This window comes from Kitasatospora sp. NPDC093550 (assembly GCF_044764985.1).
Classification (GTDB): Bacteria; Actinomycetota; Actinomycetes; order Streptomycetales; family Streptomycetaceae; genus Kitasatospora.
On record NZ_JBIWJF010000005.1, the window covers coordinates 269,083 to 326,753 of the forward strand.

The 57,671-nt window shown below is 73.6% G+C and carries 45 protein-coding genes and 1 pseudogene (1 of these 46 running past the window's edge); 17 read left to right on the forward strand and 29 right to left on the reverse strand.

Going from position 1 to position 57,671, the window contains the following annotated elements; genetic code table 11:
* Positions 1–158: 158 nt before the first annotated feature.
* The 4 genes from ACIRD3_RS10285 to ACIRD3_RS10300 form a co-directional block, all read right to left on the reverse strand.
* Positions 159–653 (reverse strand): DUF6328 family protein, encoded by a 495-nt coding sequence (locus tag ACIRD3_RS10285; protein WP_402213880.1) that lies wholly within the window; start codon positions 651–653, stop codon positions 159–161.
* Positions 654–690: 37 nt separating this feature from the next.
* The gene (locus ACIRD3_RS10290) at positions 691–888 is read right to left on the reverse strand and encodes a hypothetical protein (protein WP_402213882.1); all 198 of its coding nucleotides are present in this window, start codon (positions 886–888) and stop codon (positions 691–693) included.
* Positions 889–1,433: 545 nt separating this feature from the next.
* A complete protein-coding gene (locus ACIRD3_RS10295; RefSeq protein WP_402213884.1) occupies positions 1,434–1,604 on the reverse strand; it encodes a hydrophobic protein in 171 nt (56 codons plus the stop codon).
* Between the two features lie 119 nt (positions 1,605–1,723).
* Positions 1,724–3,394, reverse strand: a complete 1,671-nt coding sequence (locus ACIRD3_RS10300) for a glycoside hydrolase family 27 protein (protein ID WP_402213885.1) — start codon at positions 3,392–3,394, stop codon at positions 1,724–1,726.
* 320 nt (positions 3,395–3,714) lie between these two features.
* On the opposite strand from ACIRD3_RS10300, the gene ACIRD3_RS10305 reads away from it, so the two are divergent.
* Positions 3,715–6,450, forward strand: a complete 2,736-nt coding sequence (locus ACIRD3_RS10305) for a beta-L-arabinofuranosidase domain-containing protein (protein ID WP_402214049.1) — start codon at positions 3,715–3,717, stop codon at positions 6,448–6,450.
* Between the two features lie 16 nt (positions 6,451–6,466).
* On the opposite strand, the gene rbsD is transcribed toward ACIRD3_RS10305, so the two are convergent.
* The 6 genes from rbsD to ACIRD3_RS10335 form a co-directional block, all read right to left on the reverse strand.
* Positions 6,467–6,856, reverse strand: coding sequence for a D-ribose pyranase (gene rbsD, locus ACIRD3_RS10310; protein ID WP_402213887.1), 390 nt, complete (start codon positions 6,854–6,856; stop codon positions 6,467–6,469).
* Positions 6,853–7,758, reverse strand: coding sequence for a ribokinase (locus ACIRD3_RS10315; RefSeq protein WP_402213889.1), 906 nt, complete (start codon positions 7,756–7,758; stop codon positions 6,853–6,855). The genes rbsD and ACIRD3_RS10315 overlap by 4 nt, the downstream gene beginning before the upstream one ends.
* 82 nt (positions 7,759–7,840) lie before the next feature.
* Complete coding sequence (locus ACIRD3_RS10320) at positions 7,841–9,787, reverse strand: substrate-binding domain-containing protein (protein WP_402213891.1); 1,947 nt, start codon at positions 9,785–9,787, stop codon at positions 7,841–7,843.
* Positions 9,777–11,297 (reverse strand): sugar ABC transporter ATP-binding protein, encoded by a 1,521-nt coding sequence (locus ACIRD3_RS10325; RefSeq protein WP_402213892.1) that lies wholly within the window; start codon positions 11,295–11,297, stop codon positions 9,777–9,779. The genes ACIRD3_RS10320 and ACIRD3_RS10325 overlap by 11 nt, the downstream gene beginning before the upstream one ends.
* The gene (locus ACIRD3_RS10330; RefSeq protein WP_402213894.1) at positions 11,294–12,310 is read right to left on the reverse strand and encodes a LacI family DNA-binding transcriptional regulator; all 1,017 of its coding nucleotides are present in this window, start codon (positions 12,308–12,310) and stop codon (positions 11,294–11,296) included. The genes ACIRD3_RS10325 and ACIRD3_RS10330 overlap by 4 nt, the downstream gene beginning before the upstream one ends.
* A 203-nt stretch (positions 12,311–12,513) precedes the next feature.
* On the reverse strand, positions 12,514–15,492 hold the full coding sequence (locus tag ACIRD3_RS10335) for a glycoside hydrolase family 48 protein (RefSeq protein ID WP_402213896.1): 2,979 nt from the start codon (positions 15,490–15,492) through the stop codon (positions 12,514–12,516).
* 509 nt (positions 15,493–16,001) lie between these two features.
* Between ACIRD3_RS10335 and ACIRD3_RS10340 the strand changes: the two genes are divergently transcribed.
* From ACIRD3_RS10340 to ACIRD3_RS10360, 5 genes are all read left to right on the forward strand, one after another.
* Entirely contained in the window at positions 16,002–17,006 is a 1,005-nt protein-coding gene (locus ACIRD3_RS10340; RefSeq protein ID WP_402213897.1) for a LacI family DNA-binding transcriptional regulator, read from the forward strand.
* A gap of 238 nt (positions 17,007–17,244) precedes the next feature.
* On the forward strand, positions 17,245–18,345 hold the full coding sequence (locus ACIRD3_RS10345; RefSeq protein WP_402213899.1) for a sugar ABC transporter substrate-binding protein: 1,101 nt from the start codon (positions 17,245–17,247) through the stop codon (positions 18,343–18,345).
* A 79-nt stretch (positions 18,346–18,424) separates the two neighbouring features.
* Positions 18,425–19,204 (forward strand): ATP-binding cassette domain-containing protein, encoded by a 780-nt coding sequence (locus ACIRD3_RS10350; RefSeq protein WP_402213901.1) that lies wholly within the window; start codon positions 18,425–18,427, stop codon positions 19,202–19,204.
* Positions 19,201–20,478, forward strand: coding sequence for a sugar ABC transporter permease (locus ACIRD3_RS10355; RefSeq protein ID WP_402213903.1), 1,278 nt, complete (start codon positions 19,201–19,203; stop codon positions 20,476–20,478). The genes ACIRD3_RS10350 and ACIRD3_RS10355 overlap by 4 nt, the downstream gene beginning before the upstream one ends.
* Before the next feature lie 12 nt (positions 20,479–20,490).
* On the forward strand, positions 20,491–21,720 hold the full coding sequence (locus ACIRD3_RS10360; protein WP_402213905.1) for an ROK family protein: 1,230 nt from the start codon (positions 20,491–20,493) through the stop codon (positions 21,718–21,720).
* Positions 21,721–21,794: 74 nt separating this feature from the next.
* On the opposite strand, the gene ACIRD3_RS10365 is transcribed toward ACIRD3_RS10360, so the two are convergent.
* The 7 genes from ACIRD3_RS10365 to ACIRD3_RS10395 all read right to left on the reverse strand — a co-directional run bounded on the left by ACIRD3_RS10365 (position 21,795) and on the right by ACIRD3_RS10395 (position 30,715).
* The gene (locus ACIRD3_RS10365) at positions 21,795–24,008 is read right to left on the reverse strand and encodes a SpoIIE family protein phosphatase (RefSeq protein WP_402213906.1); all 2,214 of its coding nucleotides are present in this window, start codon (positions 24,006–24,008) and stop codon (positions 21,795–21,797) included.
* A 276-nt stretch (positions 24,009–24,284) separates the two neighbouring features.
* Positions 24,285–25,772, reverse strand: a complete 1,488-nt coding sequence (locus tag ACIRD3_RS10370; RefSeq protein ID WP_402213908.1) for a S8 family serine peptidase — start codon at positions 25,770–25,772, stop codon at positions 24,285–24,287.
* 98 nt (positions 25,773–25,870) lie between these two features.
* Complete coding sequence (locus ACIRD3_RS10375) at positions 25,871–26,203, reverse strand: hypothetical protein (RefSeq protein WP_402213910.1); 333 nt, start codon at positions 26,201–26,203, stop codon at positions 25,871–25,873.
* Positions 26,204–26,238: 35 nt separating this feature from the next.
* On the reverse strand, positions 26,239–27,036 hold the full coding sequence (locus ACIRD3_RS10380; RefSeq protein WP_402213912.1) for a DUF6424 family protein: 798 nt from the start codon (positions 27,034–27,036) through the stop codon (positions 26,239–26,241).
* A 221-nt stretch (positions 27,037–27,257) separates the two neighbouring features.
* On the reverse strand, positions 27,258–27,761 hold the full coding sequence (locus ACIRD3_RS10385; RefSeq protein ID WP_402213914.1) for a DinB family protein: 504 nt from the start codon (positions 27,759–27,761) through the stop codon (positions 27,258–27,260).
* Between the two features lie 249 nt (positions 27,762–28,010).
* Entirely contained in the window at positions 28,011–29,849 is a 1,839-nt protein-coding gene (locus tag ACIRD3_RS10390) for a glycoside hydrolase family 15 protein (protein WP_402213916.1), read from the reverse strand.
* A gap of 179 nt (positions 29,850–30,028) precedes the next feature.
* Positions 30,029–30,715, reverse strand: a complete 687-nt coding sequence (locus ACIRD3_RS10395) for an alpha/beta fold hydrolase (protein ID WP_402213918.1) — start codon at positions 30,713–30,715, stop codon at positions 30,029–30,031.
* Positions 30,716–30,870: 155 nt separating this feature from the next.
* Here ACIRD3_RS10395 and ACIRD3_RS10400 point away from each other — a divergent pair, with 155 nt between their 5' ends.
* Positions 30,871–31,860 carry a DUF5996 family protein gene (locus ACIRD3_RS10400; protein ID WP_402213920.1) on the forward strand — a complete coding sequence of 330 codons (990 nt, stop codon included), beginning with the start codon at positions 30,871–30,873 and terminating at the stop codon, positions 31,858–31,860.
* 110 nt (positions 31,861–31,970) lie between these two features.
* Here ACIRD3_RS10400 and ACIRD3_RS10405 read toward each other — a convergent pair whose 3' ends face one another.
* Positions 31,971–32,330, reverse strand: a complete 360-nt coding sequence (locus ACIRD3_RS10405) for a UBP-type zinc finger domain-containing protein (RefSeq protein WP_402213921.1) — start codon at positions 32,328–32,330, stop codon at positions 31,971–31,973.
* A 184-nt stretch (positions 32,331–32,514) separates the two neighbouring features.
* Here ACIRD3_RS10405 and ACIRD3_RS10410 point away from each other — a divergent pair, with 184 nt between their 5' ends.
* Positions 32,515–33,570, forward strand: a complete 1,056-nt coding sequence (locus tag ACIRD3_RS10410; RefSeq protein WP_402213923.1) for an NAD-dependent epimerase/dehydratase family protein — start codon at positions 32,515–32,517, stop codon at positions 33,568–33,570.
* A gap of 52 nt (positions 33,571–33,622) precedes the next feature.
* Here ACIRD3_RS10410 and ACIRD3_RS10415 read toward each other — a convergent pair whose 3' ends face one another.
* Together ACIRD3_RS10415 and ACIRD3_RS10420 are read right to left on the reverse strand one after the other, a co-directional pair.
* Positions 33,623–34,759, reverse strand: coding sequence for a sensor histidine kinase (locus ACIRD3_RS10415; RefSeq protein WP_402213925.1), 1,137 nt, complete (start codon positions 34,757–34,759; stop codon positions 33,623–33,625).
* Positions 34,756–35,574, reverse strand: a complete 819-nt coding sequence (locus tag ACIRD3_RS10420; protein ID WP_402213926.1) for a response regulator transcription factor — start codon at positions 35,572–35,574, stop codon at positions 34,756–34,758. The genes ACIRD3_RS10415 and ACIRD3_RS10420 overlap by 4 nt, the downstream gene beginning before the upstream one ends.
* A gap of 185 nt (positions 35,575–35,759) precedes the next feature.
* Here ACIRD3_RS10420 and ACIRD3_RS10425 point away from each other — a divergent pair.
* The 3 genes and pseudogenes from ACIRD3_RS10425 to ACIRD3_RS10435 form a co-directional block, all read left to right on the forward strand.
* Positions 35,760–36,485: pseudogene (locus ACIRD3_RS10425) on the forward strand (glycosyltransferase family 2 protein); the annotation flags it as partial.
* 99 nt (positions 36,486–36,584) lie between these two features.
* A complete protein-coding gene (locus ACIRD3_RS10430) occupies positions 36,585–37,112 on the forward strand; it encodes a DUF2064 domain-containing protein (protein WP_402214051.1) in 528 nt (175 codons plus the stop codon).
* On the forward strand, positions 37,109–37,777 hold the full coding sequence (locus ACIRD3_RS10435; RefSeq protein ID WP_402213928.1) for an SAM-dependent methyltransferase: 669 nt from the start codon (positions 37,109–37,111) through the stop codon (positions 37,775–37,777). The genes ACIRD3_RS10430 and ACIRD3_RS10435 overlap by 4 nt, the downstream gene beginning before the upstream one ends.
* Before the next feature lie 52 nt (positions 37,778–37,829).
* Here the strand turns inward: ACIRD3_RS10435 and ACIRD3_RS10440 are convergent, their stop codons facing one another.
* The gene (locus ACIRD3_RS10440; RefSeq protein ID WP_402213930.1) at positions 37,830–39,242 is read right to left on the reverse strand and encodes a glycosyltransferase 87 family protein; all 1,413 of its coding nucleotides are present in this window, start codon (positions 39,240–39,242) and stop codon (positions 37,830–37,832) included.
* A gap of 219 nt (positions 39,243–39,461) precedes the next feature.
* On the opposite strand from ACIRD3_RS10440, the gene ACIRD3_RS10445 reads away from it, so the two are divergent.
* Together ACIRD3_RS10445 and ACIRD3_RS10450 are read left to right on the forward strand one after the other, a co-directional pair.
* Positions 39,462–40,598, forward strand: coding sequence for a molybdopterin-dependent oxidoreductase (locus ACIRD3_RS10445; protein ID WP_402214053.1), 1,137 nt, complete (start codon positions 39,462–39,464; stop codon positions 40,596–40,598).
* Positions 40,595–41,092 (forward strand): hypothetical protein, encoded by a 498-nt coding sequence (locus ACIRD3_RS10450; RefSeq protein ID WP_402213932.1) that lies wholly within the window; start codon positions 40,595–40,597, stop codon positions 41,090–41,092. Before ACIRD3_RS10445 ends, ACIRD3_RS10450 begins: the two co-directional genes overlap by 4 nt.
* 7 nt (positions 41,093–41,099) lie before the next feature.
* Here ACIRD3_RS10450 and ACIRD3_RS10455 read toward each other — a convergent pair whose 3' ends face one another.
* The 3 genes from ACIRD3_RS10455 to ACIRD3_RS10465 form a co-directional block, all read right to left on the reverse strand.
* A complete protein-coding gene (locus tag ACIRD3_RS10455) occupies positions 41,100–42,080 on the reverse strand; it encodes a zinc-binding dehydrogenase (RefSeq protein WP_402213934.1) in 981 nt (326 codons plus the stop codon).
* Between the two features lie 83 nt (positions 42,081–42,163).
* A complete protein-coding gene (locus tag ACIRD3_RS10460) occupies positions 42,164–42,748 on the reverse strand; it encodes a TetR/AcrR family transcriptional regulator (protein ID WP_402213936.1) in 585 nt (194 codons plus the stop codon).
* A 100-nt stretch (positions 42,749–42,848) separates the two neighbouring features.
* The gene (locus ACIRD3_RS10465) at positions 42,849–45,257 is read right to left on the reverse strand and encodes a ricin-type beta-trefoil lectin domain protein (protein WP_402213937.1); all 2,409 of its coding nucleotides are present in this window, start codon (positions 45,255–45,257) and stop codon (positions 42,849–42,851) included.
* A gap of 339 nt (positions 45,258–45,596) precedes the next feature.
* Between ACIRD3_RS10465 and ACIRD3_RS10470 the strand changes: the two genes are divergently transcribed.
* The 4 genes from ACIRD3_RS10470 to ACIRD3_RS10485 all read left to right on the forward strand — a co-directional run bounded on the left by ACIRD3_RS10470 (position 45,597) and on the right by ACIRD3_RS10485 (position 50,398).
* Entirely contained in the window at positions 45,597–46,646 is a 1,050-nt protein-coding gene (locus tag ACIRD3_RS10470; protein ID WP_402213939.1) for a substrate-binding domain-containing protein, read from the forward strand.
* Between the two features lie 113 nt (positions 46,647–46,759).
* Positions 46,760–48,346: a sugar ABC transporter ATP-binding protein gene (locus ACIRD3_RS10475; RefSeq protein WP_402213941.1), complete on the forward strand. Its 1,587-nt coding sequence runs from the start codon at positions 46,760–46,762 to the stop codon at positions 48,344–48,346.
* 73 nt (positions 48,347–48,419) lie between these two features.
* The gene (locus tag ACIRD3_RS10480; RefSeq protein ID WP_402213942.1) at positions 48,420–49,460 is read left to right on the forward strand and encodes an ABC transporter permease; all 1,041 of its coding nucleotides are present in this window, start codon (positions 48,420–48,422) and stop codon (positions 49,458–49,460) included.
* A gap of 131 nt (positions 49,461–49,591) precedes the next feature.
* A complete protein-coding gene (locus tag ACIRD3_RS10485; protein ID WP_402213944.1) occupies positions 49,592–50,398 on the forward strand; it encodes a DeoR/GlpR family DNA-binding transcription regulator in 807 nt (268 codons plus the stop codon).
* Positions 50,399–50,465: 67 nt separating this feature from the next.
* On the opposite strand, the gene ACIRD3_RS10490 is transcribed toward ACIRD3_RS10485, so the two are convergent.
* The 5 genes from ACIRD3_RS10490 to ACIRD3_RS10510 form a co-directional block, all read right to left on the reverse strand.
* The gene (locus ACIRD3_RS10490; protein WP_402213946.1) at positions 50,466–52,925 is read right to left on the reverse strand and encodes an RICIN domain-containing protein; all 2,460 of its coding nucleotides are present in this window, start codon (positions 52,923–52,925) and stop codon (positions 50,466–50,468) included.
* An 85-nt stretch (positions 52,926–53,010) separates the two neighbouring features.
* The gene (locus ACIRD3_RS10495; protein ID WP_402213948.1) at positions 53,011–54,897 is read right to left on the reverse strand and encodes a DUF5107 domain-containing protein; all 1,887 of its coding nucleotides are present in this window, start codon (positions 54,895–54,897) and stop codon (positions 53,011–53,013) included.
* Complete coding sequence (locus ACIRD3_RS10500; RefSeq protein ID WP_402213950.1) at positions 54,894–55,748, reverse strand: carbohydrate ABC transporter permease; 855 nt, start codon at positions 55,746–55,748, stop codon at positions 54,894–54,896. Before ACIRD3_RS10500 ends, ACIRD3_RS10495 begins: the two co-directional genes overlap by 4 nt.
* 42 nt (positions 55,749–55,790) lie before the next feature.
* Entirely contained in the window at positions 55,791–56,756 is a 966-nt protein-coding gene (locus ACIRD3_RS10505; RefSeq protein WP_402213952.1) for a carbohydrate ABC transporter permease, read from the reverse strand.
* Between the two features lie 2 nt (positions 56,757–56,758).
* Positions 56,759–57,671: the 3' portion of an ABC transporter substrate-binding protein gene (locus ACIRD3_RS10510; RefSeq protein ID WP_402213954.1), read on the reverse strand. 386 nt of this gene lie beyond the right edge of the window; only the last 913 of its 1,299 coding nucleotides appear in the window; its start codon lies beyond the right edge, outside the window; the stop codon is at positions 56,759–56,761.

The window sequence follows — 57,671 nt, forward strand, 5'->3', positions numbered from 1 at the left end:
GGCCTGCGCCCCCCCGCGGTTAACACACGTGGCTGCCGTTTTCCCCCCTGCTTTTGCGAGGGTTCCCGCCCGCGCCCGGGCGCCCCCCCCGCCCCCCCGGGGGGGCCCCGGGGGGCGCCCCACTGCGTGGTGGAGCGGGCAGCCGGGAACGGCGGCGGTCACTTCCTCCTGCCGACGGGTTGATCCCGTCGCAGAACCAGGTAGGGCAGGGCGAGCCAGCAGGTGGCGAACCCCAGCAGGGCCGCACCGCTCAGGACCCATGCCGTGGCGGAGGCGTGCAGGGCGGTGCGGAGCAGGAGCAGGAGGGCGCTGGTGATGGTCAGGGCGAGCAGGGCCAGGCCGGTGGTGATCAGGTGCCCGGCGGCGCGGACGAGTTCGGGTTTCATTCCCCGGCCGGCGAGGACCCGGTGGAAGGCTGCCGGGGCGACGAGGGCGGCGGTGGCGGCCGCTCCGAGCATCACGGTCGTGACGTAGAGGTGGCGGTCGAAGGCGGGCAGCGCGGCGAACCGGGGAGTGAAGACCACCGAGATGAGGAACCCGAAGAGGATCTGGGCACCCGTCTGGCAGACCCGGACCTCTTGCAGCATCTCGTCCCAGAGCCGGTCCGCCCTCTCTTCGGCCGTCTCGTCGCGACCGGATGCACCCTGTGGCACGTCCTCCTCCTGTCCGGCGGTGTCGCCCTCGCGGGTTTCAGTCCGGCGTTGCGGCGTTCCAGACGATGCGCTGGACGGCGGCCGCGGAGATCCACGTTTCGTCACCCTCGGCGGGGCGGATCCTCACCCAGCGGCCGCTCAGCCGTACCTGCCCGCTGACGTGCACGGCAGCCGTGCCCGGCACCGCGCCGGGCAGGCAGTGCACGACGGCCGCGGCCCACTTCTTCTTTCCCACGGCTCGACCATCGGTGCCCGGCGGGCGGGCCGCCACCGGGGGGCGCCGTCCGGGTCGGCGACGTCCGGCACCTCTCCGGGGGCCGCCCGCTCGGGCGTGGGCCACGTCGTCCGCCCGGCGCCGGCCGGCAGGCGCCGCCGGGTACGGACGCGCCGCCGGCCGGGTCATGTGCCTCCGCGCCCCTCTCCCCGCCCCGGTGGCGGCGAACCCTCGGCCTCGTCCGGCGGTGTGCGCCACGACCCGGCCCGGGCACCTGCGGCACCGTGGGGCGGGACGGGGGGTTTGCGGCGGCCGACCCGGCGGGCGCCCCACGCGAACGCGCCGATCAGCAGTGCGCCCACCGCCACGGCGGCGAGAACCGCGAGCAGCGGCATGCCCTCGGAACGTGCCGAGAGCGAGAGGACAGCGGTCACGGTCTCCTCCAGTTCGGTTCGGGCCCGACAGGGCCGCGGCAGGCGCCTCCTACCGGCCGGACGGCCGGTCGGAGGCAGTGCGGACGTGCGGTCGTCAGGTACCGGCCGCCGGTCCGGACGGGCGGCCGGGCGTCACCAGCGGTACCAGCGGCCACGGCCGCCCGAGCTGCTGGTACCACGCGCGACGAACCCGAGCAGCCAGACCACCAGCACCACGACCGCCACCCACCACAGCGCCTTGAGCACGAAACCCGCGCCGAACAGGATCAGGGCGAGCAGCAGCACCAGCAGAAGGGGAACCATCGTCAGCACCTCCAGGGTCGGTCGAACGTCTGGACGCGGACTCGTCTGCCCCGCACCCCGCTCCCCATGCACGGGTCACGAGGCGGGGACGACCGACCGACGGAAGGCCGCGGCACCGCTCAGACGGCCCACTGCTGGTTGGACTGGCCGTTGCAGGTCCACAGGTCGACCAGGGCGCCGTTGGCGGTGGACGCGGCGGTGACGTCGAGGCAGAGTCCGGACTGGGCACTGGTGATGGTGCCGTCGGTGTTGACCTTCCACTGCTGGTTCGGCTGGCCGTTGCAGGTCCAGATCTCGACCTTGGTGCCGGGCGCGGTCCGACTCCCGTACGCGTCCAGGCACATCGGGGTGCCGCCCGTGAGGACGGTCAGTTGGCCGGAGGAGGTGCGGGTCCAGGTCTGGTTCGGCTGGCCGTTGCAGTCCCAGGTGATCACCTGGGTGCCCGGGGTGGTGGTCGAGTTCGGCACGTCCAGGCACTTGCCCGCGCCGACGGCGCGCACCGGGCCGGTCTGGTTCGTTCCGCCGCCGGTGCCGCCCGCGACGCGGAACATCGTGGTGCCGTGCGCCGGGACCGAGGCGCTGATGGCACCGGTGGTGGTCGACGTCGCGCCGGACCACAGGTCGGTGAGGGTGTAGCCGGAGGCGCCGGTCTTCCCGATCGCGGCGGCGGTGGTGCTGATGGTCGCGGTCGATCCGGTCTCGTTGAACAGGGCCACCGAGACGTCGCCGTTCGCCAGCGGCTTGGCCAGCACGTCCAGGCCGCCGACGGAGGACACCAGGGTGCCCTGCTTGCCGAGCGGGTCCTGGTCCACCGCGATGACCCGGGCGTTGGTGAGGGTGGCCAGGGTCGCCGGGGTGGCCGAGGTGATGGTGGTGCCGGCGATCAGCGGAGCCGCCATCTCCGCCCAGAGGCTGAACTCCGAGCGGGCCTCGGTGTCGGTGAGCGGGCTGTTGCCGACCTCCAGCATGTCCGGGTCGTTCCAGTGACCGGGCCCGGCGTAGGCGGCCAGGTTCACGTTGCTGTGGAAGATCGACAGCATGCTGGAGAAGCCGGGGTTGATGTCGCCGGTGGTGCGCCAGCTGTTGCCGACGCCGGCGCCCCAGGTCCACACCTGGTCCTCGCCCCAGTTGCACAGGCTGAACAGGATGGGCCGCCCGGTCGCGGCCAGGGCGTCGCGCATGGCGGCGTACCGGGTCTGCGCGGGCGCCTTGGTGCCGTTGGGGCAGGTGTTCTGCCAACAGCCCGGCCCCGCGTAGCAGTTGTCGTACTTGAGGTAGTCCACGCCCCAGGCGGCGAAGGTCTGCGCGTCCGTGGTCTCGTGGCCCAGGCTGCCGGGGAAGCCGGCGCAGGTCTGCAGACCGGCGTCCTCGTAGATGCCCAGCTTCAACCCCAGCGAGTGGACGTAGTCGGCGGTGCCCTTGATGCCGTCCGGGAACTTGGTCGGATCGGGTACCAGGCGCCCGTCGGAGCCCCGGGTGTGGGTCATCCAGCAGTCGTCGATGTTGACGTACTCGTACCCGGCGCTCTGCATGCCGTTGTCGTGCATGGCCAGCGCCGTGCTCTTGATCAACGACTCGGAGACGTTGCAGCCGTAGGCGTTCCAGTCGTTGAAGCCCATCGGCGGCGTCGCCGCCAAGCCGTTGCCCTGGGCCGCGGCCGGCGGGGCCGCGGCCAGGGAGAGCAGCGGGATCGCCAAGGACAGGAGTAACGCGGAGAGTACGGGGGCGAGCGCCCTGCGCAGCCGGGTGCGCGCCGGTGAGCGGGGGACGCGCGGGTTCGCGTGGAGCATGGGGGTGGCCTCCTGACGGAGTGATGGGGAGTGTGATTGTGAGCGTTAACAAACCATCGCGAGACGCGATCGCCACGGTGAATGTCCCTGACACCTATGGCCAGTGGGAGCTTCCAGGGCGCTGCTCGCAGAGTCAACCCCTCGCGCGACAATGCGCGTATCGGTGCGTTCCTCCTCAAGCGGCGATTCCGTTACGGCGTTGACCGTCGAGAGGATTGACACGCCTTATGTGAGCGTTAACACTCTTGAAACAGGCGGGCGCCGCGCCCCGGCCGCCGCACTCCCCCGCTCTCTTCCCCGACACCACCGTGGAGTTCGCCATGCCGCCCCGCCCCTTCAGTCGCCGTGCCGCGTTCAAGGCGACCGGCGTCGCGGCCGTGGCCGCAGCCACCGGCCCCGTCCTCGGCCCCGCCACGGCCGCGGCCACGGCCACGGCGCAGACGCCGCCGGCCAGGTCCGACGTCGGTGTGTCGACGGTCCCGTTCGAACTGGGTCAGGTCCGGCTCACCGACAGCCGGTGGCTCGACAACCAGAACCGCACCCTGGCCTACCTCCGCTTCGTCGATGTCGACCGCCTGCTGTACAACTTCCGCGCCAATCATCGACTGTCCACCAACGCCGCTGCCACGAACGGGGGTTGGGACGACCCTGGATTCCCCTTCCGCACCCACGTACAGGGCCACTTCCTCTCGGCGTGGGCCCAGGCCGCCGCCGCGCTCGGGGACACCACCTGCCGCGACAAGGCCGACCGGATGGTGGCCGAACTCGCCAAGTGCCAGGCCAACAACACCGCCGCGGGCTTCTCCGCCGGCTACCTGTCGGGCTTCCCCGAGGCGGACTTCGCCAAGCTCGAAGCGGGCACGCTCAACAACGGCAACGTCCCGTACTACTGCGTCCACAAGACCATGGCCGGTCTGCTCGACGTGTGGCGCCTCCTCGGCAACACCCAGGCCCGCGACGTGCTCCTCGGGCTCGCCGGCTGGGTCGACGGCCGCACCGCCGTGCTCGGCTACGACACGATGCAGCGGGTCCTGGGCACCGAGTTCGGCGGCATGGCCGAGGTGCTGGCCGATCTGTACCAACAGACCGGTGACACCCGCTGGTTGACCACCGCGCAGCGGTTCGACCACGCCGCGGTCCTCGACCCGCTCGCCGCGAACCTGGACCGGCTCGACGGCTTGCACGCCAACACGCAGGTGCCCAAGTGGATCGGAGCCGTCCGCGCGTACAAGGCCACCGGGACGACCCGCTACCGCGACATCGCCGCGAACGCCTGGGCGATCACCACCGGCTCGCACACCTACGCCATCGGCGGCAACAGCCAGGCCGAGCACTTTCGCGCCGCGAACGCCATCTCCGGCTACCTCACCGACGACACCTGCGAGCTCTGCAACTCCTACAACATGCTCAAGCTGACCCGGGAGCTCTGGCAGCTGAGCCCGGACCGCGCCGCCTACTTCGACTTCTACGAGAAGGCACTGTTCAACCACGTCATCGGCGCCCAGAACCCGGCCGACCCGCACGGCCACATCACCTACTTCACCCCCCTCCGCCCGGGCGGCCGGCGGGGCAGGGGTCCGGCCTGGGGCGGCGGCACCTGGAGCACCGACTACGGCTCGTTCTGGTGCTGCCAGGGAACGGGCATCGAGTCCAACACCAAGCTGATGGACTCCGTCTACTTCCACGACGGCACCACCCTCACGGTGAACCTGTTCCTCCCGTCCGTCCTGGACTGGACCCAGCGGGGCATCACGGTCACCCAGACCACCGCGTACCCGGCCGAGGACACCACGACGCTCAAGGTCACCGGCAGCGTCGGCGGGACGTGGTCCCTGCGCGTCCGCATCCCCGGCTGGACCTCGGGCGCCGTCCTCAGCGTCAACGGCGTCGCCCAGGACGTCGCGGCCGCCCCGGGCACGTACGCCACCCTCACCCGGTCCTGGGTCTCCGGCGACACCGTCACCGTGAAGCTCCCCATGCGGGTGGCCCTCCGGGCCGCCAACGACCGCCCCGGTGTCGCGGCGATCACCTACGGCCCCGTCGTCCTGGCCGGCGACTACGGCAGCACCGCACTGTCCGCCCTCCCGGCGCTGGACGCCGCCACCGTCACCAGGACCAGCGGCACCGCCCTCGCCTTCACGGCCACCGCCGACGGGGCGACGGTCGGCCTCGGCCCGTTCCACGACGCCCAGGGCTTCAACTACGCCGTCTACTGGCGGACCGACAGCGCGGGTTTCCGTCTGGTCAACGCGGCCAGCGGACTCGTCCTCGGCATCCGGGACATGTCCACGGCCGACGGCGGCACCGCCCTGCAGTGGCCCGACACCGGCACCGCCGACCATGACTGGGTCCTCGTCGTCGACGGCACCGCGCTGCGGCTGCGCAACGTCAACAGCGGCAAGGTCCTCGGCATCCGGGACATGTCCACCGCCGACGACGCCCCGATCCTCCAGTGGGCCGACAACGGCACCGCCGACCACCTCTGGACCGTCGTCGACACCGGCAACGGCTACCACAAGCTCCGGAACGTCCACAGCGGCAAGCTGCTCGGCGTCGCCGGCGGCTCCACCGCCCAGGGCGCCGCGGCCGTCCAGCTGCCCGACGACGGTGCCGCCGCCGGCCAGTGGCAGTTCGCCCCCGTCGGTGCCAGGCGGATCCAGAACGTCGCCAGCGGGCGGGTCCTCGGCATCCGGAACATGTCCACCGCCGACGGCGGCCTCGCCATCCAGTGGGACGACAACGGCACCGCCGACCACCTCTGGACGGCCGTCCTCGACACTGACGGCCACCTGCGCCTGCGCAACTCCAACAGCGGCAAGGTCCTCGCCACGGAGAACGGCGGCACCGCCGACGGCACCCGGGTCGTCCAGTGGACCGACGACGGCGGTGCCGACCACCGGTGGCGCCTGCGCCACGGCGGTGGCGACACCTTCCGGATCCAGTGCGCCGCCGGCGGCCGCGTCCTCGGCATCTCCGGTGCCTCCACCGCCTCGGGAGCGCAGGCCGTGCTCCGGGACGACGACGGCACCGGCGACCACCTGTGGAGGTTCGTCTGATCCGGCGAACGACCCGTCAGAAGAACACGCCGCACCGCAGCAGCACGTTCGCGTACGGCCGGGCTTCCCCGGTCCGCACCACCAGGCGCACCCCCGCGCTCAGTTCCTTCAGCGTGTCGTGCGGCACGTACGCCAGTTCGGCGAAGGATCGGGTCAGCAGCCCGTCCGCGGCGGGGTTCGCCTCCCGTACCTCCTGCGCGGCGATCGCCCCCTCGATCACCAACTCGTCGAGGAGCCCCGCCAGGACGTCCTCGAACGACGGGATCCCCGCCCGGAAGGCGAGGTCGACCACCCGGGGCCCGTCCGGCACCGGCATCCCCGCGTCACACACCAGCACCCCGTCACCGTGCCCCAACTCGGCGATGGCTCCGGCGAGATGGCGGTTCAGGATCCCGCCCTTCCTCACAGCGCCCCGACCTCCTCGGCGGTGGGGAAGGACTCCTGGGCCCCCCGCCGCGTCACGGCGACGGCGCCCACCCGGGCGGCGTACCCGGCGGCCTCCACGAGCGGGGCCCCCGCGCCCAGCTTCCAGGCCAGGGCGGCCGTGAAGGAATCGCCGGCACCCGTCGTGTCGACGGCGTCGACCTTCACCGGCGCGACCCGCACGGCCTCCTCCCCCGCGGAGGCGACCAGCGCGCCCTCCGAACCGAGCGTCACCACGACCGACGCGGGCCCGCTCGCGAGCAACTCCCCGGCCCACGCGGCGGGATCGTCGCCGATGGTCCCGCCGCCCAGGATCACCCGGGCCTCGTGCTCGTTGACGATCAGCGGGTCGCAGGCCGCCAGCACCTCGGCCGGCAGCGGCCGCGGCGGAGAGGGGTTCAACACGAACCTCGTGCCGGACGGCAGCCGGCGCACGACCTCCACGACCGACTCCAACGGGATCTCCAGCTGCGCCGAGACCACCCGCGAGGCCTGGAACAGCGGCCCGGCGGCCCGGACGTCCTCCGGCGTGAGCCGCCCGTTCGCGCCGGGCGACACCACGATGCTGTTGTCCCCCGACGGGTCGACGGTGATCAGCGCGACGCCGGTCGGGGCCCCGCCCACCAGGACGCCCCCCGTGTCGACCCCCGCGTTCCGCTGCGACTCCAGCAGCAGCCGCCCGTTCGCGTCGTCCCCGACCCGTGCGAGCAGCGCCGTGCGCGCCCCGAGCCGCGCGGCGGCGACCGCCTGGTTGGCCCCCTTGCCGCCGGGGTGGACGGCGAGGTCCGACCCGAGCACCGTCTCCCCGGGCCCGGGCCTGCGCTCGACACCGATCACGAGGTCGACGTTGGCCGACCCGACGACCAACAGGTCGTAGTCGTACATGAAACTCCCCAATCACGAAATCCGGAACGGGGCGAGCCGGAGCCCCGCTTCCGCGGGCACTCCGGCCGCCCCTGTCCCCGTCTCAGCCGCTGAACCCGGCCACGGTCTCCTTCGTGACCACCTTCACCGGCACCTTGACGGTCTCCTCGACCTTCTCCCCCTTGATCGCCTTGACCGCGTTGTCCACGGCGATCTTCCCGAGCTGCGACGGCTGCTGGGCCACGGACGCGTACAGCGTCCCCTGCGCGACCGCCGTCAGTCCGTCGGGGGTCCCGTCGAAGCCGACGACCTGCACGGAGTCCCCGGCCTTGGACCCGAGCGCCTTCACCGCGCCGAGCGCCATCTCGTCGTTCGCGGCGATGACCCCCTGGACGTCCGGGTGCGCCTGGAGCAGGTTCGACATGACGTCGAGACCCTTGGTCCGGTCGAAGTCGGCCGGCTGCTGCGCGACCACCTCGATCCCCGGGTACGCCTCCAGACCCTTGGCGAAGCCCTCGGCCCGCTCGCGCGCGGCGGAGGTACCGGCCAGCCCCTGGAGGATCACGACCTTCCCGGTGCCGCCGAGCCTCTCGGCGAGGGACTTCGCCGCCTGCTCGCCGCCGGCGACGTTGTCGGAGGCGACCAGGGCGTTCACCTGGGCCTTGTTGACGCCGCGGTCGACGGCGATGACCGGGATCCCCGCCTTGTCCGCGGCCTGCACGGAGTTGCTCGCCGCGTCGGAGTCCACCGGGTTGACGACGATCGCCGCGAGCCCCGAACTGGTGAAGTTCTGCAGCTGGTTGGCCTGCTGCGAGGCGTCGTTCTGCGCGTCGGTGACCGTCAGGTCCACCCCCAGCAGCTTCGCCTCGGCCTGCGCACCCGACCGGATCTGCACGAAGAACGGGTTGTTGAGCGTGGAGAGCGAGAGGCCGATCTTCTGCGGACCGGACGTCGGATCGCCGTGCAGGAAGGAGGTCGCCCCCACGACCGCCACCGCGACGACGGCCGCGATCCCGTACGTGGCGGCCTGCTTGCCCCGTCCGCCGCCGGGCGCCCCGATGCCCGTGGGAGCGGCCCCGGCCTTGCGCCGCACCGTGTCGAGCAGCACCGCCAGCGCGATGACGACACCGATGACGACCTGCTGCCAGAACGCGGAGACGTTCAGCAGGTTCAGCCCGTTGCGCAGCACCGCGAGGATGAGCGCGCCGATCAGCGTCCCCGACGCCTTGCCCGTACCCCCGGCGAGGGAGGCGCCGCCGATGACGACGGAGGCGATGGCGTCCAGCTCGTACCCGGTGGCGGCCTGCGGCTGCGCGGAGGAGAGCCGGGAGGCCAGGACGACACCGGCGACCGCGGCGAACACACCGGACAGCGCGTAGATCGCGAGCTTCTGCCGGGGCACCCGCAGACCCGAGAGCCGGGCCGCCTCCTCGTTGCCGCCGATGGCGTACATCGAACGGCCGATGTACGTCCGGCCGAGGACGAACGCCGTGATCAGCCCCATGGCCACCATGACGAGCACCGGCACCGGCAGCCATCCGCCGAGCGTGTCCCCCAGGTGGGAGACCGAGGCCGGGAACGCGATCGGCGACCCGTCCGAGATCACCAGCGCCAGGCCGCGCCCCACCGACAGCATCGCGAGGGTCGCGATGAACGGCGGCAGCTTGCCGTAGGCGATCAGGAAGCCGTTCACCAGGCCGGCGACCACACCCGTCGCCAGCGCCAGCAGCACCGCGAGGACCACCGGCACCCCGTGCGAGGTGGCGCTCCACGCCAGCACGGTCGCCGACAGCGCGGCCACCGAACCGACCGACAGGTCGATGCCCGCCGAGACGATCACGAAGGTGACGCCGAAGGCGAGGACGGCGGTCACGGCCGCCTGGACGCCGACGTTGAGCAGGTTGTCGGTGGTGAGGAAGTCTCCCGACAGCGCCGACATGGCGATGACGAGGACGATCAGCGCGGTCAGCGCGCCGTTGTCGAGCAGCAGACGGCGCAACGCCGCGGCGCCACCGGCGCCCGTACCGCTCTTGAGCGTTTCAGCGGCCACGGGGGGCCTCCAGTTCGGTAGTGGGGTTGCTCACGGCCAGCGACATGACCGCGTCCTGCGTGGCCTCCTCGGCGGACAACTCGCCCGCGATCCGGCCCTGGGCCATCACCAGCACCCGGTCGCTCATCCCGAGCACCTCGGGCAGATCGCTGGAGATCATCAGGACGGCGGCCCCGGCGGCCGTCAGTTCGTTGATGAGCTGGTAGATCTCGACCTTGGCGCCGACGTCGATGCCGCGGGTGGGCTCGTCGAGGATCAGCACCTTGGTGTCGGCCAGGAGCCACTTGCCGATGACGACCTTCTGCTGGTTGCCGCCGGACAGCGTGCGCACCCGCTGGCCGAGCCCGGCCATCCGGACGCCGAGTCGCCCGGCGATCCGCGCGGCGGCGTCGCGCTGCCCCCCGAGGTCGACGATCCCGGCCCGGGTGGCGGACCTGAGGGTGACGAGTCCGAGGTTCTCCTCCACCGACTGGTCCAGCACCAGCCCCTGACCCTTGCGGTCCTCGGGCACCAGACCGATCCCCGCGCTCATGGCGGCGCCGATGTCGTGCCGCTTCAGGGCGGCCCCGGAGACGCGGACCGTACCGCGGTCGTACGGGTCGGCCCCGAAGACGGCCCGGACCACCTCCGTCCGGCCCGCCCCGACCAGCCCCGCGACGCCGACGACCTCGCCGGCCCGCACCTCGAAGCCGACGTCGTGGAAGACACCGTCCCGGGACAGCCCCTCCACGGACAGCAGCGCGGTGCCCGGGACGGCCCGCTCGCGCGGGTACTGCTGCTCGATGGACCGGCCCACCATCAGCCGGACGAGCTCCTCCTCCGGCGTGGCGGCGGGCACCTGTCCGACCGACCTGCCGTCCCGGATGACCGTCACCCGGTCCCCGAGGGCGGCGATCTCCTCCAGGTGGTGGGTGATGAAGACGATCCCGACGCCGTCCTCGCGCAGCCTGCGCACGATCACGAACAGCCTCTCGACCTCCTCGGAGGTCAGCACGGCCGTCGGCTCGTCCATGATCAGGACCCGCGCGTCCAGGCTCAGCGCCTTCGCGATCTCGACCATCTGCAGGCGCGCGATGCCCAGTTCACGCACCCGCGCCCGCGGCGACACGCTGACGCCGACGCGCTCCAGGAGCTCCGCGGCGTCCGCCTCCATCCGCTTCCGGTCGATCATCCCGAACCGGCGCGGCTGGCGCCCCAGGAAGATGTTCTCGGCGACCGTCAGGTCCGGGACGAGGTTGAACTCCTGGTAGATGGTGGCGATCCCGAGCCGCTCGGAGTCCTGCGCGCCGTGGATGCGGACCTCCTCACCACCGACCAGGACGCGGCCCTCGTCGGGTGTGTGCGCACCGGAGAGCACCTTGATCAGGGTGCTCTTTCCCGCGCCGTTCTCGCCGAGCAGCACATGGACCTCGCCCCGCCGCAGGTCGAAGTCGACGCGGTCCAGCGCGACCACCCCGGGGAAGGTCTTCCGTACGCCCTCGATGCGCAGCAACTCGTCCGCGTCGCTCACGACTGGCTCCTGTTCGTTGCGGGGTTCTCGCCGCACGAGCGGCGAACGACGAGACGGGCGGGGAGCGTCACGGATCGCGCCGCCCGGCCCTCGATGCGGTCCACGAGCGCGCGCACGGCGGCCCGGCCCAGCTCGTCCGTGGGCTGGGCGATCGCGGTGATCGGCGGGTCCGTGTGCACGAACCAGCGGATGTCGTCGAACGCGGCGAGCGCGATGTCGTCCGGCACCCGAAGACCACGGGCGCGGACCGCGTCCAGGGCGCCCAGCGCCATCAGGTTGTCCGCCGCGAACACGACCTGCGGGGGCTCGGCGAGGTCGAGGAACCGCTCGGTCGCCCGCCGGCCGCTGGCGGCCTGGAAGTCACCGTGGCCGATGTACCGGTCCGGCAGGTCGAGGCCGCACTCCTCCAGCGCCTCGCGGAACGCCTCCACGCGCTCCCGCCCGGTCGTGGTGGCCGCCGGCCCGGCGATGATCGCCAGCCGCCGGTGCCCCAGCCGGTGCAGGTGCGCGACGAGGTCCCGGACGGCACCCCGCCCGTCCGCCCGCACCACGGGCACGTCGACGCCGGGGATCCACCGGTCCACGAAGACCATCGGTGTCCCGGCCCGGGCGGCGTCCAGCATGAGCGGCGACCCGCCGTCGGTGGGCGAGACCAGCAGCCCGTCGATGCGGCGGTCCAGCAGCGTGCGGACGTGGTGGTCCTGCAGGTCCGGCCGCTCGTCGGCGTTCCCGATGATCACGCTGTACCCCAGCGCCCGCGCCTCCTCCTCCACGGCCCGTGCGAGCTCGGTGAAGTACGGGTTCAGCACGTCGCTGATCACGAGGCCCAGGGTGCGGGTCTGATCGGTGCGCAGCGACCGCGCCACGGCGTTGGGCCGGTACCCGAGCGACGCGACGGCCGCCAGCACCCGCGCCCGCGCGTCCTCGCTCACCGAAGGGTGCTCGTTCAGGACACGCGAGACGGTCGCGACGGACACGCCTGCCTCCGCGGCGACGTCCTTGATACTCGCCACAGCCGCCCCACCTCCTCGTGGAATCGATTACATCGACGTGTTGCCACGATTGGAATCGATTACATGGCTTCGGTGCAAGCCTTGCGGGGGTGGCTGAAACCTGATTGTGATCGGCGCGGAGCCCGCGGAAGCGGTCCGACCCCCGCTCCGCGTGGGTGCGCGGAGCGGGGGTCGGACCGGGAGCCGGGGCCGGGACGGCCCGGTCAGCCGCCCGGGTTCACCGTCGGGAACAGCTGGGCGAAGGTGTCGAAGGCGGTCGCGATGTCCGCCTCGGCCCAGAACCGGTGGTAGCTGAAGGTCGGGGCGGCGCCGCCGTCGAGGTAGCTCTGCACCTTGGACCACTGCGGGTCCTTGGTGTACCAGGGGCGGATCGACAGGAAGGTGTTGCTCGCCGAGCTGATCTTCGTGCCGTCCGGGTAGGTGCCGGTCCAGCCGGGCGGGACGTACAGGCCCGCGTGGGTGGTCGCCGAGTACGGCTGGGTGAAGCGGCTGTAGTCGGCGCGGGTCTCGGCGGCCGAGTAGCCCAGGCCGTCGGTGTACTTGGCGTGCAGGGTGTCCAGGAGGGACTGGGCGAACGTCCGGGCGGTGGTGCTGCCCGACTTGGCCGCGTAGTACGCGAGGGTCTTGGCGAGCGATCCCGCCACGCCGACGTCGGTGGCGCTGCCGCTCGCGGTGACGTGCAGGCCCGCGTTGCCGCCCGGGTTGGTGGCGTTCCAGGTGTCGGGCGCCCCCGTCCAGGTCAGCTGGTCGGGGGTGGTCAGGGTGCCGGTGGCGGGGTCCGCCCTGGACACGGACATCGCCCAGGGGACCCACTTGTCGAGGATGGCCTTCGCCCGGGTGTCGCCGGTGGCGTAGTAGTACTCGGCGAACCGCTCCATCGACCAGGTCTGGAACCCGAACCACTGGTTGGAGGCCGGGTCGTGGTACTCCGGCCGCCAGTCGTAGTACAGGCCGTAGAAGGTCGGGTCACCGGCCGGCGGGGCCGCGTCGTCGCCGTAGTTCCCGCCCCAGCTGTTGGTGGCGCCGCCCGCGATGGCGCCCTCGGTGGACTGCAGCCACTGGAAGAACTGGAGCTGCTTGTCCAGGCTGCCCGCCCAGTCGGTGGCCCCGCTCGGCGAGAGCGGTTTCAGGCCGGGGTCGTTGGCGAGGACCCAGGCGGCCATCGGGTTCTGGTAGCCCTGGTGGGCGGCGGAGCCGGAGATCCGCCAGGACCAGCCGCCGTCGGCCGCGCCGCCCCAGGCGAAGTACCAGGTGAGCAGGCCGAGTTGCTCGTTCTCCTTGGACGTGCCGCCCGGGCAGGTGGTGGAGCCGAGGCAGTTGCCCGCCTGCTTGAAGTACTTGTCGTAGAGCGAGTAGCGCAGGTAGTCGCCGAGCTTGGCGGCCTTGGCGAGGGTCGCGCTGATGGCCGCGCTCTTGCCCTGCGACTTCGCGAACTGCTCCGCCCAGTAGGCGGCCTGGACCAGCCGGGCGTCGGCGTCGGGCGCGTCGGTGTACTTGTACTGCTTGCTGTAGCTGCCGCCGCCGTCGTTGAAGAGGCTGAGGAAACCGGAGCCGCTGTTGCCGTACGTGAACACGTCGCAGTCCGGCTGCGGCACCGTCTCCCAGACCGACTCCTCCGGGCCGCGCTGGAAGGTGTTCATCAGGCTGGGCTTGGTGGTGCCGTCCCCGCACTGGCCGAAGCCGTACTTGTTGTCGGTGTCCAGCAGCCAGGCCGGGGCGTACACGTCCGGGCTGTTGTAGGTGCTCTTCAGCTCGGCGGAGAGCGGATCGGTGCCGACCGGCGCGCTGCCGTTCAGCTTGATCGGGTACTGGTCGGGCTGGGCCTTCTCGGGGCCGTAGGTGGCGGGCTTGGACGGGTTGTACGTGCTCTGGCCGGGCTGCTGGGCGTGACTGGGGATCAGGTGGGTCTCCAGGTTCGTCCAGGCGTTGTTGAAGCCCGTCCAGTCCCCGGTGACCCGGCCGTAGTCGGCCTCCAGCCAGAGCCAGTAGCTGTACGTCTCGGAGGTGGTCTCGTGGCCGTAGTCGGGCGCCTCCACGATCAGGGTCTCCACCGAGTGGTACGGGATGCCCTGCGGGCTGAAGTAGCCGTTCGCCGGGTTCTTGATCTTGCTGTAGAGGTCCAGGAAGTACTGGTCGTAGCCCGAGGTCTTCGCCGCCTCGGTCACCGTGACGGCGCCGGATCCGAAGCCGGTCGCCGAGGCGGTGAAGGTGGCGGTGCCGCCGATCTGGGCGGCGTCGGTGCCGGCCGCGACGGTGACGGTCTGCGGGACGTTCCAGTTGGCGGGGGTGAACGTGAGGGCGGCACCGGAGGTCACGCTCAGATCCGGGTCGTTGCCCGAACGGGCCACCGTCACCGAGGTGTTGGCGGTCGGCGCCTGGGAGAGCGCGACCGTGAAGGTGCCGGTGCCCCCCTGCTGGACGGCGAGCGAGGCCGGGCTGACCAGGACGCTCGGCCCGGCCACCTTGATCGCGACCGGGCTGGAGGTCGTGGTGGCGCCGGCGTCGTCGGTGGCGACCGCGGTCACCGAGTAGTCGCCCGCCGCCACGCCCGCCCAGGCGATCGTGTAGGGCGCGGTGGTGGCGGTGCCGATCAGGGTGTTGGTGCCGGCCGAGGTCGAGGCGTAGAAGTCGACCTTGGAGACGGTGCCGTCGGCGTCGGCCGCGTCGGCGGAGACCGGCACGGTGGAGCCGGGGGTGAAGGTCTGCCCGGCGGCCGGGGAGGTGAGCGAGACGGTCGGGGGCCGGTCGGCGCCGCGGCAGGGGGTGCCGTTGACCGTGAAGGCGGTGGGGGCGGTGTTGGCGCCGCTGTAGGCGAAGTTGGCGCCGGTGGTGAAGCCGGCCCCGGGCTCGATGGTGGCGGCGTAGCCGGGGTTGGTGACGGTGACGGTCCGTCCGCTCTGGCTCCAGGTGCCGTTCCAGCCGTTCTGGAGGGTCTGGTTGCCGGCGTAGGTGTAGCCGAGGGTCCAGCCGTTGATCGCGGTGGTGCCGGTGTCCGTGAGGGTGATGGTGGCCGTGAAGCCGCCACCCCAGTCGTTGACGGCGTAACTCACGCCGCAGGAAAGGCCGGTGGCCGCCGCTGCGGGCAGGGCGAGAGTGCCGCCACCCGGGATCAGGGCCAGGGCGGTGGCCGTCGCGGTGACGGCGAGCCGGTTTCCCCTGGCGCGCAGGGCTTTGCTTCGCATGCACGTCCTCCAGGTGGGTGGGGTACCGCCACGCGGGTGGGGGGTGGCGTGACGGACGGAGGGTGTTGCGTGCGATCGTGGGGGCGCCCCGCCCGGCTTGGGAAGCGCCCCCGGGGACCGGCGGTGCCGACCGGCGGGCCCGCCGGCGCCGGACCACGGCCGCGACCAGCGCGGAGCCGGTTCCCGGGGCGGTGGGCCGCCCGGCCCGGCGGCGGGTAAGTTACAAGCGCCGCCTGGGAGCGCTCCCACGCCTGGTGGCGGTGTTCCACGCGTCCCGGCTCGCTGAGCGCGGGGGCGCCGACGGCTCCGCGGGGGGGGTCACCGCGGCTCCGCGCCGGACGGCCCGCGGTTCCCAGCGATGCGCCCCCACCCGGTTCCCCGCTCCCCCGGGGTGTCGCATCCCTTGACGCTGATCGTTCAACCGGCCAAGCTGGCACGGGTGGTGGCCCGGCGCGGGTGCCGGGCCGAGGGTGTAGTTCCCGTATCGAGGACCGATCCTGGACGGCCCCATGCCCCAGCCCATGCGCGGCGACGAGACCGCTCCGACGCTGACCGAGGTCGCCCGTCACGCCGGCGTCTCCACCGCGACCGCCTCCCGGGTGCTGAACCGTTCCGCCCCGGTGTCCACCGACCTGGCGGCCCGGGTGGAACGGGCGGCGCGCGAGCTGGCGTACGTCCGCCGCCGGGCGCCCAGAGCCCGGGAGACCGGCGTGGTGGCCGTCGTGGTCTTCACCGATCCGCTGCAGTACCACGCGGACGCCTTCCCGGCACGGCTGCTGACCGGGCTGCGGCGCTCCCCGCCGGGCGCCGAGCGGGAGTTGGCCGTCTTCACGGTGCCCCGGCGCTCGCGGCGGCCGCCGCTCGTGCGCTACCTGTGCGGTGGCCACGTCGACGGCGTGCTGCTGGTCGGCCCCTGGGGGGACGGCGCGCTCACCCGGCTGCTGCACGCGGCCGGGGTGCCGGTGGTGTCGCTGGGCCGGCCGCCGGAGCCCGACACGGTGGCGTTCGTGGACGCGGACAACCTCGCCGGCGCCAGGGACGCGGTACGGCGGCTGTGCGCGTCCGGGCGCCGCGCGGTGGCCACCATCGCCGGCCCGCCGGACACCGCCGCCGGCGCGGACCGGCTGGCCGGGTACCACCAGGCGGTGGCCGCGATGGCCGCGGCGCGGCCCGCCGTGGCGTACGGCGACTTCACCAGCGCCTCCGGCGAGCACGCGATGCAGTGGCTGCTGGACCAACGCCCCGAGCTGAACGCGGTGTTCGCCGCCTCCGACCAGATGGCCGCGGGAGCGCTCAGGACCTTGCGGCGGCACGGTCTGCGGGTCCCGGAGGACGTGGCGCTGATCGGCTTCGACGACGCACCCGTCGCGGCGCGGTGCCGGCCGGGGCTGACCACCGTCCGCCAGCCCGTGGAGGAACTCGGCTCCCGCGCCATGGAGTTGCTGCTGCGCAACCCGGCCCGCGGCGAATCGGTGGTGCTCCCCACCCGGCTGGTCGTCCGGGCCTCGGGCTGACCGCCCCGCTTCCCGGGTCGCCGCGCACCCCGTCGCCGCAGGCGTGGTGACTCGATCGTTACGCACGCGGGCCGGCGCGAGGGCTTGGCGGACCTCATCGCGCGTCGTATGTTGTCGCGGGCAACAAACAGCGGCCGGCCGCTCTCCCGCCCCCGCTCCGTGCTCGCGCCCGTCCCCACCCTTCATCGGCCCACGCACGTCCGGCACAGGTCGGACACGCCTCGAAAGGACCCTGCCCATGCGCAAGGGACTCCTGTTCGCCACCGCCGCCCTGTCAGCGGCCCTGCTCTCCACGGTCACCGCCTGCGGCTCCTCGGGCTCCGACTCCGGTTCCGGCTCGACGGGCTCCAAGAAGCCGAAGATCGGGGTGATCCTGCCGGACAGCAAGTCCTCCGTCCGCTGGGAGACCGCGGACCGGCCGTACCTCGCCGCGGCCTTCAAGGCCGCCGGAGTGGACTACGACATCCAGAACGCCGAGGGCGACAAGCAGGCGTTCCAGACGATCGCCGACCAGATGATCACCAGCGGCGTGAACGTGCTGGTCATCGTCAACCTCGACAGCGGAACCGGCAAGGCCGTCCTGGACAAGGCCAAGACCCAGGGCGTGGCCACCATCGACTACGACCGGCTCACCCTCGGCGGCTCCGCCCAGTACTACGTCAGCTTCGACAACACCCAGGTCGGCAAGCTCCAGGGCCAGGGTCTGACGAAGTGTCTGGCCGACATGGGCGCCAAGAACCCCGTCGTGGCCGAACTCAACGGTTCTCCGACGGACAACAACGCCACCCTGTTCGCCAACGGCTACAACAGCGTCCTGGACCCGCTGTACGCCTCCGGGGAGTACACCAAGGGCCCCAACCAGTCGGTGCCCGACTGGGACGCCGCCCAGGCGCAGACCATCTTCGAGCAGATGAACACCAGCCAGCCGAACATCGGCGGGGTGCTCGCGGCCAACGACGGCCTGGCCAACGCGGCCATCGCCGTGCTGCGCAAGAACCACCGCAACGGGCAGGTGCCGATCACCGGCCAGGACGCCACCGTGCAGGGCCTGCAGAACATCCTGGCGGGCGACCAGTGCATGACCGTCTACAAGGCCGTCAAGAAGGAGGCCGACGCGGTGTCGGGCCTCGCCGTCCAGCTGGCCGGTGGCAAGAAGGGCCAGACCGGCGCCACCGTCCACGACCCGACGGGCAACCGCGACGTCCCGTCCGTCCTGCTGACACCCGAAGCCGTCTTCAGGAACAACATCCAGGACGTCATCACCGACGGCTTCGTCACCAAGGCGCAGCTGTGCACCGGCGACTACGACGCGCTGTGCACGAAGGCCGGCGTCAAGTAGCGCGCACGCCGGCCCCACCCGTGGGCCCCGGCCGTCGGCGGCGCGGGGCCCACCCCGCCAATCCCCAGGAGCCTCACCCATGACAGAGACACCGACTCTCGAGTTGCGCGGGATCGACAAGAGCTTCGGCCCCGTCCAGGTCCTGCACGACATCGCGCTCAGCGCCCACGCGGGCGAGGTCACCGCACTCGTCGGCGACAACGGCGCGGGCAAGTCGACGCTCGTCAAGTGCATCGGCGGCATCCACCCGATCGACGCAGGGGAGTACCTCTTCGACGGCCGGCCGGTTCACGTGCACAGCCCGCGCGACGCCGCCGCGCTCGGTGTGGAGATCGTCTACCAGGACCTCGCGCTGTGCGACAACCTCGACATCGTGCAGAACATGTTCCTGGGGCGGGAGAAGCGCCGCGGCCTGGTGCTCGACGACTCGACCATGGAGGAGATGGCCGCCGCGACGCTCCGGGGGCTCTCGGTGCGCACGGTCAAGTCCCTTCGCCAGAAGGTCTCCAGCCTCTCCGGCGGCCAGCGCCAGACCGTCGCCATCGCCAAGGCCGTCCTGTGGAACAGCAAGCTCGTGGTCCTCGACGAGCCCACCGCGGCCCTGGGCGTCGCCCAGACCGCGCAGGTCCTGGAACTCGTGCGCCGACTGGCCGACAACGGCCTGGCCGTCGTGCTCATCTCGCACAACATGAACGACGTCTTCGCGGTCTCCGACCGGATCGCCGCGCTGCACCTCGGACGGATGGCCGCCCAGGTCAAGGCCTCCGACGTGACGCACGCGCAGGTCGTCGAACTGATCACCTCGGGCCGCAGCGGCGACCCGGGCCCCCGGACCACCCCCAACGGAGCCGCCGTATGACCTCCGCCCTCGCCCCCCGGAAGCCCGAGCGGCCCAACCGGCCCACCGACTCCGAGGAAGGCCCGTCCCCGACCGCCCGCCTGGGGGACATCGGCCGCGGCTACCTCGAGCAGGTCCGCGCGGGCGAGCTCGGCGCCCTCCCCGCCATCGCCGGCCTGGTCGTCCTGTGCGTGTTCTTCGCCCTGCTGCGCCCGGTCTTCCTGTCCAACCTGAACTTCGCCAACCTGCTCACCCAGAGCTCGGGCAGCATCGCCATCGCCATGGGGCTGGTCTTCGTCCTGCTCCTCGGCGAGATCGACCTGTCGGCCGGATACGCCAGCGGTGTGTGCGCCGCGGTCCTGGCCATCCTGCTGACGGACCACGGCTGGCCCTGGTACTCCGCGGTGGCCGCCGCCATGGTGACCGGCGCGGTCATCGGCCTGCTCATCGGCACGCTCGTCGCCAAGGTCGGCATCCCCTCCTTCGTGGTGACGCTGGCCGCGTTCCTCGGCTTCCAGGGCGTCGTGCTGATCCTGCTCAAGGAGGGCACGAACATCTCGGTCAAGGACCCGACCATCCTGGCCATCGCGAACGACAACCTCAGCCCCGTCCTCGGCTGGGTCCTGCTGGCCGGTTGCGTCCTCGGCTACGCCGCCCTGCAGCTGCGCCGCAGCCGCGACCGGCTCGGTCGGGGTCTCGCCGGGACCCCGCCGGCGCTCCTCGCGATCCGGACCGGCGCCGTCGTCGTGCTCGGGGGCGCGGCCGTGTACCTGCTCAACCAGGAGCGCAGCCGCAACCTCGTCGTCAGCTCCCTCAAGGGCGTGCCGATCGTCGTGCCCGTGATCGGGGCCCTCCTCCTGCTCGGGACGTTCACCCTGCAGCGGACCGGCTTCGGCCTGCACGTCTACGCCGTGGGCGGCAGCGCCGAAGCCGCCCGCCGGGCCGGGATCAACGTCGCCTTCATCCGGATCGCCGCCTTCGTCATCTGCTCCTGCCTGGCGGCCGTCGGCGGCATCATCGCCGCCTCCCGGGGCAACTCCGTGGACCCCAACACCGGCGGGAGCAACGTCCTGCTGCTCGCCGTGGGCAGCGCCGTCATCGGCGGCACGAGCCTGTTCGGTGGTCGCGGCCGCGTCGTCGACGCCGTGCTGGGCGGCCTGGTCGTCGCGGTGATCCAGAACGGCATGGGCCTGATGGGGTACTCCTCGGGCGTCAAGTACGCTGTCACGGGATCGGTTCTGCTGGTGGCCGCCGGCGTGGACGCCATGTCCCGCCGCCGCACAGCCCGACGATGAGAGTCGCCAGCCATGAAAGCCGGTCCCTCCCAGGAAGAGGTCCGCCAGCACAACCTGGGTGCCCTGCTGCGCCTCGTCCACTTCGACGGGCCCACCTCGCGAGCCGTCCTGGCGACCCGGCTCGGCCTCAACCGCAGCACCATCCTGGGTCTGGTCGGCGATCTGACGGCCGCGGGCCTGGTCCGCGAGGAGTTGCCGCAGGAGACCGGCCGGGCCGGGCGGCCCTCGCTGGTCGTGAAGCCGGAGTCCACCCGCGTGCACGTCCTGGCGGTGGACGTGGGCGTGGAGCGCCTGGCGGCGGCCCTGGTCGGACTCGGCGGCGTGTTCCTGGACCGGCGCGAGTGCCCGTGGTCCGACGGGCACCCGCAGGATCCCGCGCGCGTGGCCGCCGTCCTCGCGGGGTTCGCCCACCAGATGCTGGCCGACGCACCGGACGGCAGTTCGTGCGTCGGCGTCGCCGTGGCGGTGCGCGGCATCGTCCGGCACTCCGACGGGCTGGTCGGCCTCACTCCCAACATGGGGTGGAAGGGCGTCGACTTCGCCGGTGCGGTCGCGGACCGGCTCCGCCTGGACGTCCCGGTCCTCGTCGCGAACGAGGCCAATCTCGGCGCGCTCGCCGAGCACCGGCGCGGCATCGGCCGGGGGAGCCGGAACCTCGTCTACCTCCACGGCGAGATCGGGATCGGCGCCGGAGTGATCACCGACGGTGAACTCCTGCGCGGCGAGCGCGGATACGCCGGCGAGATCGGCCACATGAACGTCAACCCGTACCGGGGACGGCCGTGCGGCTGCGGCGCCCAGGGCTGCCTGGAGGCCGAGGCCGGCGAGCGCGCCCTGCTCGAAGCCGCCGGCCGGGACGGCCGCGTCACCGGCGTCGACGCCGTTCGGTCGGTGGTCGTCGCGGCCGACCGCGGGGACGTCACCGCGCGCGCGGCCCTGCACCGCGTCGGGGACTGGCTCGGCATCGGCATCGCGAACCTCGTCAACCTCTTCGATCCGGAGCTGGTCATCCTGGGCGGGACCCTGCGGGACGTCTTCCTCGGATCCGCCGCCCAGGTGCGCAGCCGGATCAACACCAACGCCCTTGCCGCGGTGCGGGAGAACCTGCGCCTGCGCGTCGGCGAACTCGGCGGTGACACCGTCCTGATCGGCGCCGCCGAGCTGGCGTTCTCCGAGGTGCTGACCCGACCGCTGGAGACGCTCACCCGCATCTCGGCACAGCGCCGGTCCCCCGTCGCCTGACGCGGAGGCCGAGGCCGTCCTCCGTGCCCGATGCGCCGACCGGCACGCCCAGCGGGTGAGCCGCCGTCGGGCGGTCAAGCCGCCAGCGGGAATTCGCACCAGACGTTCTTGCCGCTGCCGAGCGGCTCGACGCCCCAGCTCCCGGTGAGCGCGTCCACCAGCAGCAGGCCGCGGCCCGAGGTGGCGGTCTCGCCGGGGGTCCGGCGGCGCGGCAGGACGCTGGAGCGGTCCCGGATCTCCAGGCGGATGCAGGGGGTCGTGCCGGCCCGCAGCTCGACGGTGAGCAGTGCGCCCCCGTCGGTGTGGACCAGGGCGTTGGTGATCAGCTCGTCCGCGGTGAGTTCGACGTCGGAGAGGAGCTCGGTCGCGCCCCAGCCGGCCAGCGCCTGGCGGAGCATGGCCCTGGCCTCCGTCAGCCCTTCCGGATCCGCCTGGTGGACGTGCTGGGTCATCTGCCGGGTGGTGCGGACGCCGGTGACGGCGGCGCGGTGCAGCAGCAGGAGCGCCACGTCGTCGCCGCTGCCGAGCCGGCCGGGACGGCCGCCGCAGAGGTGGTCGGCGAGCGCCTCGGTGTCCTGCGGTCCTGCGCGCATGGCGGCGGCGAGGGCGTCGATGCCGTCGGTGATGTCCCGGCCGGGGTGCTCGACCAGTCCGTCGGTGCACAGCAGCAGGGTGTCGCCGGGGTTGAGGTCGAGCCGGGTCTCCGGGTAGCCGTCCTGGCCGAACACCGTGGCCACGCCGAGCGGCAGGCCGCCGCGGACGCCGACCCCGCCGGTGAGACCGGTCCCGTGCCGCACGAGTGGTTCGAGGTGACCGGCCCGCACCAGGCGCAGCGTCCCGGTCTCCAGGTCGGCGTCGACATAGAGGCAGGTGGCGGACCGCTCGGTGTCGAGCTCGGCGAGGAACCCGGACGCGCGGGCCATGACCGTCGCGGGGGTGTGCCCCTCGGTGGCGTAGGCCCGCAGCGCGATCCTCAACTGGCCCATGATGGCGGCCGCGTGGCTGTCGTGCCCCTCCACGTCGCCGACCACGAGACCCACCCGCCGGCCCGGCAGCGGGATGACGTCGTACCAGTCCCCGCCCACCTCGCGTCCGCTGCGGCCGGCCCGGTAGCGGACGGCCACCTCGCCGCCGCTGATCTCGGGGATCCGGCGCGGCAGCATGGTGGTCTGGAGCGTGGTCGCGAACTCGCGTTCCTGGTCGAAGAGCATGGCGCGCTGCAGGGACTGCGCGACGGCGCTGCTGAGCGCGATGCAGATGTTGCGGTCCTCGGTGCTGAAGTGGTGCCTGTCCCGGTAGAACAGGCCCAGCGCGCCGAGGGAGCGGGCCTGGGCGGCCAGGGGCAGGAAGGCCGCCGCCTCGATCCCCATCTCCTCGGCGTAGGGCAGCAGGCGGGGGTAGCGGCTGGTGAGCTCCTCCCTGGTGCCGATGAACCGCGCGCGCCGGGTGAGCACGGCCTCGGACAGCGGCAGGCCGTCCGCCAGGTGGGTCAGCGACAGGTCGTCCCGGGCCCTGAGCTCCGCCGAGGGCTGCTCGGTCGCGGCGACGAGGCGCATCACGTCCCCGTCCACCAGCCCGAGGGCCAGCCCGTCCGCCCCGAAGCGTCGCAGCCCTTCGCTGTCCGTGAGCACGTCGGTCACGTCGCGGACGGTCATGGCGCGGGCGAGGGCTTCGGTGGTGGCGCGCACGGAGTCGGTCTGGCGGCGCCGGTCGGCGGCGAGCGTGCGCATCCCCTCGGCGTGGGCCAGCTCCTCCTCGGCGTTGCGGACGATGCCGACGATCCGGTACGGGCGCGCCTGCCGGTCGCGCAGGACGCGCCCCTGGGTGTGGGCCCAGCGCAGGGTGCCGTCGCGGCAGACCAGGCGGAAGTAGGACGCGAAGGTCAGGTGTCCCTCCCGCAGCGCGAGCGCCACGGCCTCGTCGAGCCGCTCGCTGTCCGCGGGCAGCACGCGTGCGGAGAGTGACGCGGGCTGTCCGTCGAACTCGTCGGCCCGCAGGTCGAACACCTCCAGGCCCACGTCGTCCAGGTGGTAGGTGCCCTTGTCGAGGTCCCAGTCGAAGCTGCCCATGCCGTTGAGCGCCAGCCGGTCGTTGGCGGCGGTCGGCTCGGTGTCGTCCTGGGCGGCCCGGGCAGCCGAGGAGGGCGAAGGGGACGGCGCAGCGGACGGCGACGGCACAGGCGACGGCACAGGGGACGGCGACGGTGCGCGGGCGGACAGGGCGCGGGCGGACAGGGGGCGGGTGATCTCGGGGTCGTGGCCGCCCGGAGACCGGGACGTGTTCGCCATGGCAGGGCTCCCGTCCGATCGATGGCCCGCTGCCGGAGCACCCGCGACCGGCTCGCCCCCCGCCGCCGCGGTCACGGAGAGTGGCGAACGCTCGCGAGGACGGGGCACAGGAGGTGCTCCGTGGCCCGCGCCCGGTCCGGTCCTGGAACGTCTGGTCAGTCTATCCAGGGGGCGACGGCTCGGCATCGACGTCGCGGGGACGGGCAGGACCGCTTGAGGTCCGCCCCGCGAACCGGGCGGACCTCGACGTTTCCGGAACCCTCGCCGCGGGTCCGGTCAGAAGTGGGCCTTCGCGAAGGCCAGGGCCGCGCTCACGTTGGCGAGTCCCGGACCGGTGGCCTCGTCCGGGCCGGGGCCGGCCGGATTGTTGAACCGGGGGTGGTTGTGGCCGGCGGTGACGTCGGTGGCCGTCTTCACGAGCGCCTCCGTCACCTGCTGGACCGTCAGGTTCGGCAGGCCGTTCTCGCCGAGCAGGACGGCGGCGGCACCGGCGATCTGCGGGGCGGCCGCCGAGGTGCCCGAGAAGAGTCCCCAGCCGTCGTCGAAGGTCGTGCCGTCGGGGGTGTCCGGCATCTGCCCGTCGCTCGCCTGGCTCTCCTCGACGTCGAGCTGGCAACCCGGCTGCACGGGGAGCATCAGGTACTGGGCCCGCGGCAGCATCCCCACCAGACCGCAGACAGTGGGCACGATCTCGCCGGGGAACCAGGGACTGGCGTATCCGGTCGCATAGTCGGACGCCTCGACGGTGAGACCGGGACCGACGAACACGCCGCCGGCCGCGATCACCCCGGGGACCTGCGGCTCGACCGAGAAGTGGCCGTTGCCGGCCGAGAAGACCACCACGATGCCCTTCTCCACCGCGTCCTTGATCTCCAGGATCCAGACCCGGGAGGCCGCGGGCGGATGCGGGTCCGCGGGCGGGAAGTCGAAGTCGCCGCCCCAGGAGTTGGTGAGCACCTTGGGGTGCGCGGCCTTCGCCTTGAGGAAGCCGGCCACCGCGCTGGTCAGGTTGCCGTTGTCGTCGGCGGCGCGGAAGAACTTCAGCTTCGCGCCGGGGGCCACGGCGAAGATGTTGGCCGACTCCCCCGTCCCGTGTCCGACCGGGTCCTTGGCGGGGTTGGTCCCCGGCACCACGGTGACGACGGGATCGATGTCGTAGCCCTGGAGGGTGAAGAAGGGGTGCGCGTAGTGCCCGGTGTCCACCATGGCGACGTCCACGCCCGCACCCACCGCGCCCTGGGCGTGCGCGGAGGTGGCGCCGAGCAGCATGGACACGTCGCCGGGGAGCCGCAGGTGGTACTTGCTCACGTTCGGTGGCTGCGGGCTCGGCGCCAGGTGGTAGCAGGAACGCGGCTGTTCGAGCACGACGGCCTCGATGTCGTCGGCGTCCGGCGCGGCCCCCACGCCCCGGGCCTCCGGCTGGCCCCGGCCCACCAGGTCGAGGTGCGTCACGTAGCGGCGGCGCCCGATCGACACGTGCTGGAGGGCCTCGTACGAGGTGACCCGGCCACCGGTCAGCTGCTCGTAGGCCGCCGGGGATCCGTAGACGGTGAAGCCCAGCCGGCTCTCGGCGCTGACCGTGAGCCCGGCCGCCTCGGCCCGCTCCCTGGCCCGGGCGCGGGTGTCCTCACTGGCCCGGTACGGTACGGCCGAGGTCAGGTCGGTGGCCTCGGTCATCGGCGTTCCGCCCTCCGACCGCGCCGACACGTAGCCGAAGACCAGGTCGGGGGGAGGTTGCCCGTTCTGCGTTGTCTTGGGAAGCATCATGACTCCTCAGTGGATGACCCGGGCGTCGGGTACCCGGGTGGAGCTGTCGTCAGTGGTCAGTCGTGAGTCGTCAGTCGTGAGTCGTCAGTCGTCGGTCAGTCGTCGGTCGGCAGCGGTGAGTCGGCGGCGGGACGGGGTTCGGGCACCGGCAGCACGGTGACGGACCGCACGGCCTGCCGGAGGTCGTCCGGGACGGGCAGCGACTCCGCGCCCGAGGGGTCGACCGGGCCGTGCCCGAACGCCTCCCGGAACGGCGCCGCCGGGCCCGTGACCAGCGCACCGGCCGCCATCGGCAGGACCGAGATCCCGCGCCCGGCGCACCAGTCCCGCAGGGCGTCGAGCCCCGGCCCGTCGCCGGTCCGCAGCTCGACCACGGCCTCGACGGCGCCCGGTGCGGCGCCTCGTCCGCTGCCCTGTGCCGTGTCCATGGGCCCCGTCCGTGCTTCCCGGGTGGCCGCGGTGCCTAGGCGGCCGCGCTTCTCGGGTGGTACTGCTCGGCGAACGCCGTCAGGGCCACCGGGTGGTCCGCCCCCAGCAGCAGGGCGTCCCCGCTGTCGCGCGCCCGCTCCAGCGCGGGGTGGAGCGCGGACTCCTGCGCCGCGAACAGCACTTGCACCCGCCCGTCACCGGAACCGCGCTTCGCCACCGGGGCCACGGCGACGGCCTGGCCGACCGCGTCGACGACCCACAGCTGGAAGTCGTCCCGTTTGAAGAAGACGATCTCGGTCACCGGGCTCGGGTAGTGGTGCACGCCGCCGCCCTGCGGCAGGGCCGCACTGTGCACGTCGTGGGGCAGCGGCATGCTGGCGTTGCAGATCGAGTCGGTCCAGCGCTGCACCCCCGCCGCGTCGGTGATCGGGGTGTCGAGCAGCTCCCTGATGCCGAGCTCCTCGACCGCCTCCGGGCAGAGCGCGTACAGCCGCTTGGCGTTCTGCCGCAGCAGGTCGACCTTGGCGGGGTCGGCGCAGAACTGCGCGGACCACTCGATCCCGACCAGGTTGCGGACCAGGAACCAGCCTTCGGAGTCCTTGAGCCACAGACCGCCGCCGTGGTGGTCCTCCACCGGCTCGTCGCCGTAGAAGGGCCGGTCGAGCGTGTCGGTCAGCCGGTGCATCGCGGCCCGGGCGGCCTTGTACTCCGGGGAGTCGGCCCTCGGCGGGTGCCCGGGAATGTTGATCGTCCAGCCGAGGTCCTCGGACTCCTTGTGGGGCTGGGTCGGATCGTGGAGCGGGGCCGCACCGCCGCTCGCGTCGGCAGTCATGGAGACCTCCCACCAGCGCTGTCGACGTGCTCCGTACACGTCGGGGCGAGATTTACACGCCACATTTACGCTGTATCTCCAGACTGCGCTCCGCACCCGCGACGGGTCAAGGCCGTGCGGGTACGTACCGGTGATGACCGGGTACGACGGCGGGCGCCGCGCGGTTCCGCGGCCGGCCGGGTGTACGTTGTCCGCTTCCGCCGCCTACGCGGCGAGGGGGCTCAGCGGCCGGTGGTGCCGTCGATCTGCTCGCGGAGGATGTCGGCGTGGCCGGCGTGGCGGGCGGTCTCCTCGATCATGTGGACCAGGACCCAGCGGAGGGTCGGCGGAGCGGTCTCCCGGAGCGAGCGGGCGCCCGGCCGTTCCAGGTCGTCGCAGGCGAGGACGACCTCGTTGCAGCGCTTGACGGCCTCGCGGTAGGCGGCGAGCAGGGCCTCGGCCGTCTCCTGCTCGGTGGGGCCGGACTCGTCGTCCTCCAGGGCGACGTCGGCGCCCTCGTAGGCCCAGACGAACCAGTTGAGCTCGACCGCGGTCAGATGCTTGACCAGGCCGAGGACACTGGTGCCGGACGTCACTCCGGGCGTGCGGGCGGCCTGGTCGGCGATCCCGGAGGCCTTGGCCGCGACGGCGTCCCTCAGGTAGTCGAGGAAGGTCAGCAGCGTGGTCTTCTCGTCGGCTTCGAGGCTGGGCGGGCGCAGGTCGCCGCGCGATGCGTTGTCGGTCACCCCGCGACCCTAGGACGTGGCGTTCCGGGCGGCTACGTTGATCGCAGGATTGCGGCGAACGCCGCACATCCGGGCGACGGTTGCCCCCACGACAGCCGGAGGACCACCGGGTGACCGTCGGGCTCCGCCACCACACCGCCCTGCCCGGGCGGGCCCGCCGGGATCTGCTGGAGGTGTACGCCCCCGTGCGGGCGCCGCTTCTGCACCTGCCGAACCACCGGTGCGGGCCGGACGCCGCCCGGACCGGCGTCAGCCCAGGGCGCGGTCCAGGGTGAAGGCGGCGCTGATCAGTGAGAGGTGGGTGAACGCCTGGGGGAAGTTGCCGAGTTGTTCGCCGGTAAGGCCGATCTCCTCGGCGAACAGGCCGACGTGGTTGGCGTAGGTGAGCATCTTCTCGAAGGCCAGCCGGGCCTCCTCCAGGCGGCCCGCCCGGGCCAGCGCCTCGACGTACCAGAAGGAGCAGATCGAGAAGGTGCCCTCGTACCCGCGGAGGCCGTCCGGGCTGGCCTCCGGGTCGTAGCGGTAGACCAGGGAGTCCGAAACCAGGTCCGAGGTGAGCACGTCCAGGGTGGAGAGCCACTTGGGGTCGGTGGGCGCGATGAACTTGGCCATCGGCATCATCAGCAGGGACGCGTCGAGGACCTCGCCGTCCAGCCCCTGGACGAACGCGCCGCGCGCGGCCGACCAGCCGCGGGCCATGATCTGCCGGTAGATCGCGTCGCGGGACTGCCGCCAGCGGGGCAGGTCGGCGGGCAGACCGCGCCGGTTCGCCATCCGGATCGCCCGCTCCAGCGCGACCCAGCACATCAGCCGCGAGTAGACGAAGTCGCGCCGGCCGCCGCGGGTCTCCCAGATCCCCTCGTCGGGCTGGTCCCAGTGCTCGCAGAGCCAGTCCGCCACCGTGCCGACGGCCTCCCAGCCGTCGCTGCTGATCGGCCGGCCCCACTTGTCGTACAGGTAGACGGAGTCGATCAGGGCTCCGTAGATGTCCAGTTGGAGCTGGTTGGTGGCGGCGTTGCCCACCCGTACCGGCGCGGATCCGAGGTGGCCCTCCAGGTGCGGCAGCTCGTACTCGGGCAGGTCGCTGCGGCCGTCGATGCCGTACATGATCTGCAGCGGGCCGGCGGGGCCGGTGCCGCGCAGGATGCCGCGCTCGCCGAGGAACCCCATGAACGCCTCGGCCTCGGAGGTGAAGCCGAGCCGCAGGAGGGCGTAGACGCAGAAGGCGGCGTCACGGACCCACACGTACCGGTAGTCCCAGTTGCGCTCGCCGCCGATCCGCTCGGGCAGGCTGGTGGTCGGTGCGGCGATGATCGCACCGGTCGGAGCGTAGGTGAGCAGCTTGAGCACCAGCGCGGAACGGTTCACCATCTCCCGCCACCGCCCGTGGTAGCGCGAACCGGCGAGCCAGCGGCGCCAGAAGCGGACGGTCGCCTCGGCCTGCGCCTGCGCCTCGGCGCGCGGACACGACCGGGCCTGGAGGCCCTCGCCGATCCGGTCGAGGGCGAACACGTGGGACTCGCCCTCCAGCAGTTTGAAGTGCGACCGGACGTCCGGCCCGTCGGTCTCCAGGGGCGCGGTGGAGGTCAGTGCGAGCGAGAGCGACGGGGAGCGGAACACCGCCACGCCGCCTTCCAGGCCCACGGTGTGCTCGTCGGCGCCGTAGCCGAAGCGCGGGGCGATCCGCGCCCGGAACGGGAGCACGCCTCGGACGCAGACCACCCGCCGGATCAGCCGGTGGCGGTCCGCCTCGCGGGACTCGTCGACGACGGGCATGAAGTCCTGGATCTCCGCCACGCCGTCGGCGGCGAAGAACCGCGTGATCAGGACGTTGGTGTCGGGGAAGTAGAACTGCCGGGTCCGGACCGCCACGTCCGCGGACAGCTCGAAGCTGCCGCCCCGGTCGGCGTCGAGGATCGACCCGAACACGCTGGGTGCGTCGAAGCGCGGGCAGCAGTACCAGTCGATGGTGCCGTCGGTGGTCACGAGCGCGGCGGTCCGGAGGTCACCGATCAGGCCGTGCTCGGAGATCGGCGGATACCGGGAACCGTCCGACTGCCCGAACCCGCCACTGTCGTACCGCGCCATGGTGACCTCCTCACCCGGCGCCGCGGGGCACCGAGCCGGGACTCTCGCTTCATGCTAGATCGCGGCGTGTCGCGGCGCCGGGGCGAGCCCGGAGCCCCGCCCGGGAGGCCCGTGGCCCCGCCGCCCCTGGGTGATAACCCAGGGGCGGCGGGGCCACGGCGGCGGAGGCCGGGGCGGCGCTACGCCGCGAGGGTCTTGGCGGCGTTGCGGATCACGTCGAGGACGACGTCCGGGCGGGAGAGCATCGGCACGTGGCTGCTGTCGACGGAGTGGGTGGTGGCGCCCATCCGGGCGGCAGCGGCGCGCTGCAGGTCGGGGTTCACGGTGCGGTCGTTGTCGGCGACGATGTACCAGCTCGGCTTGGTGCGCCAGGCGGTGCCGGGGACCTGCTGGGTGAACAGGTCGGGGACGGGTACGGCGCCGGTGGCGAGGACGAGCTTCTGCTCGGCCGGCGGCAGGTCGCCGCAGAAGTCGCCGATGCCGGATTCCCGCAGCCAGATGCGGCCGTCGGTGACGTCGACGTGCTCGAAGACGGGCATGCCGGGGAACTTGCCCTGCTGGTCCTGCGAGGTCTCGTCCTCGTCGGGGGCGAGGGCGGCGATGTACACCAGGGCGCCCACCCGGTCGTGGACGCCCGCCTTGGTGATCAGGGTCCCGCCGTAGGAATGACCGACGAGCACGACCGGGCCGGGCACGTGGTTGATGGCGCGGGTCACGCAGGCGACGTCGCCCTCCAGGGAGTCGAGGCCGTGCTGCGAGCTGTAGACCTCGTGGCCCTCGGCCAGGAGCGCGGGGATGAGTTTGTTGAAGCACGAGCCGTCGGCCCAGAGCCCGTGGGCGAAGACGATGCTGACCTTGCCGGCCATGAGTCCCTCACTTCGTCGATCGATTTCAGTCCAGGGGAGGAGAACACGCTGGGCTTCCACGCTATTACTCCCCGTGGCGGGCGGCGACCGGCGACTGCGCGGGCGGACCGCCGTCGTCATCATGGAACTGCGGCCGACCGACGGGAGGACGCGCGATGGAGCTGTTCCCACCGATGCCGCTCGCCGAGTGGCGGGACACCAAGGAGACGCTGCACCGCTTCACGCAGGTGGTGGGCAAGATCCGCCTCGCGTCGAGCGTGCGGCGCAACCACTGGTGGAACGTCCCGTTCCACCTCACCGGGCGGGGGATCACGACACGGCCCATGGGGCTGGTCGACGGCAACCCGGTCTTCACCATCGACTTCGACTTCGTCGACCACCGGCTGGTCGTCGCGACGGCCGACGGCAGGACGGAGTCCTTCCCCCTGGCCGGCCAGTCCGTCGCCTCGTTCTACCGGCGGACCCTGGATGCGCTGGCGGCGCTGGGCGTCCGGGTGGAGATCCGACTCCCCCGGCCCTACCGGCTGGCCGACGCCGACCGGCCGTTCGCCGAGGACGTCGAGCACGCGACCTACGATCCCGCCTGGGCGAACCGCTTCTGGCAGGTGCTCGGCCAGGTGGGGCTGGTGCTGGAGGAGTTCGCGGCGCGCTTCTCGGGCAAGGTCAGCCCCGTGCACCTCTTCTGGCACTCGCTCGACATCGCCCACACCCGGTTCTCCGAACGCGCCCTCGACCCGCCGGCGCAGGTGGACCCGGTGACCCGCGAGGCCTACTCCCGGGAACTGATCAGCTTCGGGTTCTGGTTCGGCGACGCCGATCTCGGCGAACCGGCCTTCTACTCGTACACCGCCCCGGAGCCGGCGCACCTGGCCGAGGACCCGCTCACGCCCGCGTCCGCCCGGTGGATCGAGCTCGCCGACAGCCACCTGGCGGTCCTGCGCTACGACGCGGCCCGGGCCGAGGCGGACCCGCGCGCGGCCGTCCTCGCCTTCTTCGAGAGCGCGTACCAGGCCGGGGCCGTCCGGGCCGGCTGGGCCGTCGGCCCGTTGGCCTGCCCGGGTGGGATCACGGACCCGCGCCTCACCGACCCTCCCCTGTCGGACCCGCGCCTGTCGGACCTGCGCCCGTCGGACCCGCCGCCCTGAGCCGGTCAGCCCTGAGCGCACCGGCCCTGAGCCGGTCAGCCCTGAGCGCACCGGCCCTGAGCCGATCAGCCCCGAGCGCACCGGCCCCGAGCGGATCGGCCCCGAGCGGGTCAGTGCAGGTGCGACTGCCAGTCGGCGGGCACCCTGCCCTGCGGGCCGGGCACCGGCTGCGAGACCGGGTGCGCGGCGGGCGCGGCCAGCTCCGGCCCCTCGTAGTACTGCTCGGTCTCGATGTTCCACAGCCACGTCTCACCGGGCTCGAAGCTGGCCAGGAACGGGTGCCCCGCCTCCCGGGCGTGCCGCGTGCCGTGCTGGGAGGGTGAGGAGTCGCAGCAGCCGATGTGCCCGCACGCGGCGCACCGCCGCAGGTGGAACCACCACCCCGGGCCGTCCCCCGCCAGACACTCCGCGCACCCGTCTCCGCTCGGCCGGGCGGAGGGATCGATCCCCTGGATCGGGCTGTCAGTCATGGGACACGCCTCCCGGTGGGGGCTGGGCCGGGGTGCCGGGCCGGTACCCGGACGCCGCAGCCGTCGGACCGTCTCTCCCCGTCCCAACCGGTCGACCCGCGCGGAGATTCCGGTTCTTACCGAAGGGTGACGTGGCGGGCGTGGTCGGCCCGGCGGCGAGGACCGGCCGGTAGCGTCGCGGGGCATGAGGGTTCTGGTCACCGGCGGTGCCGGGTTCATCGGGTCGGCCGTCGTGCGTGCGCTGGCCGCGGCGGGTCATGGGGTCCGGGTGCTGGACGCGCTGCTGCCCGCCGTCCACCCGTCGGGGGCGGTGCCGGAGCTGCCGGCCGGGGTCGGGTTCCGGCACGGTGACGTGCGGGACGCGGCGGCGGTGGAACGGGCCCTGGCCGGGGTGGACGCGGTCTGCCACCAGGCGGCGATGGTCGGTCTCGGGCTGGACCTGGACGACGCGCCCGAGTACGTCGGCTGCAATGACCTCGGCACGGCGGTGCTCCTCTCCGCGATGGCCCGGTGCGGGGTGCGGCACCTGGTGCTGGCCGGATCGATGGTGGTCTACGGGGAAGGCCGGTACGCCTGCCCGGAGCACGGGAGCGTGGCGCCCGGTCCGCGGCGGCCGGAGGAGCTGGACGCGGGACGGTTCGAGCCGCCCTGTCCGGTGTGCGGGGCGCCGCTGCGGGCGGGCCTGGTGACCGAGGACGCGCCGGGCGATCCGCGCAACGCGTACGCCGCGACCAAGCTCGCCCAGGAGCACCTGGCCGCCGCCTGGGCCCGCGCGTGCGGCGGGTCCGTCCTGACGCTGCGCTACCACAACGTCTACGGGCCGGGCATGCCGCGGGACACCCCGTACGCGGGGGTGGCCTCGCTGTTCCGGTCGGCGCTGGCCCGGGGTGAGGCTCCCCGGGTGTTCGAGGACGGCGGCCAGCGCCGGGACTTCGTGCACGTCGACGACGTCGCGGCGGCGAACCTGGCCGCGTTGGCGGACGTCCGCGGCCGGGCGCCGGGGCTCGCGCGGGCGTACAACGTCGGCAGCGGGGAGGTGCGCACGGTCGGCGAGATGGCCCGGGCGCTGGCCGACGCGCACGGCGGGCCGGCCCCGGTGGTGACCGGGCAGTACCGGCTCGGGGACGTCCGGCACATCACCGCCGATTCCTCCCGGCTGCGGGCCGAGCTCGGTTGGCGGGCCCGGGTGCCGTTCCGGGCGGGCATGGCCGAGTTCGCCGCCGCTCCGCTGCGCGCCTGAGCCCGTGGCTCCGGCAACTCCCCTACTGGACAGGGAGTTGCCGGAGAAGGTGTTACCCGCTCGCCACCGGCAGCGCGATCTCGAAGCAGCAGCCTCCGGTGACGTTGCGCACCTCGGCGCGGCCCGCGTGGGCCTCGACGATGCCGCGGACGATGGCCAGCCCGAGCCCGGCTCCGCTGTTCCCGCCCTCACCCGGGTCGGACCTCGGGGTGCGGGCGGTGCTGCCGCGCCAGCCTGTCTCGAACACCCGGGAGAGGTCCTGTTCGGGGATCCCTCCGCAGCCGTCGGTGACCGAGAGGAGCACCTCGTCCATCTCCCGGCGGGCCGAGACCGCGACGACGCCGTCCTCGGGCGTCGAGCGGATCGCGTTGACCAGGAGGTTGCCGAGCACCCGGGTGATCTCGCGGCTGTCCACCTCGACCGGCTCGGCCGCGACCTGACGGCCCTCCAGCCGCACGCCGCGCTGGCGGGCCAGCGGGTGGGCGCCGGCCAGGGCGTCGTCGACCAGGTCGTAGACGGACACCCGGGACACCGAGAGGGTCAGCGCGCCGGCCTGGATGCGGGAGAGTTCGAAGAGGTCGTCGACCATCCCGGTGAGCCGCTCCACCTCGGTGCGGATCCGCCTGAGGTACTGCTCCGGCTCCTCGACCACGCCGTCCTCCAGGGCCTCGGCCATGGCCCGCAGCCCGGCGAGCGGGGTGCGCAGGTCGTGGGAGATCCAGGCGATCAGCTCGCGCCGCGAGGCGTCCAGCGCCTGCTCCCGGGTGCGCGACTCGGCGAGCCGGGCACTGGTGGCGGCGAGCTCCGCGCTGAGCTGGGCCAGTTCGAGCCCGAGGGGGTGCTCGGGCGCGGTGAATCCGGCGTCGCTCCCGACGGTACGGGCGGCCGCGGTCAGGGCCCGGCTGCCGGCCACGACCTGGCGTCCGAGCAGGGCGGCCGTGAGCAGCGACACCACGGACGCCATGCCGAGGACGGCTATCACCACGCCGAAGTCGTGCCGGGAGAGGAACATCGCCTGGGCGACGGCGAAGGTCCCGGAGGTGACGGCGAGGACGGTGACGACGGCGACGCAGAAGAGCGACAGCGCCAGCGAGCGGCGGCGCAGCAGCCGTACGCCCACCCATCCGAGCAGACCGGCGCCGGCGGCGCCGAGCCCCGCGAACAGGGCGATCAGCAGCAGGTCGTTCACGCCGGGCCGTCCTTCACCCGCGTCATGTCCGTCGCGTCAGGAGCGTCAGGAGTGTCAGGGGCGTCCGCGGCGCCGGTCGCGCCCGTCGCGGGGTCGTAGCGGTAGCCGACGCCCCACACCGTGCTGATCAGGGTCGGCGCGGCGGGGTCGTCCTCGATCTTCTCGCGCAGCCGGCGGACGTGGACGGTCACGGTGGAGAGGTCGCCGAAGTCCCAGCCCCAGACCCGCTGCATCAGCTCCTGCCGGGCGAAGACCGTGCCGGGGTGCCGGAGCAGGAACGCGAGCAGGTCGAACTCCCGGAGCGTGAGCGTGAGTTCACGCCCGCCGCGGCGGGCGCGGCGGGCCTGCGGGTCCAGGGTGATGTCCCCGGACGCCAGCGGCCCCCGGGACGGCGCGGCGGGGGCGGCGGCGCGGGCGCGGCGCAGCACGGACTGGACGCGCAGGACGAGTTCCCGCGGGCTGAACGGCTTGGTGACGTAGTCGTCCGCGCCCAGTTCCAGGCCGAGGATGCGGTCGGCCTCGTCGCCCTTGGCGGTGAGCAGGACCACCGGGAGGTCGGCGCCCTCCGCGGAGGCGCGCAGGGTGCGCAGGATCTCCAGACCGTCGATGCCGGGGAGCATGAGGTCCAGGACCAGGAGGTCGGGCCGGTGGGCGCGGGCCAGCTCCAGGCCCTGGTGGCCGTCGGTGGCCCGGTCGACCCGGTGGCCGGCCCGGGTGAGGTAGCCGGCCACGACCTCGCCCACGGTGAGGTCGTCGTCGATGACCAGGATGCGGGCCGGGTCCGGCGGTGCGGCGGGGGCTGGGCTGTCGTTCACCCGCCGAGGATACGAGCTGCGGGTGGGTCGGGGAGCGCCGCCGGGGTCGACGTTCGCGTTCCGTAAGGTGGCGGCGCCACCGGCCGGGGCGACGTCCGGTGCCCGTCGGCCGGTGGGCCGACGTAGGACTTTCGTAAGGGCGCGGTTCGGCCGCCACGGGCCCGCCCGCGCTTAGCGTGGCCGACGTGATCTCTCCGACTCCCCCCTTGCCGTGTGCCGAGCCGTGTGCCGACGTGATCCTGCCGTGCCTCGACGAGGCCGAGGCCCTGCCCTGGGTGCTGGGGCGGGTGCCCCCGGGCTGGCGCGCGATCGTCGTGGACAACGGGTCCCGGGACGGCTCGGCCGCGCTCGCGCGCTCGCTGGGCGCGACGGTCGTCGAGGAGCCGCGGCGCGGCTTCGGCGCCGCCTGCCACGCCGGGCTGCGCGCCGCGACCGCCGAGCTGGTCTGCTTCATGGACTGCGACGGCTCGCTGGACCCCGCCCAGCTGCCGCGGGTCACCGCGCCCGTCCTGGCCGGCGCCGCGGACCTGGTGCTCGGGCGGCGCCGCCCCGCGACCGCCGGGGCGTGGCCGCTGCACGCCCGGCTGGCCAACGCGGCCCTGGCCCGTCGGCTGCGGGCGCGGACGGGGGCACCGCTGCACGACCTCGGACCGATGCGGGCCGCCCGCCGCGACCGGCTGCTGGCGCTGGGCCTGGGCGACCGCCGCTCCGGCTACCCCCTGGAGATGGTGCTCGCCGCGTCGGCGGCCGGGATGCGGATCGCCGAGGCGCCCGTCGACTACCTGCCGCGGACCGGCCGCTCCAAGGTGACCGGTACGGTGCGCGGCACCCGGCAGGCCGTGCGGGACATGCGGGCCGTGCTGGCCGCACCGCCGCCGACCCTGCTGGTGATCGCCAAGGCGCCGGTCCCGGGGCGGGTCAAGACCCGTCTCACCCCGCCCTGCACGCCCGAGCAGGCGGCGGCGCTGGCCGAGGCCGCCCTCGCCGACACCCTCGCCACCCTCACCCGGATGCCGGCCGGCCGCCGGCTGCTCGTGCTGGAGGGCGAGGCCGGCCCCTGGCTGCCGCCCGGCTGGCAGGTGGTGCCGCAGTCGGGCGGCGGGCTGGACGCGCGGCTCGCGGCCGCGTTCGAGCTCGCCGCCCGGACCGCCCCGCAGGCGCCGGCCCTGCTGGTCGGCATGGACACCCCGCAGGTGGACGCCGCGCTGCTCGCCGAGGCCCTGTCGCCCGCCCGGCGTACGGGTGTCGACGCCTGGTACGGCCCGGCCGGCGACGGCGGGTTCTGGGCCCTCGGGCTGGCCAGGCCGACCGAGCGGCTGGCCCGGCGACTGCTGATGGGCCTGCCGATGTCCACCTCGGGCACCGGACAGGCCCTGCTCGACCGGCTGCGGGCAGAGGGTCTGACGATCACTCACCTCCCGGTGGTGGTCGACGTGGACACCATCGGGGACGCGCGCCACGTCGCCGCCGAGGCTCCGGGCAGCAGGTTCGCGGCGTGCCTCCGGTCGGTCGAGGCCGCCCGGGAGGTGGCGGGATGACCGTCGCCGCCGAGGCGTGGGTGGACGACCCCTTCGCGGAGGCCGTCCGGGCCGGCCGGGGCCCGCTGTGGCTGCGGGGCGAGGACGGCCGGCGGATCCCGCTCGACGTCGAACGCTGGTGCGCGCCCGCCGCCGGGGCCGATCACGGGCTGCTGCAGCGGTGCTCCCGGCTGGCCGCGCCGGTGGTGGACCTCGGCTGCGGCCCCGGCCGGCTCGTCGCGGCCCTGCTGGGCCTGGGCGTGCCGGCGCTGGGCGTCGACGTCACCGGGGCGGCGGTGGCCAGGACCAGGAGCCTCGGCGGCCCGGCCCTGCGGCGGTCGGTGTTCGACCGGCTTCCCGCGGAGGGGCGGTGGGGCGGTGCGCTGCTGGCCGACGGGAACCTCGGCATCGGCGGTGACCCGGGGCTGCTGCTCGCCCGGAGCGCCGAGCTGCTCGCCCCGGGTGGCGTGTTGCTGGTCGAGGTGGAGCCGGGCGGGATCGACGAGCGGATCACCGTCCGGGTCGAGGGGGCCGACGGGCGGGTCGGACCGCCGTTCGCCTGGGCCCGCTGCGGTGCGCCGGCCACCGCCCGTCGCGCCGGCCGGGCCGGGCTCGTCGAGACCGAGCGCTGGTCCTCGCACGGCCGCCACTTCCTCGCGTTCCGGAAGGCGGCGCACCTCCGCTGACCGGGCGTCCGCCGCTGCGGCGGCGGACCGTCCCCTGAGAGGGAGGCCTGCGTCACTGCGCGGCGGCCGCCGCCGGCGCCGTCCGCCCCGCCCGGCGCCGCCGCAGCGGAGGGACCAGCAGGACGACGCCCAGCGCCGCGCCGTACGAGACCTGCTGGGCCGGCTGGCCCCCCGTCAGGTAGAGCGCCTGCGCGGCGGCGGGGACGGCCAGCCACTCCCAGCGGCCGTCGAGTGCGACCAGCGCGACCACCAACAGCCCGTACCAGGGGTAGGAGGGCGCCACGAGCAGCAGCGCCGTGCCCGTCACCAGCAGCGCGCCGGCCCACGGCCGGTGGCGGTCCCCCCGGTACAGGACCCGGACCACCACGGCCGCCAGGACCAGGGCCGCCGCCCACGGCAGGAGGCGGTCCGGCAGCACCAGCCGCAGCAGTCCGAACCGGTCGATGTGCCCCTGCTCGTAGCCCTCCTCCCGCAGGTAGCCCGGCAGGTAGCCGAGGACGGAGGTGCCGGAGGCCGCCACGTACGGGAGGTAGGACAGCGCGAAGGCGCCGAGCGCGCAGCCGAGGAGCAGGACGTCCTGCCGGGTCGGGCGCCGGGCCGCCAGGCCGGACAGGGCGCCCGGCAGGGCGAGGGCCGGCAGCAGCTTGGCCGCGATCGCGCCGCCCAGCAGCAGCCCCCCGCGCACGGCCCGCCCCCGCACCGCGCAGCCGAGCCCGGCGACCGTGAGCAGCGCGCCGAGCGTGTCCACGTGCGCGTCGTTCACCGCCCACACCGTCACGCCGGGGAACCACCCCCACAGCGCGGCCCGCCACTTCTGCCGCCCCACCCCCAGCAGCAGCCCGGTGGTCGCCACCGCGAGCACCGCCCCGCCGGCCTGCACCCCGCGCACCCCTCCGCCGAACGGGTGCACCGCGAGGAACCAGGCCTGCGCCACCGGCGGGTAGATGGTGTGCACGGCCGGCCGGTTGATCCGGGTGCAGTCGCCGGCCGCGGTGCGGTGCTCGTCCCAGCCCGTGCAGCCGTCGCCCACCGGGAAGAGGCCCGGGTCGCGCAGCCGCGCCAGCGCCGGATCCTCCGGGGTGCGGGCGTACGGCGAGATCCCGGCCGCCTGGACCCGGCCGTCCCAGACGTAGCGGTAGGCGTCGTCGCTGGTGCGCGGCGGCGCCAGCAGGCCCACGGCGGCCACCGCGACGCCACCGGCCAGGACCAGCGGCACCACCTGCGCGCCGGGCACCCGGCGCAGCAGCAGCACCGCGGCGGCGAACAGGGCGAGGTCGAGCAGGTACCAGCCGGGGAGCGGGAGGGCGCCGTTCCCGGTGACGGTCAGCACCAGGGCGGTGACCAGCGCGGCGAGGGCGAGGAGGCAGGGCAGGACGGTCCGGGACAGGACGGTCCGGGACAGGACGGTCCGGGACAGGGCAGGACGGGGCAGGGCAGGACGGGGCAGGACGGTACGGGAGTTCACGCCGCCCACCCTCCCACCGGGGCGCCCGCCCGCCCCCGGTGGCGAGGCCGCCGTTCGAATTCGGTAAGCACGTCGGAGCCACCGTGGGAGGGGCCGGGGCGCTTCGATGGACGGGTGGACACCGAACCCGCCGACTCCGGCACCCCCAGCCCCTCTGGCACCCCCGGCACCCCCGGCACCCCCGGCACCCCCCGCGCCCGCCGCCGCTACGACCCGTCGCTGCCGGCTCCTCCGGCGTTCCTGCGGCGCGGGCCGTTCCGCGCGGGGGCGTTCGGCTCGCCGCTGCACGAAACCCGGACCGTGGTGGTCGTCGGCCGCTGGCTGGGCGCGGCGCTCCTGGTCTGCTTCCTGACCGGCCTGACCAGCCATCTGCTCCAGGACCCGCCCGGCTGGCTCGCCCCGCACCTGCCCGCACGGCCGGTGAACGGCTACCGGGTCACCCAGGGCCTGCACGTGGTCAGCGGGCTGGCCGCGATCCCGCTGGCCGGTGCGAAGCTCTGGGCGGTCTACCCGCGGCTGTTCGAGTGGCCGCCGGCGCGCAGCGTGCTGCACGCCCTGGAGCGGCTGGGCATCGCCCTGCTGGTGGCGGCCGTGCTGCTGGAGGTGTTCACCGGCCTGCTGAACACCCTGCAGTGGTACCCCTGGCCGTTCCCGTTCCGGCAGACCCACTTCTGGCTCGGCTGGCTGGCGACCGGCGGTCTGCTGGTCCACCTGTCCGTCAAGGCGCCGCTGATCGCCGCGCACTGGTGGCGCCGGGCCGCGCCGGCCCTGGCGCAGCGCCGCGCGTTCCTCGCGGCGACCACCGCCGCCGTCGGTGCCGTCACCCTGGTCACCGCCGGGCAGAGCGTGCCGTGGCTGCGCGCGCTGGACCTGCTGGCCCCGCGCCGCCCCGACATCGGCCCGCAGGGCCTGCCGGTCAACCGCACCGCCGCGCAGGCCGGCACGGTGACGGTGCCGGCGGACTGGCGGCTCCGGGTGGACGGGCCGCGGCCGTACCAGCTCACCCTCGCCGAGCTCGGCGAACTCCCTCAGCAATCGGTCGAGTTGCCGATCTCCTGTGTGGAGGGCTGGAGCGCCTCGGCCCGGTGGACCGGGGTCCGGATGGCCGAGCTGGTGCGGCGGGCCGGGGCGCCGCCCGGCTCGGCGGTGCGGGTCACCTCGCTGGAGGCCGGGGGGCCGTACCGGGTGATGGAGATGCCCGCGCCGTACGTGGACGATCCGCTCAGCCTGCTCGCCCTGCGGGTCAACGGCGAGGTGCTGGCGGCGGACCACGGGTTCCCCGCGCGGGTCATCGCGCCGAACCGGCCCGGCGTCCTGCAGACGAAATGGGTCGCCCGGATCGAGGTGATCGTATGACCACCGCGCTGCGCGCCGTCCTGCTGGCCGCCGGGCTCGCCGTGATCGGCTACGGCCTGTACGGGCTGCTCGGCGACCCGTACATCACCGACCCGCTGGACGTCCTGGTCTGGGCGGTCGGGGGGCTGGTGATCCACGACGGGCTGTGGGTGCCCCTGGTGTGCGCGCTGGGCGCGTTCCTGGTCCGCGGGCCGGTGCTGCGCGGCTGGCTGGTCGTCGCGGCGGCCGTCACCGCCGTCGGGCTGCCCGCCGTCCTGCGGGCGGACGACGACCACGGCAATCCGTCCGTGCTGCCGCTGCCCTACCTGCGCAACCTGCTGCTGGTGCTGGCCGCCACCGCCCTCCTCGCGCCGGCGATCGCGCTGCTCGGGCGGTGGCGGGACCGGGACGGGACCGCCCGGCACCGGAACCGGGCCGTCAAGCACCGGGTGCGGGCCGTCAAGCACCGGGACCGGGCCGCCGGGCGCCGGGCGCCCCGGGACGAACGGCCCTGAGGCCGGGTCAGTCGAGGACGACCACCATCTTGCCCAGGGCCCGGCCGGCCTCCATCACCCGGTGGGCCTCGACGACCTCGTCGAAGCGGAAGACCCGGGCGGGGCGGGCCCGCAGGGCGCCCGCCTCGACCTGGGCGTAGATCTCGTCCAGCGGGACGTCCGCGAGCGGGAAGGCGGGGGTGCCCAGGACGAAGGCGCTGCCGAAGAAGCTGAGCCGGACGCCGCTGGGCAGGTCGGCGATCGGGTCGAAGTCCGGGACGGGTGCGAATCCGCCGAGGAAGCCGACCTGGCAGACCCGCCCGCGCGGCCCGACCGTGCGCAGCGAGTCGCGCAGCACGGTGTTGCCGACGATGTCGAGCAGCGCGTCGACGGCGAGGCCCCGGCGTTCGACCTGCGCGGCCAACTTCCCGTCGTCGATGAGCACGTCGCGGGCCCCGAGCTCCTCCAGCAGCGGCGCGTGCGCCGGGTTGCGGGTGGTCGCGAGCACCGTGGCGCCGTGCTGGACGGCCAGGTTGACGGCGGCCTGCCCGAGGGAGGAGGTCGCGCCCCGGACCAGCAGCGTCTCCCGGGCGCCGAGGGCGAGGTTGCCGGACAGGGCGCTGTACGCCGTGGCGTAGACCTCGGGCACCGCGGCCAGCTCGGCCCAGGGCAGCGCCGAGTTCACGGCCACCACGTTGCTCGCGGGGACGGTCACCAGCTCCGCGTAGCTGCCGTTGCGGGTCCGGCCCATGCCGCCGAGGATCGCCACCACCCGGGTGCCGACCGGGAGTTCACCCGAGGGGTCGGCCTCCACCAGGCCGGCGCACTCGATCCCGGGGACGGCGGCCACCTGGCCCCAGGCGCCGCTTCGCATGTACGCCTCGGCGTGGTTGAGGCCGAAGGCCTTGACCCTGATCAGGACCTCGCCGGGAGCGGCCACCGGGTCGGGCAGCTCCGCGGCCGTGAGGACCTCGGGGCCGCCGTGGGTGGATATGACCATGGCCTTCATGGACGAACCTCATTCTTGAGTAGTCATTCAACTATCGGGCCGACGAAAGGGCCACCGCGTGCGGTGGCCCGAGTGCCGTGCCGTCAGGAGAGCGTGGAAAAGGCGTTGTCGACGATCGCCCGCAGGACCGCCTCGTCGGGATTGGCCTTGCCGACGACCATCAGCCCCTGGCAGGTCGCGACCAGCAGCTTGGCGGTGCCGCCCGGATCGAGCGAGCCCCGCACCTCGCCCCGCCGGACGGCGTTCTCCAGGGCGTGGGTCATGCACCGCTCCAGGCGCGCCAGGTGGCCGCGCACCACGGCCGCCGCCGCGTCGTCCTCGGCGGCGTTCTCGATCGCCGTGTTCACCAGCAGGCAGCCCTGGCGCCCCTCCGGGCTGAGCAGGTCGCGCACCAGCCCGTCGAAGTAGCCGCGGACCTCCGCCACCGACGCGCCCGGCGCCTCCAGCTCCCCGAGCTTCCGGGGCACCACCAGCGTCGAGTAGCGCTCCAGCGACTTCACGAAGAGCGCGTGCTTTCCGCCGGGGAACACGCTGTAGATGCTGCCGGGCTTGACGCCGGTGGCCTTCACCAGGTCCTCGATGGAGGTGGCCCGGTAGCCGCGCTCCCAGAACCGGAGCATCGCCTGGTGGAGGACGGCGTCGGGGTCGAATTCGCGGGGCCTGGGCATGCGGAGAACATAGCTGAACAACCATTCAAGAACAAGCCTCCCGACGAACGAGCCCGGCCCGGAGGGTTCCCGCGGGCCGGGCCGGTCGGACGAGCAGGGGCTACGGCAGGGTCCAGCGCTGGTTGGCGCCGCCGTTGCAGTCCCAGATCTCCAGCGGGGTGCCGTTGGCGGTGGCCCCGGCGGGGTCGTCCAGGCAGCGGCCGGACTGGGCGCTCTTCAGGGTGCCGTCCGGCTGGGGCGTCCACTGCTGGTTGGCCCCGCCGTTGCAGTCCCACAGTTCGACCCGGGTGCCGTTGACGGTCCCCTGGCCGGTGACGTCGAGACACCTGCCGTTGTGGGTCAGGGTGCCGTTGGTGCGGGTCCACACCTGCTCGGTGCCGCCGTCGCAGGCCCAGAGCTGGACGGCGGCGCCGCTGGTGCCGGCGGCCGGACGGGCGCAGGTGCCGGGAAGCGCGGAGGCGACCGGGCCGGTGTGGGTGGTCGGGGTGCCGGGGGTGAGCGCGAAGTCGTCGAACTGCTCGGTCTGGTAGCCGGTCACGCCGAGACCGGCCCGGCCGTTGGTGAAGCTCGCGTCGGTGGCGCTGCCCACGGTGGTGCCGTCGACGCGCGCGGTGAGGGTCGCGCCCTCCAGCGTGAACGCCACGGTGTGCCAGCGGCCGGTGCCGAGGGCGGCGGTGGTGCCGCTCGCCAGGGTGGTGAAGTGCCAGCTGGTGTCGCTCTTGTCGATGGACCAGGCGCCGGTGTCGCCCACCCGCAGGTGGTAGGCGTTCAGGCCGTTGTCGTTGCGGCCCTGCTGGTTGACCCGGCCGAGGAGTTCGACGGTGCCCGGCTGCTCGAACAGGGTGTCGGCGGTGACGGTGTAGTTGGACCAGCTGCCGTCGCCCGCCATCGTGTACGGGGCGTTGTACGGCTCGTCGGTCCAGCGGATCGGCGAGGTCGGGGCCATCTGGCGCAGGCAGGTGCCGGACCGGCCGCCGCCGCAGGCGACGGTCTGGAAGGCGCCGTTCATGTCCGCGAAGTACCGCGGCGAGGTGGTCGTCGCGGGCGTCTCGAAGCCGTCCGCGTACGGCAGTGGCATCGGCGCGGCGGGCGGCGGGGTGGCGGTGCCCTTGCCCTGGCCGGTGGTGGTGGTCACGGTGTAGACCCGGCCGGGCTGCAGGGTGAGGGTGTACGCGCCCCGGGACGGGGTGACGTCCTGCTGGTGGACGAACCAGTCGGCGGGGTCCGTGGAGCCGAGGTCGGTGGACCAGACGTGGACCGGGCCGGTGGACAGGCCGCCGGTGACGGTGAAGCTCGCGGTCTGGGCGGCCGTGGCGTCCATCGTCTCGATGACGGTGCTGTAGTCGCCCCTGTCGGCGCTCCTCAGCGTGACGTAGCTGCCGTTGCCGCGTGCTCCGCCGAGGTAGCCGCTCGCGGAGTCGATGTAGCGCCAGCCCGGCTTGGCGAACTGGGTGGTGTGCGCGGTGACCCAGGTCGTCTTCCCGATGGCGTAGTGGCCGGACCAGGGCTGGTCGGCGATCGACATGCCGTCGGTGGAGAAGAACAGGTCGGGGTAGAGCGCGGCGATGACCGGCCAGTTCAGGAAGGAGGTCATCCTCCCGTCCAGGTAGCCCCGGTTGATCCCGCGCGCCACCGCCGGCGCGCCGCCGTCGGCGTCCTCGGAGCCGTTCTCGCTCGCCCACAGCGGCTTGCCGAGCGCCTGGGCGGTCGGCGTGCTCGGACAGCTGGTGAAGGCACTCATGTACCCGCAGGGATAGTGCACCCCGACGATGTCCACGGCGTCCTTGAACGCCGGGTCGGCGGCCATCGCGTCGGCCACGCCCCAGCCGTCGTCCGCGGCGACGACCTTGGTGGCACCGTAACCGCGCGCGGTGAGCGTGCTCCTGAGCTTCTCGTACCAGGACTTGTCGTAGCCGCGCTCGTTCCAGCCGCCGAGGTAGGAGACGTTCAGCCGGTGGCGGGCGGCACAGCCCATCCAGTCCATCAGGTAGTCGACGGAGTCCTGGGACCAGAAGGTGCCCTTGCCGCCACCGGTGCCCCCGATCCAGCCGGGGGCACCCCAGGACAGGCCGTAGAACCTGATGTCGGGGTTGCGGGCCTCGGCCTGCTCGGCCAGCCACCACTCGTAGCCCTGGTCGCAGTCGACGGCGCCCCGGGTGTGCTCGATGCTGGGCTCGGCGCCGTCGGTGGAGTTGGTGTCGCCGCCGATCTCCAGCTTCAGCACCTGCAGCGCGGCGCCGTAGCCGGGCTTGAACAGGTAGTCCAGCAGCTGGCTGCGCTGGGGCTCCGGGTAGTCCACCAGCAGACGGGAGTTGCCGCCGCCGCCGGAGATCGCGCCGACCCCGTCGAAGGTCAGGCCCGGCTTGGTGCCGTCGACGGTGATGGCGGTGGGGGTCGGGGTGGCGGCCCGCGCGGGAGGTGGCGCGGCCAGCGTGCTCAGCGCACCGGTGAGGACGAGCGCCGCGCTCAGTACGGCGCGCCAGGTCGAGGACAGGCGTGTGCGGCCCATGGGCGTCTCCGGGGTGGGGGTGGGGAGGGGGCGAGCGTAGTCCCGACTTCCAACAGTAATCAACAACTTGGCATGACCAGTGACAGAATCAGCCACCACGGAAGCAGGCGGGCATGAGGGGCCGGCCGGCCGCCTCCACCTGACCTGCCAACTCTCCTGGAAACCAATGATCTTGACGAGAAATCACAAGACGGTCTCAACGAGATCCGATCAGCCCGCCGGGTTGACGCGGATCCGGAGCCGGGCGTTTCCTGTGCAGGCACCGCGTTCGATTGCGATGGTTCCTGATCGGTTCTGTGACCGGCAGCCGATCAGTCCCACACCCCCAGGAGCCCCACCATGCACTCCTCCCTCCGTGGCCGCCCGGCCTCGCTCGCCGCGCTGTCCCTGGTCGCCTCCCTCGGCCTGACCGCCTGCTCCACCGGGCAGACCTCCTCCACCAGCGCGGACGCGCCCGTCGCCCCGGTGTCCGGCAAGGTCTCGATCACCTACCTGCAGAAGCAGGGCGACCAGCAGTACTTCGTCGACGAGGCCGCGGGCGCGAAGGCCAAGGCCGCCGAACTGGGCGCCGACCTGAAGGTGGTGAACCTCGGCAACGACGCCAACAAGACGGTCAGCGAGGTGCAGGCCGCGATCGCCCGGAAGAGCAACGGCCTGATCATCGTGGTGCCGGACCCGGCCGTCGGCCCGCAGGTGGTGCAGACCGCCCGGGACGCCAAGGCCGCGCTGCTCACCTCCGACGACCAGGTCTGCGCGAGCGGCCCGGCCCCAGCCCAGTGCGCGGCCACCGACCTGGTACCCCGGATCGGGTTCAGCGGCGCCCAGATGGGCGGCGAGGTCGGCAAGCGCGCCGCGGCGGAGTTCACCAAGGCCGGCTGGAACGCGGCCGACACCCGGATCCTCTCCGCCTGGAAGCAGGACGTCACCGTCTGCGGCGACCGCGTGAAGGCCGCCAAGGCCGCCTTCGACCAGGCCGTGCCGGGTGTGCAGCTGATCGACGTCGCGACCGACAACACCCCGACCGGCGCGCAGGACAAGGTCGCCGCCACCATCACCGCCAACCCCGGCGTCAAGCACTGGGTGGTCTGGGGCTGCAACGACGAGAACGTCCAGGGCGCCGTGACCGCCCTGCAGAACGCCGGGGTCGGCCCGAACGACATCGACGGCGTCGGCCTGGGCGCCTACCTGGCGTGCAAGGACTGGGCCTCCGGCAAGCCCTCGGGCATGAAGGCCGCCCTGTTCATCAACGGCAAGGACGTCGGCGCCCTCTCGGTGCAGACCATGTACGACAAGCTCAAGAACGGCAAGGACTTCCCGAAGGAGGCCTTCGCCCCGACCACCATGGTCGACGCCACCACCTGGCAGTCCGCCGGCGTGTCCTGCAGCTGACCCCGGGCCGGGCCGCCGCGGCGGCGGGCCGGCACCGACCCGCCGCGCCGCCTCCGGGAGACCGTACGCACCGCACCCCCGCCCGTACGCACCGCACCGCCAGCGAGGCCCCGATGACCACACCCCCACCCCCACCCGCCCCCGTCCCGCCCCCGGGCGGCTCCCCCGGCCTGAGCGCCGAGGGCGTGTCCAAGCGCTTCGGCCCCGTCCGGGCGCTGGAGGACGTCACCCTCGCCTTCCCGCCCGGCCGGGTCACCGCGCTGATGGGCGAGAACGGCGCCGGGAAGTCCACCCTGCTGCGCATCCTCACCGGCGACCACCTCCCCACCGGGGGCCGCGTGCTGCTGGACGGCCGGCCCGTCGACCTGCACTCCCCGCAGGACGCCCACCGGGCCGGGATCCGGATCATCCCGCAGGAGCCCGAGATCATCCCGCACGTCCCGGTCGCCGAGAACGTCTACGCCGGCGCGCTGCCCCGCACCCGGCTGCGCCGGCTGGACCGCGCCGAACTGCGCCGCCGGATCACCGCGGACCTGGCCCGGCTGGGCTTCGACACGGTCCTCGACCCCGATCTGCTCGGCTCCGAACTCACTGCGGCACAGCGCCAGTTGGTCGAGATCATGCGGGCCCTGACCGGCGCCGTCGCCCCGCGGGCGATCGCCTTCGACGAACCCACCTCCTCGCTCTCCGAGCACGAGGTCGAGGCCCTGTTCGCCCTCATCGGACGGCTGCGCGACCAGGGCATCGCCGTCGTCTACGTCTCGCACCGGATGAAGGAGATCTTCCGGCTCGCCGACCGGATCGCGGTGCTGCGCGACGGCAGGGTCGCCGGCGTGGTCGAGGCCTCCGCCACGGACGAGAACGAGCTCGTCCGGCTGATGGTCGGCCGGGACCTCTCCTCGCTGTTCGTCCGGCGGCAGGTCGCCACCGAGCGCGTCGTCCTGGACGTCCGGGACCTCCGCACCGACGACGTGCACGGGGTCAGCCTGAGCGTCCGGGCCGGGGAGGTCGTCGCGCTGGCCGGACTGATCGGCGCCGGACGCTCCGAACTCGCCCTCGCGCTGGCCGGTGACGCCCCGATCCGCTCCGGCACGGTGGCCCTCGACGGCGAGGTGCTGCGGCTGCGGAACCCGGGCGACGCGATCGCCGCCGGGATCGGCCTGGCCCCCGAGGAGCGCAAGGCCCAGGCGCTCTTCCTGCAGCGCACGATCCGCGACAACACCTCGCTGGTCAGCCTGCGCCGGCTCAGCCGCCGACGCTTCGTGAGGCGCCGTCAGGAGAGGGCCCTCGCCCAGGAGTACGCCGACCGGCTGCGGGTGCGCGCCCCCTCCGTCGAGGCGGAGGTCCGCACCCTCTCCGGCGGCAACCAGCAGAAGGTCGTCCTCGCCCGCTGGCTCGCCCGCAAGCCCGGACTGCTGATCCTCGACGAGCCCACCCGCGGCGTGGACATCGGCGCCAAGGCGGAGATCTACCAGATCATCGCCGACCTCGCCCGCGAGGGCACCGCCGTCCTGGTCATCTCCTCCGAACTGACCGAGGTCCTCGGCCTCGCGGACCGGATCGTGGTGATGCAGAACGGCCGCACCACCGGCGAACTCACCCGGGAGCAGGCGACGGAGGAGGCCGTCCTCGCCCTCGCCATGGCCGACGACCTCGCCCCCGCCGCCCCCTCCCCCGCCCAGACCGGAGAGACCCCGTGAACGAGCGCAGCGAGCGGACCATCGAACGGCGCGCGGGGGCCGGTGCCCCCGCCGAGCGCGGCGAGGTGGGCGCATGACCACCGCCACTCCCCCGACCACCCCGGCGCCCGAGGCCGGGGCCGTGCCCGGCCGGTCCGGCGGCCCGCGCGCCCTGCTCGCCGCCGTCGGCGGCCAGAACGTCAGCCTGATCGGCGCCCTCGCCGTCGTGGTCGGCCTGTTCGGCACCCTCGACCCCAACTTCGTCGGCTGGGACAACATCCAGGTCATCGCCGAGGCCGCGACCGTCTCCGGTCTGCTGGCGGTCGTCCAGACCGTCGTGATCATCTGCGGCGGCCTGGACATCTCGGTCGGCTCCCAGGCCGGCCTCGCCTCCGTCACCAGCGCCATGGTGTTCACCTCCACCGGCGCCAGCCCCTACCTCGGCATCGGCGCCGCGCTCGCCGTCGGCGCCGGCATCGGCCTGTTCAACGGGGCCGTCATCGTCTACGGCCGGGTCAACCCCACCATCGCCACCCTGGCCGGGCTGGCCGCCTACAAGGGCGTCGCCCAACTCGTCTCGGACGGCCGCGCCCAGGGCTACGTGCTCGGCGACCCGGTGTTCGTCTTCCTCAGCCGCGGGAAGATCGCCGGCCTGCCCACCATGGTCTGGCTGCTGGTCCTCACCGCCGCCGCCGTGCACGTCCTGCTCACGTACACCGACATCGGCCGCAACGTCTACGCGATCGGCGGCAACCCCACCGCCGCCCGGCTGGCCGGCATCGACCTCAACAAGTACCTGATCGCCGCCTACGCCCTCTCCGGCACCGTCGCGGCGCTGGCCGGGGTGCTGCTCACCGCCCGCACCGGCAGCGGCCAGCCGGTCTCCGGAAGCGAGGGCCTGGAGCTGCAGTCGATCACGGCCGCGGCGCTCGGCGGCTGCGCGCTCAAGGGCGGCAAGGGCGGCATCGGCGGCACCCTGCTCGCCGTCGCCATGCTCGGCGCGCTGCAGAACGGCCTCACCGTCCAGGGCATCAACGCCTTCTGGCAGAACGTCGCCCAGGGCGCCCTGCTGGTCGCCGCCGTCGTCATCCAGCAGCGCCGCAACCGCGAGCGGGCGGTCGGCCTGCCGGCCTGACCCCGTGGGCCGGGGCCGGAGAGGGCGATGAAGGGGGGCGCCGGAGGCCGGTGATAATGGACGCCGGCCGACCCGGCCGCTCTCCCGGTCGCCGACGAGACCACCGTACCCGGCCCACCGGAAGGACCTCCGTGGCTGACCAGACCCTGTTCGCCGCCCAGCGCCGCACGCTGATCCTGGACGAGATCCGTCGCAGCGGCGCCGTGCGCGTCGCCGACCTGGTCACCCAGTTCGGGGTCTCCGACATGACGATCCGCCGGGACCTGGACGCGCTCGCCCGCCAGGGCACCGTCCAGAAGGTCCACGGCGGGGCGGTCGCCACCGGTGCCGCCAGCAGCTTCGAGCCGGGCTTCGACGCCAAGTCCGAACTGGAGGAGGGCACCAAGGCCGCCCTCGCCGACGCGGCCGCGGAACTCGTCGAACCCGGCACGGTGGTCGCCCTGTCCGCCGGCACCACGACCTACGCGGTCGCGTCCCGGCTGCTGGGCATCCCCCGGCTGACCGTCGTCACCAACTCGCTGCGGATCGCGGACCTGCTGTGGGCGGCCGAGAGCGAGGGGAAGGAGTCCGTCCCCTCGCTGCTGGTGACCGGCGGGGCCCCGACCCGCTCCGCGGCCCTGGTGGGGGCCCTCGCGGACCAGACGATCCGCACCCTCCACGTGGACCTGCTCGTCCTCGGCGTGCACGGCGTCAGCGAGCAGGCCGGACTCACCACGCCCAACCTGGCCGAGGCCCAGACCAACCGGGCCCTGATCGCCTCCGCCCGCCGTACCGTCGTGGTCGCCGACCACACCAAGTGGGGCGTCGTCGGCCTGAGCAGCTTCGCCACCCTGTCGGAGGTCGACTGCTTCATCACCGACGACGCCCTCCCGGCGGCGGCCCGCAGCACCCTCGCCCAGGCCGTCGGCGAGCTCGTCGTGGTGCCGGCCGGGGCCTGACCGGGCGGCTCCCGACCCGACCGGGGCGGGCCCGGGCCGGGGTCGGGCCGGGGTCGGGCGCCCCCGGTCAGCCGATCGACCACCGCTGCAGCGGAGTGCCGGTGTCCGGCTGCTGCGTCACCGGGGCGCCGTCGGCGGTCGAGGCGGTGGTGAGCAGCAGTCCGCTGCGGACCGAGGTGACGGTGTACGAGCCGTCGGCCGTCAGCCGGACGTTCCAGTGCTGGTTGCTCCCGCCGGTGCACGGCCACTGGATGATCCGGGCACCGGGGGCGGTGGAGCCGCCGGTGACGTCGGCGCACATCGCGGAGCGGCCGTTGACCAGCTCGTAGGCGCCGTCGGGCTGCCGGCGGAACTGCCACTGCTGGTTGGCGGCGCCGGAGGACGTCCAGGTGATCAGGCCGTTGCCGGCGGTGGTGCTGTCGTCGGCGTCGTCGAGGGCCCTGCCCCCGGTGGTCAGCGGGTGGCTGCCGCCGAGGGCCGGGGTCACCGTCCAGGTGAAGGCGGCCGAGGCGCGGGCACTGCCGGAGGAGGCGGTGACGGTGACCTTCGCGACGCCGGGGCCGGTCGGGGTGCCGGAGACCAGGCCCGAGGCGCTGACGGAGAGCCCGGCGGGGAGGCCGGTCGCCGAGAAGGTGAGCCGCTTGCCGAGGCTGTCGGTGGCGGTCAGCTGCAGCGAGACGGCCTGGCCGACGGTGCCGGACTGGTCGCCGGGGGAGGTGAGCGCGACCGTCTCGGCCGCCTTGCCGGTCGGCGTCAGGGTGAGGCTCTGCCGGGCCTCGGTGCGCCCGCCGCCGACCGGCGAGCCGGTGGTGTCCGTCCAGGAGCGGGCGGGCGTGGTCTCGGCCGGGGTGCCGGGGGCGGTGAGGCCGAGCACCAGCCCGCTGTACCGGTTGACCAGGCGGTACTCGGTGCCGCTCGGCTGGATGAACCACTGCTGCCCGACGCCGCTCGCGCCGCCGACGGTCGGTGCGGCGCCCCAGGCCCGGCCGGCGTCGGTCGAGGCGTCCACCCCGAGGGCGCCGCCGGTCGCGGCGTTGACGATCCGGTAGGAGCCGTCGCCGTCGCTCACGAAGGACCAGGACTCCAGCGCGGAGCCGGTGGCGCCGGCCAGCGAGGTGGTCGCCGGGCTGCCGCCGCGCTGGGCCAGCACCCGGCCGTCGCGGCTGTCGATCCGGTACGTCCGGGTGAGGTCGAACGGCGCCGGGGCGGGCCGGCTGGAGCCGACGGTGAGCTCGGCGTACTCGCCGTCCGAGGCGGAGCAGGAGAAGGCGCAGTACGCCCGGAAGGTCCTGCCGACGATCGTGGAGCCGGTCAGGCTCGCGCTGTCCAGGAACCAGCGGTACCAGGACGCGGTGTGGTAGCCGCCGGTGTCGCCGAGCAGGGTCCACCGCTGGGTGGACAGGTCCGTGCTGGCGTAGATCTGCTGCGGGGCGTTGCCGCTCTGGTCGACGGCCTGCGGCGTGCCGAGGTAGAGGCCCAGGTAGGCGTCGTAGGCGACGTTCATCACGAACAGCGGGGTGCTCGGGGCGAGCGTGCCGGCGGCGATCTGCTCGCCGACCGTCCCCGGGTTGGCCGGGTCGTACTCCTCCTCGGGCGGCAGGTAGCCGGTCGGACGGGTGGAGTCGGCGGGCACCATGTCGCTCTCCAGGCCTCCCGCGCCGGGCTGCGACCACGTGCCGTCGTACCACTTCTGCCAGCTCCCGGGGGCCATCTTGGCCGCGATCGGGGCCCGCGCGACGTGTTCCTGGAAGGCGCCCCAGCTCCCGCCCTTGTCGACGATCCGCGAGCCGTAGAAGACGTAGAAGTAGCCGGAGGCGGTGTCCACGAACAGCCGCTGGTCGCCGTCGCCGTAGGAGTAGGTACGGGCGGGGAAGGCCTCGGTGTCACCGCGCGTGGTGCTGTACGGCGAGGTGATCGCGTGGTCCCTGATGGTCCAGGTCCGGCCCTGGTCGGTGGAGACGGCGTAGTCGATGGCGTCGTAGTGCAGGCCGTCGCCGAAGGGCTGCGGGGTGAACTCGTTGTGGACCAGGCCGTACCAGTCGCCGGTGTCCGGGTCGACCCAGACCCCGGACAGGTCGCAGTAGTTCCGCTGGGCGTAGCGCGAACCCTGTGGCGGGTCGCTGGCCTCCCGGCCGGTGGGGCCGTTGTTGCAGCGCGCGGTGGTGTCGTCGTTGCGGTCGGTCGGGTCGGCGGGGTTGACGGCGTCGCTGATCGCGGCCGACCTGGTGGCGCCGTCGAAGTCCCGGCCGGTGAAGAAGTCCCACTGCCGGGGGTCCTTGGCCCCGTACAGCGCGTGCGACTGCTGGAAGTAGAAGGTGCCGTCCTTGTCGGTGTAGACGCTCGCGGGGGTGTCGTCGGGGTACCCGTACGATCCGGTCCGGCCGACCGTCACGGTGTACGTGGGGCCGGCGGGCTTGGCACCGGCCGGCTCGGCGGAGGCCGGGCCGCCGGTCGGGCCGGCGGTGCCGAGCGCCGCCAGTGCGGTGGCGGCGAGGACGCCGACCAGCCGTGTTCGATGAGTGGGCACTGGTACTCCTCTTCCGTGCGGGGGCGCACCGCGGCGCCCCCGCGGTGGGGGGTGCGGAACGGGAGAGCGGTCGTGGGGGCGGCGCTCAGCCCTCGGTCATCCGGAAGTCGTACTGCGGCGGCACCGGGGTGCCGGGGTGGACGGCGAGCCAGAGGGTGTCCAGGGAGAGCTCGCCCTCGCGCATGGTGTCGACCCGGAGGCCCTCGGCCAGCAGGCGCCGGACCAGCCCGTCGTCGCCGCAGGCGTGCGCCGCCTCGGCCTCGGCGAGTCTGATCCGCCCGTGCGCCCGGTCGGCCGCAGGGAGTTCCGCGATCAGCGCCAGCGCCTCGGCGGGGCGCTCGGCGCGCTTCAGCGACTCCAGCGTCTCGATGGTCAACTCCCGGAGCCCCGGCCGGAGTCGGTGGGCGGCGCCCATCAGCTCGGCGGCCTCCTGCCGGTCGGGCGTGAGGAAGGCGAGCGCGCGCAGCGCCCAGGGCGAGGGCTGGGCGGCGACGGAGCGCCGGAAGGCCTCGCGGGCGCCCTCCCGCTCCCCCGCCGCCAGGCGCAGCAGCCCGAGCTGGTACAGCGCGTGCCACTCGGTGGCGTTGCCCTCCAGCAGCAGCCGCCAGTGCGCGCCGGTGACCGGCTCGGCGGGCGGGTCGCAGACCGGGAGCGTGCCGGTCTTCAGCAGCTCCCGCCACGGCTCCTGCGCGGCACCGGGCGGGCCGAAGGGCAGCAGGGGCGTGGCGGGCAGGGCACCGGCCTCGATCTCCAGCGCGGCCCAGCCGCCGCCCTCGGCCAGCACCTCCTCGGGCGCGCCGAACTCCCGGGCCCGGGCGTCGGCGAGCGCCAGGTCCCGCGGCGGGAGCAGCCGGTCCAGCGCCTCCTCGGCGGCTGCCCGGGCGTCCGCCCACCTCCCGTGCACGGCACGGGGATCGGCCCGTAGCAGCCCGTACGCCTCGGTCCAGGACCAGGTGGCTCCGGCGGGCATCGGCAGGTGTTCCAGCTGGGTGCGGGCCAGGCCGGCCTGGATCTCCAGGTAGGCCGCGCCGGGGCCGGAGAGCCACTCCTGCCAGTGTCTGCCGCCGGGGCCGGTGCCCCAGCAGAACAGTTTGCGGCCGCGCAGCCGCGCGGTGGAGGTCTGGACGAGGCCGGTGCCGGACGCGTCAAGGGCGGCGATCCAGGGGCGCCGGCCGGTCGGGAGGTCGAGGAAGTAGTCGGCGGCGCGCGGCGCCCGGCCGGGGTAGCTGGGGTCGGCGCCGTCGACCCCGGGGAAGGGCACCCGGCGCAGGTCGCTGACGTAGTCGCAGTGGAAGGCGTGGTCGGCCGGGCCGAGGACGCGGACCTCCCGGTCCTCGGGCACGGCGATGTTGGACCACCAGTAGACCGGGGTCTCGGCCGGCGAGGGGTTGTGCACCGCGATGTGGACGTAGAGCACCGGGGAGCCGGCGGGCAGCCAGGCGTCCATCCGCAGGACCAGGCGGCGCAGCCGCTCGAAGGCGTACGTCCGCAGCACCGGGGTGCCGTCGGGCGCCGCCACCCGGGCGGCGTGCAGCGGCTCGCAGGTCAGCGGCCAGTGCCCGGTGGCGCCGAGGTTCCACTCCACCCCGCCGGCCAGCCAGGCGTCCCGCAGGGCGAGGTTGGCGGGCTGCAGGATCCGGTTGCGGTGCAGCAGCTCCCGCCCGCTCGGCCGGTGGACCAGGGACCACAGCCGCCCGCCGAGGGAGGGCAGGAAGGTCGCGGTGAGCTGCTCGTTCTCCAGGACCACGCAGGGGAGTTCGCGCTCGGCTCGGACACGGTCGTACCCGCCCTGCCGGGTGTACGGCAGCAGGGTGTCGGGCACCCCGTAGGCCAGGTTGCGGCGCATCTCCTCGTCGACCCCGGCGCCGGCCCCGGTCTGCCGGGGCAGGCCGTGCAGGATCGGCAGGGTGCCGCCGGCCGGGTCGGGGGTGCCGTCGATGCGGAGCAGGTCGGTGCGCAGGGTCGAGGTCACTTGCCGATCCCAACTGTCATGCCCTGGATGATCCGCGAGCCCATCCAGGAGAAGAGCGCGATCATCGGGGCGAGGATGAGGCAGACTCCGGCGAACATGGTGCCGAAGTCCAGGCCGTTGAACTGCTGTGCCGCGACGAACGAGGAGAGCGCCACCGGGAGGGTGGTGGTCGCCTCGCTGTTCGTCAGGACCAGGGCGAACAGGGTCTCGTTCCAGGCGGTGACGAACTGCAGCAGGAAGGCGGTGACCAGTCCGCCCCGGGCGACCGGGAGCACCACCTGGACGAAGGTGCGCAGCGGGCCGGCGCCGTCCAGGACGGCGGCCTCCTCCAGGGCGCCGGGGACGCCGCTGAAGAAGCCGGTCAGCAGGAAGACCGTGAACGGCATGGCGAGGCCCACGTAGACCAGCCCCAGGCCCAGGTCGCTGTCGGTCAGGCCGGCCCGGGACAGGCCGACGAACAGCGGCACCACCAGGACCTGGCCGGGCACGCCGAGGCCCATCGCGAAGGCCGTCGTCAGCACCGTGGAGGTCCGCGAGCGGCGCCGGGCGAGGGCGTACGCGCAGGGCGCGGCCAGGGCGACGGCGACCACGGAGGAGAGCCCGGCGGTGAGCACGCTGTTGAGGGCCGCCCGCGCGAAGCCGCCCTCGTCCAGCGCGGTGGTGTAGTTCTCGGTCCTCGGGTCGGTGGGCAGGCCGACGCCGTGGCGCAGGATGTCGGGGCCGCTGCGCAGCGAGGTGAGGAGGATCCACAGGACCAGCAGCAGGTCGGCGGCGACGACGAGCCAGACGACGGCCGTGCCGATCCGGGTCGCGAGTCCCGAGGAGCCGCGTCCGCTTCCGCTTCGTGGCACGGGTGGTGGCCTTTCCGGGTGGTGGTGCGGGACGCGGGGGGGTCAGTACTCGATCGGCTCGCGGCGCAGCAGCCGGCGCAGCACGACGGTGATCAGGGTGACCATGGCCAGGCTGACCGTCGCGGCGGCGGTGGCCGTGCCCAGCCGGGGGACGGTGCCCTGCGGGAAGGCCTCGGCGTACACGTACACGGCGGTGTTCCAACTGCTCACCGGCGGGTAGGCGTTGGTGCTGCCGCCGTAGAGCAGGATCAGCTCGAAGATCTTCACCGAGCTGACCGTCCACAGCACCGCGCAGACCGCGATGACGTCCCAGGCGCACGGCAGGGTGATGTGCCGGAAGCGCTGGAAGGGGCCGGCGCCGTCGAGTTCGGCCGCCTCGTAGAGGTGCTCGGGGATCTGGTCGACGGCCGCCATGATGATCGAGGTGTAGTAGCCGGTCGCCGTCCAGACCAGGGTGCCCAGGACCATCGGGAGCAGGTTGTCGGTCGACAGCCACCTGGGCGGTGTGGTCACCCCGAAGAGCTCCAGCGCCCGGTTCACCGGGCCGGTGGGCGAGAACAGGAACCCGGCGGCGATGCCGAAGACCATGCCGTTGACCAGCGAGGGGAAGAACAGCACCGAGCGGGCGAAGAGCCGGGCCCGCATCTCGCGCAGCACCAGGGTCAGCGCGAAACTGAGCACGAAGGTGACCGTGCCGCCGATGACCATCAGTTCGAGGGTGTTGACCAGGGAGGTGCGGAACCTCGGGTCGTGGAACAGCAGGCTGTAGTTCTGGAGGCCGCGCCAGTCCATCGCGCCCATGCCGTCCCAGCGGTGCAGGCTGGTCCACAGCGCGTAGCCGACCGGGGCGACGAACAGCACCGCGTACACGGCCAGCGCGGGCGCGGTGAACGGCCAGAACATCCGGCGGCGCCCGCGTTCCAGCGCACCGGGGCCGGGGCGGGCGGTGCGCCCGGGCCGGAGCGGGGCCGCGCCCGCGCGGGGCGGGCCGTCGATCGTGGTCGCCACCGTCAGCCCTGGGTCTGCCAGTAGGTGACCTGGTCGGCCTTGCACTTCGCGACGAACTGCGCGGCCGTGGTCTTGCCGTGCCAGAGGTCCAGGTAGTTCTCGTTCAGGACCTTGGCCAGCCAGCCGCCGCTCGCGCCGTCGAAGCTGAGGCGCAGGGTCGGGGCGGCCAGCGCCTTCTGGACGTCGGCCAGTTCGGCCGGGGCCGGGATGTCGTCGCGCGGGGTGAGGTTGAGCGCGGTGGTGGAGATCCCGGACAGGTGCTTCTTCTGCAGGAAGAAGGCGATGAACTTCTGCGCCGCGGCCGCGTTCCTGGCGCGCTTGGGGATCGCGAAGCCGAACAGGCCGGCGTCCGGGGCCTTGGCGGTGGGCGGCAGGATCGAGGCGGTCTTCCAGCCGGCCGGGACCTGCTGGGCGATCTCGGCCGTGACGTAGTTGCCGTCCAGGTAGAAGGCGGCCTTGCCGGCCGTCCAATTGGTCTGCTGGGCCGGGAACTTGGTGGCGTCGTAGCCCGCGATCAGGTGACCGCCCCGGACCAGCTGCTCCACCTGCCCGGCGGCGGTGAGGACCGCCGGGGCGTCCCAGGCCGCGCCGGACCTGTCGGCGGAGAGCTCGGCGACGTTCACCCCGGCACCGTTGAGCAGGTAGTCGAGGAACAGCCCGTTGGTCCACGGGTCCTCGCCCTCGGAGGCGAGGCACGCCTTGCCGGCGGCCTTCAGGGCGTCGCAGACCTTGAGCAGGCCGGCCCAGTCGGCGGGCGGGGCCGGCATCGCCGCGGTGACCGCCGGGTCGGCCGCGTTGTAGAACATCGCGTTGGTGACCACCTCGTACGGGATCACGTAGTGGTTGGCGCCGGACGGGTCCTTCGGCAGCATGGCGAAGTACTTGGCCGGGATGACCCGGGAGACCGGGACGTCC

Excerpts from the sequence above, each read along its gene's own strand:
- ACIRD3_RS10295 (WP_402213884.1), bottom strand. The coding sequence starts at position 1,604 with ATGGTTCCCCTTCTGCTGGTGCTGCTGCTCGCCCTGATCCTGTTCGGC.
- ACIRD3_RS10300 (WP_402213885.1), bottom strand. The coding sequence starts at position 3,394 with ATGCTCCACGCGAACCCGCGCGTCCCCCGCTCACCGGCGCGCACCCGG.
- ACIRD3_RS10305 (WP_402214049.1), top strand. The coding sequence starts at position 3,715 with ATGCCGCCCCGCCCCTTCAGTCGCCGTGCCGCGTTCAAGGCGACCGGC.
- ACIRD3_RS10315 (WP_402213889.1), bottom strand. The coding sequence starts at position 7,758 with ATGTACGACTACGACCTGTTGGTCGTCGGGTCGGCCAACGTCGACCTC.
- ACIRD3_RS10335 (WP_402213896.1), bottom strand. The coding sequence starts at position 15,492 with ATGCGAAGCAAAGCCCTGCGCGCCAGGGGAAACCGGCTCGCCGTCACC.
- ACIRD3_RS10340 (WP_402213897.1), top strand. The coding sequence starts at position 16,002 with ATGCCCCAGCCCATGCGCGGCGACGAGACCGCTCCGACGCTGACCGAG.
- ACIRD3_RS10345 (WP_402213899.1), top strand. The coding sequence starts at position 17,245 with ATGCGCAAGGGACTCCTGTTCGCCACCGCCGCCCTGTCAGCGGCCCTG.
- ACIRD3_RS10350 (WP_402213901.1), top strand. The coding sequence starts at position 18,425 with ATGACAGAGACACCGACTCTCGAGTTGCGCGGGATCGACAAGAGCTTC.
- ACIRD3_RS10355 (WP_402213903.1), top strand. The coding sequence starts at position 19,201 with ATGACCTCCGCCCTCGCCCCCCGGAAGCCCGAGCGGCCCAACCGGCCC.
- ACIRD3_RS10360 (WP_402213905.1), top strand. The coding sequence starts at position 20,491 with ATGAAAGCCGGTCCCTCCCAGGAAGAGGTCCGCCAGCACAACCTGGGT.
- ACIRD3_RS10365 (WP_402213906.1), bottom strand. The coding sequence starts at position 24,008 with ATGGCGAACACGTCCCGGTCTCCGGGCGGCCACGACCCCGAGATCACC.
- ACIRD3_RS10370 (WP_402213908.1), bottom strand. The coding sequence starts at position 25,772 with ATGCTTCCCAAGACAACGCAGAACGGGCAACCTCCCCCCGACCTGGTC.
- ACIRD3_RS10375 (WP_402213910.1), bottom strand. The coding sequence starts at position 26,203 with ATGGACACGGCACAGGGCAGCGGACGAGGCGCCGCACCGGGCGCCGTC.
- ACIRD3_RS10380 (WP_402213912.1), bottom strand. The coding sequence starts at position 27,036 with ATGACTGCCGACGCGAGCGGCGGTGCGGCCCCGCTCCACGATCCGACC.
- ACIRD3_RS10390 (WP_402213916.1), bottom strand. The coding sequence starts at position 29,849 with ATGGCGCGGTACGACAGTGGCGGGTTCGGGCAGTCGGACGGTTCCCGG.
- ACIRD3_RS10395 (WP_402213918.1), bottom strand. The coding sequence starts at position 30,715 with ATGGCCGGCAAGGTCAGCATCGTCTTCGCCCACGGGCTCTGGGCCGAC.
- ACIRD3_RS10400 (WP_402213920.1), top strand. The coding sequence starts at position 30,871 with ATGGAGCTGTTCCCACCGATGCCGCTCGCCGAGTGGCGGGACACCAAG.
- ACIRD3_RS10405 (WP_402213921.1), bottom strand. The coding sequence starts at position 32,330 with ATGACTGACAGCCCGATCCAGGGGATCGATCCCTCCGCCCGGCCGAGC.
- ACIRD3_RS10410 (WP_402213923.1), top strand. The coding sequence starts at position 32,515 with ATGAGGGTTCTGGTCACCGGCGGTGCCGGGTTCATCGGGTCGGCCGTC.
- ACIRD3_RS10430 (WP_402214051.1), top strand. The coding sequence starts at position 36,585 with ATGCCGGCCGGCCGCCGGCTGCTCGTGCTGGAGGGCGAGGCCGGCCCC.
- ACIRD3_RS10435 (WP_402213928.1), top strand. The coding sequence starts at position 37,109 with ATGACCGTCGCCGCCGAGGCGTGGGTGGACGACCCCTTCGCGGAGGCC.
- ACIRD3_RS10450 (WP_402213932.1), top strand. The coding sequence starts at position 40,595 with ATGACCACCGCGCTGCGCGCCGTCCTGCTGGCCGCCGGGCTCGCCGTG.
- ACIRD3_RS10455 (WP_402213934.1), bottom strand. The coding sequence starts at position 42,080 with ATGAAGGCCATGGTCATATCCACCCACGGCGGCCCCGAGGTCCTCACG.
- ACIRD3_RS10460 (WP_402213936.1), bottom strand. The coding sequence starts at position 42,748 with ATGCCCAGGCCCCGCGAATTCGACCCCGACGCCGTCCTCCACCAGGCG.
- ACIRD3_RS10465 (WP_402213937.1), bottom strand. The coding sequence starts at position 45,257 with ATGGGCCGCACACGCCTGTCCTCGACCTGGCGCGCCGTACTGAGCGCG.
- ACIRD3_RS10470 (WP_402213939.1), top strand. The coding sequence starts at position 45,597 with ATGCACTCCTCCCTCCGTGGCCGCCCGGCCTCGCTCGCCGCGCTGTCC.
- ACIRD3_RS10475 (WP_402213941.1), top strand. The coding sequence starts at position 46,760 with ATGACCACACCCCCACCCCCACCCGCCCCCGTCCCGCCCCCGGGCGGC.
- ACIRD3_RS10480 (WP_402213942.1), top strand. The coding sequence starts at position 48,420 with ATGACCACCGCCACTCCCCCGACCACCCCGGCGCCCGAGGCCGGGGCC.